The sequence below is a fragment of the Streptomyces sp. STR69 genome, assembly GCF_024519455.1.
Taxonomy (GTDB): Bacteria; Actinomycetota; Actinomycetes; order Streptomycetales; family Streptomycetaceae; genus Streptomyces.
Window position 1 is genome coordinate 57,672 of the sequence record NZ_JALJRY010000026.1, and the last position, 57,671, is coordinate 115,342.

Annotated in this window: 46 protein-coding genes (1 of these 46 only partly in view); 33 read left to right on the top strand and 13 right to left on the bottom strand. The window is 69.7% G+C overall.

Annotated elements, in window-relative coordinates:
- Nucleotides 1-1,342 carry the 3' portion of a M1 family metallopeptidase gene (locus OC490_RS37055; RefSeq protein WP_262062434.1) on the top strand. Its footprint begins 146 nt before the window's first position, so only the last 1,342 of its 1,488 coding nucleotides appear in the window; its start codon lies off the left edge, out of view; it ends in the stop codon at nt 1,340-1,342.
- A gap of 139 nt (nt 1,343-1,481) precedes the next feature.
- The gene (gene hflX / locus OC490_RS37060) at nt 1,482-2,975 is read left to right on the top strand and encodes a GTPase HflX (RefSeq protein ID WP_262062435.1); all 1,494 of its coding nucleotides are present in this window, start codon (nt 1,482-1,484) and stop codon (nt 2,973-2,975) included.
- A 63-nt stretch (nt 2,976-3,038) separates the two neighbouring features.
- Here hflX and OC490_RS37065 read toward each other — a convergent pair whose 3' ends face one another.
- Entirely contained in the window at nt 3,039-4,268 is a 1,230-nt protein-coding gene (locus OC490_RS37065; protein WP_262062436.1) for a trypsin-like serine peptidase, read from the bottom strand.
- A 297-nt stretch (nt 4,269-4,565) separates the two neighbouring features.
- On the opposite strand from OC490_RS37065, the gene OC490_RS37070 reads away from it, so the two are divergent.
- From OC490_RS37070 to OC490_RS37080, 3 genes are all read left to right on the top strand, one after another.
- The gene (locus tag OC490_RS37070; RefSeq protein ID WP_262062437.1) at nt 4,566-6,572 is read left to right on the top strand and encodes an IucA/IucC family protein; all 2,007 of its coding nucleotides are present in this window, start codon (nt 4,566-4,568) and stop codon (nt 6,570-6,572) included.
- 91 nt (nt 6,573-6,663) lie between these two features.
- Entirely contained in the window at nt 6,664-7,398 is a 735-nt protein-coding gene (locus tag OC490_RS37075; protein WP_262062438.1) for a GNAT family N-acetyltransferase, read from the top strand.
- Between the two features lie 215 nt (nt 7,399-7,613).
- The gene (locus OC490_RS37080; protein WP_262062439.1) at nt 7,614-9,602 is read left to right on the top strand and encodes an ATP-dependent DNA helicase; all 1,989 of its coding nucleotides are present in this window, start codon (nt 7,614-7,616) and stop codon (nt 9,600-9,602) included.
- 146 nt (nt 9,603-9,748) lie between these two features.
- Here OC490_RS37080 and lexA read toward each other — a convergent pair whose 3' ends face one another.
- Nucleotides 9,749-10,528, bottom strand: coding sequence for a transcriptional repressor LexA (gene lexA, locus OC490_RS37085; RefSeq protein WP_026151025.1), 780 nt, complete (start codon nt 10,526-10,528; stop codon nt 9,749-9,751).
- Between the two features lie 565 nt (nt 10,529-11,093).
- Here lexA and nrdR point away from each other — a divergent pair.
- The 4 genes from nrdR to OC490_RS37105 all read left to right on the top strand — a co-directional run bounded on the left by nrdR (nt 11,094) and on the right by OC490_RS37105 (nt 16,804).
- Nucleotides 11,094-11,645: a transcriptional regulator NrdR gene (gene nrdR / locus OC490_RS37090; RefSeq protein ID WP_262062440.1), complete on the top strand. Its 552-nt coding sequence runs from the start codon at nt 11,094-11,096 to the stop codon at nt 11,643-11,645.
- Nucleotides 11,646-11,810: 165 nt separating this feature from the next.
- Nucleotides 11,811-14,705 carry a vitamin B12-dependent ribonucleotide reductase gene (locus tag OC490_RS37095; protein WP_262062441.1) on the top strand — a complete coding sequence of 965 codons (2,895 nt, stop codon included), beginning with the start codon at nt 11,811-11,813 and terminating at the stop codon, nt 14,703-14,705.
- A 196-nt stretch (nt 14,706-14,901) separates the two neighbouring features.
- On the top strand, nt 14,902-16,020 hold the full coding sequence (locus OC490_RS37100) for a hypothetical protein (protein ID WP_262062442.1): 1,119 nt from the start codon (nt 14,902-14,904) through the stop codon (nt 16,018-16,020).
- Nucleotides 16,021-16,111: 91 nt separating this feature from the next.
- Nucleotides 16,112-16,804, top strand: a complete 693-nt coding sequence (locus OC490_RS37105) for a DUF6215 domain-containing protein (protein ID WP_262062443.1) — start codon at nt 16,112-16,114, stop codon at nt 16,802-16,804.
- Nucleotides 16,805-16,825: 21 nt separating this feature from the next.
- On the opposite strand, the gene OC490_RS37110 is transcribed toward OC490_RS37105, so the two are convergent.
- Complete coding sequence (locus OC490_RS37110) at nt 16,826-17,359, bottom strand: TerD family protein (protein ID WP_262062444.1); 534 nt, start codon at nt 17,357-17,359, stop codon at nt 16,826-16,828.
- Between the two features lie 155 nt (nt 17,360-17,514).
- Here OC490_RS37110 and OC490_RS37115 point away from each other — a divergent pair, with 155 nt between their 5' ends.
- From OC490_RS37115 to OC490_RS37125, 3 genes are all read left to right on the top strand, one after another.
- Nucleotides 17,515-18,120: a YdbC family protein gene (locus OC490_RS37115; protein WP_262062445.1), complete on the top strand. Its 606-nt coding sequence runs from the start codon at nt 17,515-17,517 to the stop codon at nt 18,118-18,120.
- Between the two features lie 149 nt (nt 18,121-18,269).
- Nucleotides 18,270-18,929, top strand: a complete 660-nt coding sequence (locus OC490_RS37120; protein WP_026179190.1) for a histidine phosphatase family protein — start codon at nt 18,270-18,272, stop codon at nt 18,927-18,929.
- A 12-nt stretch (nt 18,930-18,941) separates the two neighbouring features.
- Nucleotides 18,942-19,901, top strand: coding sequence for an ADP-ribosylglycohydrolase family protein (locus OC490_RS37125; RefSeq protein WP_410099219.1), 960 nt, complete (start codon nt 18,942-18,944; stop codon nt 19,899-19,901).
- A 241-nt stretch (nt 19,902-20,142) separates the two neighbouring features.
- On the opposite strand, the gene OC490_RS37130 is transcribed toward OC490_RS37125, so the two are convergent.
- The gene (locus OC490_RS37130) at nt 20,143-21,690 is read right to left on the bottom strand and encodes an MFS transporter (protein ID WP_262062446.1); all 1,548 of its coding nucleotides are present in this window, start codon (nt 21,688-21,690) and stop codon (nt 20,143-20,145) included.
- A gap of 188 nt (nt 21,691-21,878) precedes the next feature.
- Here OC490_RS37130 and OC490_RS37135 point away from each other — a divergent pair, with 188 nt between their 5' ends.
- From OC490_RS37135 to OC490_RS37145, 3 genes are all read left to right on the top strand, one after another.
- Nucleotides 21,879-22,502: a TetR/AcrR family transcriptional regulator gene (locus OC490_RS37135; protein WP_262062447.1), complete on the top strand. Its 624-nt coding sequence runs from the start codon at nt 21,879-21,881 to the stop codon at nt 22,500-22,502.
- A gap of 82 nt (nt 22,503-22,584) precedes the next feature.
- The gene (locus OC490_RS37140; protein WP_262062448.1) at nt 22,585-23,286 is read left to right on the top strand and encodes a ribonuclease HII; all 702 of its coding nucleotides are present in this window, start codon (nt 22,585-22,587) and stop codon (nt 23,284-23,286) included.
- Between the two features lie 68 nt (nt 23,287-23,354).
- Nucleotides 23,355-23,996, top strand: a complete 642-nt coding sequence (locus tag OC490_RS37145) for a hypothetical protein (protein ID WP_262062449.1) — start codon at nt 23,355-23,357, stop codon at nt 23,994-23,996.
- Between the two features lie 335 nt (nt 23,997-24,331).
- Here the strand turns inward: OC490_RS37145 and OC490_RS37150 are convergent, their stop codons facing one another.
- Nucleotides 24,332-24,967, bottom strand: coding sequence for a hypothetical protein (locus OC490_RS37150; RefSeq protein ID WP_262062450.1), 636 nt, complete (start codon nt 24,965-24,967; stop codon nt 24,332-24,334).
- 393 nt (nt 24,968-25,360) lie between these two features.
- On the opposite strand from OC490_RS37150, the gene OC490_RS37155 reads away from it, so the two are divergent.
- The 8 genes from OC490_RS37155 (at nt 25,361) to OC490_RS37190 (ending at nt 38,906) form a co-directional block, all read left to right on the top strand.
- A complete protein-coding gene (locus OC490_RS37155; protein WP_262062451.1) occupies nt 25,361-27,520 on the top strand; it encodes a RecQ family ATP-dependent DNA helicase in 2,160 nt (719 codons plus the stop codon).
- 168 nt (nt 27,521-27,688) lie between these two features.
- On the top strand, nt 27,689-29,191 hold the full coding sequence (locus OC490_RS37160) for a DUF4192 domain-containing protein (protein WP_262062452.1): 1,503 nt from the start codon (nt 27,689-27,691) through the stop codon (nt 29,189-29,191).
- A 641-nt stretch (nt 29,192-29,832) separates the two neighbouring features.
- The gene (locus OC490_RS37165; protein WP_262062453.1) at nt 29,833-31,806 is read left to right on the top strand and encodes a glycogen debranching N-terminal domain-containing protein; all 1,974 of its coding nucleotides are present in this window, start codon (nt 29,833-29,835) and stop codon (nt 31,804-31,806) included.
- Nucleotides 31,807-31,936: 130 nt separating this feature from the next.
- Nucleotides 31,937-32,695, top strand: a complete 759-nt coding sequence (locus OC490_RS37170) for an NUDIX hydrolase (protein ID WP_200716443.1) — start codon at nt 31,937-31,939, stop codon at nt 32,693-32,695.
- Between the two features lie 91 nt (nt 32,696-32,786).
- Nucleotides 32,787-34,889 carry an ATP-binding cassette domain-containing protein gene (locus OC490_RS37175; RefSeq protein WP_262062454.1) on the top strand — a complete coding sequence of 701 codons (2,103 nt, stop codon included), beginning with the start codon at nt 32,787-32,789 and terminating at the stop codon, nt 34,887-34,889.
- 163 nt (nt 34,890-35,052) lie between these two features.
- The gene (locus OC490_RS37180) at nt 35,053-35,940 is read left to right on the top strand and encodes a FadR/GntR family transcriptional regulator (RefSeq protein WP_262062455.1); all 888 of its coding nucleotides are present in this window, start codon (nt 35,053-35,055) and stop codon (nt 35,938-35,940) included.
- A 433-nt stretch (nt 35,941-36,373) separates the two neighbouring features.
- The gene (locus tag OC490_RS37185; RefSeq protein ID WP_200709968.1) at nt 36,374-37,915 is read left to right on the top strand and encodes an RNA polymerase sigma factor; all 1,542 of its coding nucleotides are present in this window, start codon (nt 36,374-36,376) and stop codon (nt 37,913-37,915) included.
- A 133-nt stretch (nt 37,916-38,048) separates the two neighbouring features.
- Nucleotides 38,049-38,906, top strand: coding sequence for a S1 family peptidase (locus OC490_RS37190; RefSeq protein WP_262062456.1), 858 nt, complete (start codon nt 38,049-38,051; stop codon nt 38,904-38,906).
- A gap of 117 nt (nt 38,907-39,023) precedes the next feature.
- On the opposite strand, the gene OC490_RS37195 is transcribed toward OC490_RS37190, so the two are convergent.
- Entirely contained in the window at nt 39,024-39,257 is a 234-nt protein-coding gene (locus OC490_RS37195; protein WP_019072919.1) for a hypothetical protein, read from the bottom strand.
- Between the two features lie 442 nt (nt 39,258-39,699).
- Between OC490_RS37195 and OC490_RS37200 the strand changes: the two genes are divergently transcribed.
- The 6 genes from OC490_RS37200 (at nt 39,700) to OC490_RS37225 (ending at nt 46,647) form a co-directional block, all read left to right on the top strand.
- Complete coding sequence (locus tag OC490_RS37200; RefSeq protein ID WP_262062457.1) at nt 39,700-41,820, top strand: type IIA DNA topoisomerase subunit B; 2,121 nt, start codon at nt 39,700-39,702, stop codon at nt 41,818-41,820.
- A gap of 252 nt (nt 41,821-42,072) precedes the next feature.
- Nucleotides 42,073-42,597, top strand: a complete 525-nt coding sequence (locus OC490_RS37205; protein WP_262062458.1) for a DUF1453 domain-containing protein — start codon at nt 42,073-42,075, stop codon at nt 42,595-42,597.
- Nucleotides 42,594-43,745, top strand: coding sequence for a sensor histidine kinase (locus OC490_RS37210; protein WP_262062459.1), 1,152 nt, complete (start codon nt 42,594-42,596; stop codon nt 43,743-43,745). Before OC490_RS37205 ends, OC490_RS37210 begins: the two co-directional genes overlap by 4 nt.
- The gene (locus OC490_RS37215) at nt 43,742-44,428 is read left to right on the top strand and encodes a response regulator transcription factor (RefSeq protein ID WP_262062460.1); all 687 of its coding nucleotides are present in this window, start codon (nt 43,742-43,744) and stop codon (nt 44,426-44,428) included. The genes OC490_RS37210 and OC490_RS37215 overlap by 4 nt, the downstream gene beginning before the upstream one ends.
- A gap of 69 nt (nt 44,429-44,497) precedes the next feature.
- Nucleotides 44,498-45,058 (top strand): DUF485 domain-containing protein, encoded by a 561-nt coding sequence (locus OC490_RS37220; protein ID WP_262062461.1) that lies wholly within the window; start codon nt 44,498-44,500, stop codon nt 45,056-45,058.
- Nucleotides 45,055-46,647, top strand: a complete 1,593-nt coding sequence (locus tag OC490_RS37225) for a cation acetate symporter (protein WP_262062462.1) — start codon at nt 45,055-45,057, stop codon at nt 46,645-46,647. The genes OC490_RS37220 and OC490_RS37225 overlap by 4 nt, the downstream gene beginning before the upstream one ends.
- A gap of 57 nt (nt 46,648-46,704) precedes the next feature.
- Here OC490_RS37225 and OC490_RS37230 read toward each other — a convergent pair whose 3' ends face one another.
- The gene (locus OC490_RS37230; RefSeq protein ID WP_262062463.1) at nt 46,705-47,397 is read right to left on the bottom strand and encodes a response regulator; all 693 of its coding nucleotides are present in this window, start codon (nt 47,395-47,397) and stop codon (nt 46,705-46,707) included.
- Nucleotides 47,398-47,556: 159 nt separating this feature from the next.
- On the opposite strand from OC490_RS37230, the gene OC490_RS37235 reads away from it, so the two are divergent.
- The 3 genes from OC490_RS37235 to OC490_RS37245 all read left to right on the top strand — a co-directional run bounded on the left by OC490_RS37235 (nt 47,557) and on the right by OC490_RS37245 (nt 50,377).
- Nucleotides 47,557-48,372, top strand: a complete 816-nt coding sequence (locus OC490_RS37235) for an ABC transporter ATP-binding protein (protein ID WP_200709977.1) — start codon at nt 47,557-47,559, stop codon at nt 48,370-48,372.
- Nucleotides 48,362-49,240: an ABC transporter permease gene (locus tag OC490_RS37240; protein ID WP_262062464.1), complete on the top strand. Its 879-nt coding sequence runs from the start codon at nt 48,362-48,364 to the stop codon at nt 49,238-49,240. Before OC490_RS37235 ends, OC490_RS37240 begins: the two co-directional genes overlap by 11 nt.
- Nucleotides 49,241-49,315: 75 nt before the next feature.
- A complete protein-coding gene (locus tag OC490_RS37245) occupies nt 49,316-50,377 on the top strand; it encodes an ABC transporter substrate-binding protein (RefSeq protein WP_262062465.1) in 1,062 nt (353 codons plus the stop codon).
- A gap of 12 nt (nt 50,378-50,389) precedes the next feature.
- Here OC490_RS37245 and OC490_RS37250 read toward each other — a convergent pair whose 3' ends face one another.
- The 4 genes from OC490_RS37250 to OC490_RS37265 form a co-directional block, all read right to left on the bottom strand.
- Entirely contained in the window at nt 50,390-51,070 is a 681-nt protein-coding gene (locus OC490_RS37250) for a response regulator (protein WP_262062466.1), read from the bottom strand.
- Nucleotides 51,067-52,737 carry a sensor histidine kinase gene (locus OC490_RS37255; RefSeq protein ID WP_262062467.1) on the bottom strand — a complete coding sequence of 557 codons (1,671 nt, stop codon included), beginning with the start codon at nt 52,735-52,737 and terminating at the stop codon, nt 51,067-51,069. The genes OC490_RS37250 and OC490_RS37255 overlap by 4 nt, the downstream gene beginning before the upstream one ends.
- Nucleotides 52,738-52,875: 138 nt before the next feature.
- Nucleotides 52,876-53,814 carry a sucrase ferredoxin gene (locus OC490_RS37260; protein ID WP_262062468.1) on the bottom strand — a complete coding sequence of 313 codons (939 nt, stop codon included), beginning with the start codon at nt 53,812-53,814 and terminating at the stop codon, nt 52,876-52,878.
- Nucleotides 53,815-53,868: 54 nt separating this feature from the next.
- On the bottom strand, nt 53,869-55,125 hold the full coding sequence (locus OC490_RS37265) for a citrate synthase (protein ID WP_262062469.1): 1,257 nt from the start codon (nt 55,123-55,125) through the stop codon (nt 53,869-53,871).
- Nucleotides 55,126-55,222: 97 nt separating this feature from the next.
- On the opposite strand from OC490_RS37265, the gene OC490_RS37270 reads away from it, so the two are divergent.
- The gene (locus OC490_RS37270; RefSeq protein WP_262062470.1) at nt 55,223-56,389 is read left to right on the top strand and encodes a citrate synthase/methylcitrate synthase; all 1,167 of its coding nucleotides are present in this window, start codon (nt 55,223-55,225) and stop codon (nt 56,387-56,389) included.
- Nucleotides 56,390-56,685: 296 nt separating this feature from the next.
- Here OC490_RS37270 and OC490_RS37275 read toward each other — a convergent pair whose 3' ends face one another.
- Together OC490_RS37275 and OC490_RS37280 are read right to left on the bottom strand one after the other, a co-directional pair.
- Entirely contained in the window at nt 56,686-56,922 is a 237-nt protein-coding gene (locus OC490_RS37275; protein ID WP_262062471.1) for a hypothetical protein, read from the bottom strand.
- Nucleotides 56,923-57,052: 130 nt separating this feature from the next.
- Nucleotides 57,053-57,598: a DUF6082 family protein gene (locus OC490_RS37280; protein ID WP_262062472.1), complete on the bottom strand. Its 546-nt coding sequence runs from the start codon at nt 57,596-57,598 to the stop codon at nt 57,053-57,055.
- Nucleotides 57,599-57,671 lie beyond the last annotated feature (73 nt).

Genomic DNA, 57,671 nt, shown 5'->3' on the forward strand with positions numbered 1-57,671 from the left:
CTTCCCGGACCTGGGCAACCCGGGCTACGACGTGGCGTCGTACGACCTCTCCTTCGCCTATCCCGGCACCAACACCAAGCCCCTCCAGGCCGTCACCACCATCGACGCGTGGACCACGGAGTCCCTGGACCGGATCAACCTCGACTTCGCACACGGCACCGTGGACTCGGTCGAGGTCGACGGGCGGCCGGCCACGTTCGCCAGCGCGGGCGAGGACCTGGTGGTGACGCCCGAGGAGCCGCTGTCCCAGGGCAGTTGGACGCGGATCACCGTGCGGCACACCAGCGACCCGGTCTCCGTCAAGGGCCAGGACGGCGGCTGGGTGCGCACCAAGGACGGGCTCGCGATGGCCAACCAGGCCGATGCCGCGCACCTGGTGTTCCCGTGCAACGACCACCCCTCCGACAAGGCGATGTTCACCATCAGGGTCACCGCGCCCAACGCCTACACCGCCGTCGCCAACGGACTGCCGACCGGCGTCGACAAGACCGGCGCGAACACCACCTGGACGTACCGCACCCAGCACCCCATGGCCACCGAACTCGCCCAGGTGTCCATCGGTCGCTCCGCCGTGCTGCACCGCACCGGACCGCACGACCTGCCGATGCGCGACGTCGTGCCCGCCAAGGACGCCAAGCAGCTCGAACCGTGGCTGAAGAAGACCCCCGACCAGATCGCCTGGATGGAGAGCAAGGTCGGCCGGTACCCCTTCGAGACGTACGGCCTGCTCATGGCCGACGCGTCCACCGGCTTCGAGCTGGAGACCCAGACGATCTCTCTCTTCGAGAGAGATCTCTTCACCGAGCCCGCCTACCCCAAGTGGTACGTCGAGTCGATCATGGTGCACGAGCTGTCCCACCAGTGGTTCGGCGACAGCGTCAGCCCCCGCACCTGGTCCGACCTGTGGCTCAACGAAGGACACGCCACCTGGTACGAGGAGCTGTACGCGGAGGAGAAGGCGAACAAGCCCATGGAGACGCGCATGAAGGCCGCCTACGGCGCCTCCGACGGCTGGCGCGCCGCCGGCGGTCCGCCCGCGCTCCCCAAGGCGCCCGCACCCGGCCAGAAGATCAGCATCTTCCGCCCCAACGTCTACGACGGCGCCGCCCTCGTCCTCTATGCGCTGCGCCAGGAGATCGGCCGCCCCGCCTTCGAGCGCCTGGAGCGCACCTGGGTGAGCGTCCACCGGGACGGCACGGCCACCACCGCCGACTTCGAGGACCTCGCCTCCGCGATCTCCGGCCGCGACCTGAGCGACTTCTTCAAGGCCTGGCTCTACGGCGAGAAGACCCCGCCGATGCCGGGTCACCCGGACTGGACGTCGCAGGCACCACTGAAATAAGGCCGTGACGGGGCGATCCGTGCCGTGCGACCATCGTCGGGTCAGCGGAGCGGATCGCCCGGAATCTCCGGTGACCGGGAATCTCCGGGGACGCTCGCACGTTATGACTTCGCAGGACTCCCATCGACGTAAGGACCCAATGACCTCCTCTTCTTCCCCTTCCCAGGACACTGAGCGCTCCGCGCACACCTACCCCGAAGGTCTTCGGGCCGATGCCCTGATGGAAGAGGACGTCGCCTGGAGCCACGAGATCGACGGAGACCGGGACGGCGACCAGTTCGACCGCTCCGAGCGCGCGGCCCTGCGCCGTGTAGCGGGCCTCTCCACCGAGCTTGAGGACGTCACCGAGGTCGAGTACCGACAGCTCCGCCTGGAGCGCGTCGTACTCGTCGGCGTCTGGACCACGGGAACGGCCCAGGACGCGGAGAACTCGCTCGCCGAGCTGGCCGCCCTCGCGGAGACCGCGGGCGCGCTCGTGCTCGACGGTGTCGTCCAGCGCCGCGACAAGCCCGACGCGGCCACCTACATCGGCTCCGGCAAGGCCAACGAACTGCGGGACATCGTCCTGGAGACCGGCGCCGACACCGTCGTCTGCGACGGTGAGCTGAGCCCGGGCCAGCTGATCCACCTCGAAGACGTCGTCAAGGTCAAGGTCATCGACCGTACGGCCCTGATCCTCGACATCTTCGCCCAGCACGCCAAGTCCCGTGAGGGCAAGGCGCAGGTCGCGCTCGCGCAGATGCAGTACATGCTGCCGAGGCTCCGCGGCTGGGGTCAGTCGCTGTCCCGTCAGATGGGCGGCGGCTCGGGCGGCGGCCTCGCCACCCGTGGTCCCGGTGAGACCAAGATCGAGACGGACCGGCGCCGTATCCGCGAGAAGATGGCGAAGATGCGCCGGGAGATCGCGGACATGAAGACCGGCCGTGACATCAAGCGCCAGGAGCGCCGTCGACACAAGGTGCCGTCGGTAGCGATCGCCGGTTACACCAACGCCGGAAAGTCGTCTCTGCTGAACCGCCTCACGGGCGCGGGCGTGCTTGTCGAGAACGCACTGTTCGCGACCCTCGACCCGACCGTGCGCCGGGCCGAGACTCCGGGCGGACGGCTGTACACGCTGGTCGACACCGTCGGATTCGTCCGGCACCTGCCGCACCACCTGGTCGAGGCCTTCCGCTCCACGATGGAGGAGGTCGGCGACGCCGATCTGATCCTGCACGTGGTCGACGGTTCGCACCCGGTCCCGGAGGAGCAGCTGGCCGCCGTGCGCGAGGTGATCCGGGATGTCGGCGCCACCAAGGTGCCCGAGATCGTCGTGATCAACAAGGCGGACGCGGCGGACCCGTTGACGCTCCAGCGCCTGATGCGGAACGAGAAGCGGTCCATCGCCGTCTCGGCCCGCACCGGCCAGGGCATCGAGGAGCTGCTCGCGCTCATCGACAGCGAACTGCCGCGCCCCTCGGTCGAGATCGAGGCGCTCGTGCCGTACACGCACGGCAAGCTGGTCGCCCGCGCCCACTCCGAGGGCGAGGTGATCTCCGAGGAGCACACCCCGGAGGGCACCCAGCTCAAGGTCCGGGTGCACGAGGAACTGGCGGCGGATCTCGCGCCGTACGTCCCGGCACCGCTGGCCTGACGGCCGTAGCGCAGTAAGTCCTGAGGCTCGCCCCGGATCACCCGGGGCGAGCCTCGGCCGTGTCTACTGTCCTGCGAACTTCTTGCTGACCGAGTCGTACACGCCCTTGGCCACGTCGCCCAGCCGCGGGCCCGCCAGCCAGCCCGAAGTCACCGGGCCGATCGAGGTGTTGGACACCAGCGCGGGCTTGCCGTCGGAGCCCGTCTCCACCCAGCCGCCGCCGGACGAACCACCGGTCATGCTGCAGCCGATGCGGTACATCGTCGGGTCCGAGGCGTTGATCGACAGCCGCCCCGGCTTGTCCGCGCACTGGTACAGCGTCGAACCGTCGTACGGCTTCGCCGCGGGGTAGCCGGTCGCCGTGATGCTCGATACCTTCGGCACGGCCGGCGCGTTGAAGTTCACCGGCAGCGCCGAACCGACCGTCTCCTCAAGGGACTTGCCCCCGCTGCCCTTCTCGGGCGTCACATGGATCACGGCGTAGTCGTACGACGAACCCTGCCCGCCCGTCTCGCCGCCCTGGTCGATCCACTGCTGCGAGGTCTGCGCCCAGTCGGCCCACCAGACACCGTACGGCGCGACCTGGGCCCGGGTGGCCGTCTCCAACTGGGCTGTCTTCATACCCGAGTTGTTGTACGACGGCACGAACGCGAGGTTGCGGTACCAGCCGCCCTTCTTGCCCGCGTGCACACAATGGCCCGCCGTCCACACCAGGTTGGACTTGCCCGGGTGCGCCGGGTCCTCCACGACCGTTGCCGAGCAGACCATCGTGCCCTCGGGGGCGTCGAAGAACACCTTGCCCGCCGTCGCCGCGTTGGCGTGGTACGTAGGCGACACGGCCTTCGCGTCCACCACCGCGGGCGTCGGGTCGGTCACGCCCTGGTCACCGGAGATGTCGTTGGTGTCGACACCCTTGTCCGGGTCGTTGGCGTCCCGCATCCGGCCTGAACTCCACAGCCCGTCGATGATCGGGTTGATGTAGTCGTTGGCCTCGCGCAGCCAGTCGTCCTTGTCCCAGTTCTTCCAGGCGCCGTGCTTCCACTTGTCGATGTCGATCCCGTGCTCTTTGAGCTTGTTCTTGATGTCGTCCGGGATCTTGATCTTGCCGTCGCCGGTGTCACCGCTGGTCGCCGACGCGGTGGACCGGCCGTCCGCCTTGGTGTCACCGGAACCGCAGGCCGTCGCGGTGAGCGCGAGCGCCGAGGCGAGAGCGACGGCGGCCAGCACGGGGGTGGTTCCGCGACGCGCACCCCTCCCACGCCGGGCGGTGAAGGACGGCCGTATCGATCGCATGGTCTTGACTCCCCCTGGAGTGAACGGATGGTGCGGCACGGCTGTGATCTCAGCCGGAACTCATGGTGAGTTCACGCCGAACTCACGACCTACGGGAACGGCATCACACACTATGCGCTCGCTGTGGGGGACTTCCCACGGAACGGCAACGGTTTCGCTACGGCAAGGATCTTGAAGCAACCCGTAACCCGTTGGGCGGTACGGGAGTTGGCTTCGACAGGGGCGGAGGGGGCTGCTGTCGATGCGTGGTCCGCTGTGCCCGGGGCGACGCGAGATCTCACATCCCGAGGAACAGTCTTGAACCCCACACCCACCCCTGGCAGCCACTCACACGAGCACACCTTGGCCACGGCGTCGGCCGAGTCCGTTCCCCGGCAGCAGCCGCGCAGCCCGGAAGTCAGCCGTCCCCGGGGCGCGGGCGCCGACCTCCTGGAGCATCCGGACCCCCGAACCGCCGCCCAGGCCGCGGCTGTTGAGAACCTGCTGCGCTGCTGGGTACGCGAAACGAACCTCCCAGCCCCCGATGACGGCACCCTCCGTATCCCCCTCCCCGCCAGCGGCACGGCCCTGCACGCACAGGTCCAGTACTGGTCCCCAACCGGCTGGCACCGCTTCGGCGTTCCATATCTGTCCGACGCTCCCCACGGCGCACCACCGGCCGACGCGGTGACGGTCGCGGCGTTGCTCGCCAGGGAGACGGCCGCGCGCGACGGCGATTCCGCACAGGAAGCGGCGGTGGTACCTGCGACGGCATCCGACACCGGCACCGATCTGGTGGCCCGCGTCGCCGACTCCCTCCGACGTACCGTCACCTTCATCACCGACCGCCGCGCACACCCGGCGGACGGCCCGGATCTCTTCCTCTCCGCCGAACAGGCGCTCCTCCTCGGACACCCGCTCCACCCGACGGCCAAGAGTCGCGAGGGTCTCTCCGAGGCCGAAGTCCGGCTGTACTCACCGGAGTTGCGCGGCTCCTTCGCACTGCGCTGGCTGGCCGTCGCCCCCTCCGTACTCGCCACCGACTCGGCCTGGACCGAACGTGGCCGACCTGTCTCCGCCGCCCACCTCACGGCCCGACTCGCCGGAACCGGGCTGCCGTTGCCCGACGGGCACACCGCGCTCCCCCTGCACCCCTGGCAGTGGCGCGAGATCCGACACCGTGCCGACATCGCAGCCCTGATCGACGCCGGATTGATCCAGGACCTCGGCCCCTACGGCACCCGGTGGCACCCCACGTCCTCCGTACGAACCGTCCACCAAACCGGCGCCCCCGCCATGCTCAAGCTGTCCCTGGGTCTCCGCATCACCAACTCCCGTCGTGAGAACCTCCGCAAAGAACTCCATCGCGGCGTAGAAGTGCACCGCCTGCTGCGCAGCGGCCTGTCCCAGCAGTGGCAGGCCGTCCACCCGGGCTTCGACATCGTCCGTGACCCGGCCTGGCTGGCCGTCGACGCGCAGGCGGACGGGCGCGGTGCCGACCGTGACGCAGGGGGCACAGGAGGTACCCGTGCGCCCCTGGCCGGAATCGACGTGGTGATCCGGCACAACCCGTTCAGCCCGTCCGACGACGTCTCCTGCGTCGCCGGGCTTGTCTCACCCAGGCCGTACAGCTGGCGGAGCGCCACCGTCGGCGGACCGCAGGCGACTTCGCAGACCGGCCACTTCGCGCCCGGTGCGCCTGTGCTGCGGTCCCGGCTGGCCGAGGTCGTCACCGGCCTCGCCGAGCGGACCGGCCGGTCCCGTGAAGCAGTCGCCGCGGAGTGGTTCCTGCGGTACCTGGAGCAGGTCGTCCGTCCCGTGCTGTGGCTGGACGGCGAGGCAGGTATCGCCCTGGAGGCGCACCAGCAGAACACGCTGCTCCTGCTGGACGGTGTGGGCTGGCCCGCAGGTGGCCGCTACCGCGACAACCAGGGCTACTACTTCCGGGCGTCCAGGCGCGTGGAGCTCGGCGCCCGCCTGCCCGGCATCGGCGAACACAGCGACACCTTCGTCTCCGACGAGGTCACCGACGAACGCTTCGCGTACTACCTCGCGATCAACAACGTGCTCGGTCTCATCGGAGCGTTCGGCTCGCAAGGGCTCGCCGACGAACGGCTGTTGCTGTCCGCCTTCCGCCGCTTCCTCCGCGACGTCGCCTCCGGTCCCGCCCGGCTGCGCACCTCCCTGCCGGCCCGCCTGCTCGACTCACCCGTCCTGCGCTGCAAGGCCAACCTCCTGACCCGCCTGCACGGCCTCGACGAGCTCATCGGCCCGGTCGACACCCAATCCGTCTACGTCACCATCGCCAACCCCCTTCGCTCCTGACAGCCCCCAACTCCCTTCGCCCCTGATCGCCATCAACTCCCTTCATCCCTGAGGAACATGACCCACCCCGTCTCCTGAGAGGAGCGTCACCGTGCGTCCCACCGAGGCGAGCGCCGGCACCGCGACAGTCCCCGTTTCCACCCCGGGCACCGGTATCGGCCAGAGTTCCGGCACGGACGGCGAGGACACCCTCGACCTCCGCCTGCCCGCGGAGTTCCTCGCGCTCTGCGCCGAGGCGGATGCGAACGACCGTGACGATCTCCTCGACCGTGTCGGCGACTGGGGGCGGATCCGTACCCCCGCAGGCGCCTTCCATCTCGCCCCTGTCCGGTGCGAGCGCGACCTCTCCCTCATCAGCCGGTGGATGAACGACCCCGCGGTCGCGGAATTCTGGGAACTGGCCGGTCCCCGGACGGTGACCGAGGACCACCTGCGCACCCAACTCGGCGGCGACGGACGCAGCGTCCCCTGTCTCGGCGTGCTGGACGGCACCCCGATGAGTTACTGGGAGATCTACCGGGCGGACCTCGACCCCCTGGCCCGCTACTACCCTGCCCGACCGCACGACACCGGCATCCACCTGCTCATCGGTGACGCCGTCGACCGAGGACGAGGGGTGGGCAGCACCCTCATCCGGGCCGTCGCCGACCTCGTGCTCGACAAGCGCCCCGCCTGCGTCCGCGTCGTCGCCGAACCGGACCTTCGCAACACCCCCTCCGTAGCCGCTTTCCTGAGCGCCGGTTTCCGGTTCTCCGCCGAGGTCGACCTGCCCGCCAAGCGGGCCGCCCTCATGGTCCGGGACCGTTCCGTGCGCAAACTGCTGTAGCGCCAGCCGGCGGCGCCATCACTTTTGGTACACCGCTCGGACCGATCCGGTTCCACCTCGACCCGACCAATCCCCGTCCGATCCGACCTGGTCTCCATCCGATCGCCACCCGAACGAAACCCGCCCCCATCCGAAAGCCCCGACGTCTTGATCCACTCCCTCCCTCGGCCGTGATCGCCCGGTTGTCAGTCCCGCCCCGTAGGGTTGGTCGCGCTATGACGAAGCCCTCACTCCCCGAACTCCTGCATGCTGCCGTCACTGCCGTCGGCGGTTCGGAGCGCCCCGGCCAGGTGACCATGGCCGAAGCCGTCGCGGAGGCGATCGACGACGGCTCCCATCTGCTGGTCCAGGCCGGCACCGGTACCGGAAAGTCGCTCGGCTACCTGGTGCCCGCGCTCGCGCACGGGGAGCGTGTGGTCGTCGCGACGGCCACCCTCGCGCTCCAGCGCCAGCTGGCCGAGCGGGACCTGCCGCGCACGGTCGACGCACTGCATCCCCTGCTGCGCCGCCGCCCCCAGTTCGCAATGCTCAAGGGCAGGTCGAACTACCTGTGCCTGCACCGTCTCCACGAGGGCGTGCCGCAGGACGAGGAGGAGGGTCTCTTCGACCAGTTCGAGGCGGCGGCGCCGACCAGCAAGCTGGGCCAGGACCTGCTGCGGCTGCGCGACTGGACGGACGAGACCGAGAACGGCGACCGAGACGACCTCACGCCCGGAGTCTCCGACCGCGCGTGGGCGCAGGTCTCCGTGTCCTCCCGCGAGTGCCTGGGCGCCCAGAAGTGCGCCTACGGAGCGGAGTGTTTCGCCGAGGCGGCCCGCGAGCGCGCCAAGCTCGCCGACGTCGTCGTCACCAACCACGCGCTCCTCGCGATCGACGCGATCGAAGGCGCCCCCGTCCTTCCGCAGCACGAGGTGCTGATCGTCGACGAGGCCCATGAACTGGTCTCGCGAGTCACCGGAGTGGCCACCGGCGAGCTCACCCCGGGCCAGGTCAACCGCGCGGTGCGCCGGGCCGCGAAGCTGGTCAACGAGAAGGCCGCCGACCAGCTCCAGACCGCCGCCGAGGGTTTCGAGCGGCTCATGGAGCTCGCCCTGCCGGGCCGCCTGGAGGAGATCCCGGAGGACCTCGGTTACGCGCTCATGGCGCTGCGGGACGCCTGCCGTACGGTGATCTCCGGGATCGGCGCCACCCGCGACAAGTCCGTGCAGGACGAGGACGCGGTCCGCAAGCAGGCACTGGCCTCAGTGGAGGCCGTGCACGACGTGGCGGAGCGGATCAGCAACGGCTCCGAGTGGGACGTCGTCTGGTACGAACGCCACGACCGCTTCGGCGCCTCCCTGCGCGTCGCCCCCATGTCCGTGTCCGGCCTGCTTCGGGAGAAGCTCTTCGCGGACCGCTCGGTCACCCTGACGTCCGCGACGCTGAAGCTCGGCGGCGACTTCAACGGCGTGGGGGCCTCCCTGGGCCTCGCCCCCGAGGGCACGGTGGGCGACGACCTCCCGCAGTGGAAGGGCGTCGACGTGGGCTCGCCCTTCGACTACCCGAAGCAGGGCATCCTGTACGTCGCCAAGCACCTCTCGCGCCCCGCGCGGGACGGCGATCGCGCCGACATGCTGGACGAGTTGACCGAGTTGATCCAGGCGGCGGGCGGTCGCACCCTGGGCCTCTTCTCCTCGATGCGGGGTGCCCAACTCGCCGCCGAGGAGCTGCGCTCCCGCATCCCCGAGTACCCCATCCTGCTCCAGGGCGAGGAGACGCTCGGCGAGCTGATCAAGAACTTCGCGGCCGACCCGAAGACCTGTCTCTTCGGCACGCTGTCGCTCTGGCAGGGCGTCGATGTCCCCGGAGCCAGTTGCCAGTTGGTCGTCATGGACAAGATCCCGTTCCCGCGTCCGGACGACCCCTTGATGAGCGCCCGCCAGAAGGCGGTCGAGGACGCGGGGGGCAACGGCTTCATGGCGGTGGCCGCGACGCACGCGGCGCTGCTCATGGCCCAGGGCGCCGGCCGTCTCGTCCGGGCGTCGGGCGACCGGGGAGTGGTCGCCGTCCTGGATCAGCGGCTGGCCACCGCCCGCTACGGCAGCTATCTCAAGGCGTCACTGCCCGACTTCTGGTACACCACGGACCGTAACCAGGCCCGGAGGTCGCTGGCCGCGATCGACGCGAAGGCGAAGAAGGCGGAGGCGGAAGCCGAGACGGAGTGACCGACGGTTGCCCTGGCGTCTCAGGGCAACCGCTGATCGACAGCGGACCCCGCCGGATCCGGGACAGCACAGGACCCCGGAACCGGCGCAGGGGTCCCGGGGTCCGGTCAGGGGGCCGGGCCGATGAGGCCCGCCCGCCGCGGCCGTCACACGCGCCGCAGCACCGCCACCACCTTGCCGAGGATCGTCGCGTCGTCGCCGGGGATCGGCTCGTACGCGGAGTTGTGCGGGAGGAGCCAGACATGGCCGTCCTCGCGCTTGAAGCGCTTGACGGTGGCTTCGCCCTCCAGCATGGCGGCCACGATGTCGCCGTTCTCCGCGACCGGCTGGCGGCGCACGGTGACCCAGTCGCCGTCACAGATCGCGGCCTCGATCATCGAGTCACCGACGACCTTGAGGACGAACAGCTCACCGTCACCGACCAGTTGGCGGGGGAGGGGGAACACGTCCTCGACCGACTCCTCGGCGAGGATCGGGCCACCGGCGGCGATCCGGCCCACCAAGGGGACGTACGACGCGGCGGGCTTGCCCGCGGTGTCCGTGGGCTGCACCGACGAGGACTGGTCGCTGCCGCGGACCTCGTATGCGCGCGGGCGGTGCGGGTCGCGGCGCAGGAAGCCCTTGCGCTCCAGTGCCATCAGTTGGTGTGCGACCGAGGATGTGCTGGACAGGCCCACGGCCTGGCCGATCTCGCGCATCGACGGCGGGTAGCCCCGTCGCTGCACCGAGTCCCTGATGACCTCGATCACCCGGCGCTGCCGGTCCGTGAGTCCCGAGCTGTCCGCCCGGATGCCGGGAGGTCGGCCCGGCAGGGAGCGCTTGTGTCCCTCGGGATTCGCGGCTTCGTTCATTGCATGCACCGGCTCGAGTCGGCCCTGGGAGCGATCCTGGGCAGTGATGGTGGCACTGTCTGCGGTGGTGGTCACGTCGGCCCCTCTCGATGTTCTCCCTGCTGGACAACGGTAGTTGCTTTCGAAAGGTTGCGCCAAACACACGTTCGAGTGAAAAAACGCGGATAGCCTGCCGCGATCATGCGTCTGGGTGTATGGCCGACGTGGCACCTGGCGGACAAAGGGGCCCGTTGTCAGGCTCTTCGCCGCCCGGGTGGTGACCTTGCGGGTTGTCGCCCCAGTCTGCCACCCGGTGTCCCGGCAGCCGGGGGCCGGTCCCGTTCTGTGCGGGAGCCCCACGTCTTCTCCGTGCCGCGCTCACGGTATCCCCGTAAGTGCCCAGGCGGTACGGGTGTGTGCCCGCGTGTTCGGGGTGACGGTATGGCCGTATGGCACATGCCAATACGGGTGCGACACGCGCGTGCGGCGTGTTTGTGTGGGCCAATCACCACATCTAGTGGTTGGATTGCGGCAGCAGCCCAGAAGTTGTGGTCCCCCGGGTCTTCATCGTCTCGGCCATCGCCTATGCTTGGGGCTGCTTCGAGAGGCCCGAGGGGTCTTACGAGGCTATTGCGTCTGCTGTGAGGGAGGGTTGGAGATCATGCACTGCCCCTTCTGCAGGCACCCCGACAGCCGTGTCGTCGACAGCCGTACAACGGACGACGGCACATCGATCCGCCGACGCCGCCAGTGCCCTGACTGCTCCCGTCGTTTCACGACCGTGGAGACGTGCTCGCTCATGGTGGTCAAGCGGTCCGGAGTCACCGAGCCCTTCAGCCGTACCAAGGTCATCAATGGTGTGCGCAAGGCATGCCAGGGACGGCCTGTCACCGAGGACGCACTCGCCCAGCTCGGTCAGCGGGTCGAAGAGGCCGTGCGCGCCACCGGAAGCGCCGAACTGACCACCCATGACGTCGGGCTGGCCATACTCGGTCCGTTGCAGGAACTCGACCTCGTCGCCTATCTGCGATTCGCCTCCGTCTACCGGGCGTTCAACTCGTTGGACGATTTCGAGGCCGCGATCGTGGAACTGAGGGAAGCGACGCCAGGCCCCGCCGCGGTCGACGAAGACGCGGGATCGGGGAGCCAGGAAGACGACGGCGGGCCCGGAGGGACTGTTCAGGTCCCGGTGCCCGCCCACTCCGCCGACTGACCGACGGGCCGGAACCGGGCCAAGACCCCGGATCCGGCCGGACGGCGGCGGACCAGGACTTGTCGTGGAGCCATGAGCGTGTGGGCTGCCACGACACCAGACAAACACTCTGCCACGGGAACATCGTGGCATTTCAGGGCGTTTTTGCCTGTACAGGGAGGCGGCATGACAGAGACGGCGAGCGGTCCGGCACGAGGTTCCCGCGCGAAGGGCACCAAGGTCACCAAGGGACTGCGCATCGAGCGTATTCACACCACCCCCGGCGTGCATCCGTACGACGAGGTGGAGTGGGAGCGTCGTGACGTCGTCATGACCAACTGGCGCGACGGCTCGGTCAATTTCGAGCAGCGTGGCGTCGAGTTCCCCGCCGAATGGGCGGTGAACGCGGTCAACATCGTCACCAGCAAGTACTTCCGCGGTGCCGTGGGCACCCCGCAGCGCGAGGTGAGCCTCAAGCAGCTCATCGACCGCATCGTGAAGACGTATCGGAAGGCCGGCGAGGACTACAAGTACTTCGCCTCGCCCGCCGACGCCGAGATCTTCGAGCACGAGCTGGCGTACGCCCTCCTGCACCAGGTCTTCAGCTTCAACAGCCCCGTGTGGTTCAACGTCGGGACTCCGCAGCCCCAGCAGGTCTCGGCCTGCTTCATCCTGGCCGTCGACGACTCCATGGAGTCGATCCTCGACTGGTACAAGGAAGAGGGCATGATCTTCAAGGGCGGTTCCGGCGCCGGCCTGAACCTGTCCCGCATCCGCTCCTCCAAGGAACTGCTCTCCTCCGGCGGCAACGCCTCGGGACCGGTCTCCTTCATGCGCGGCGCCGACGCCTCCGCGGGCACCATCAAGTCCGGCGGCGCCACCCGCCGCGCGGCCAAGATGGTCATCCTGGACGTCGACCACCCCGACATCGAGGACTTCATCCAGACCAAGGTCAAGGAAGAAGAGAAGATCCGCGCCCTGCGCGACGCGGGCTTCGACATGGACCTGGGCGGCGACGACATCACGTCGGTGCAGTACCAGAACGCCAACAACTCGGTCCGTGTGAACGACACGTTCATGAAGGCTGTGGAGAACGGCGACAAGTTCGGCCTGACGTCCCGCATGACCGGCGAGGTCATCGAGGAGGTCGACGCCAAGCAGCTCTTCCGCAAGATGGCCGAGGCCGCCTGGGCCTGCGCCGACCCGGGCATCCAGTACGACGACACCATCAACCAGTGGCACACGTGCCCGGAGTCCGGCCGTATTAACGGCTCGAACCCGTGCAGCGAGTACATGCACCTGGACAACACGTCCTGCAACCTCGCCTCGCTGAACCTGATGAAGTTCCTCAAGGACGACGGCAAGGGCCACCAGTCCTTCGAGGTCGAGCGCTTCGCCAAGGTCGTCGAGCTCGTCATCACCGCGATGGACATCTCCATCTGCTTCGCGGACTTCCCGACGCAGAAGATCGGCGAGAACACGCGCGCGTTCCGCCAGCTCGGCATCGGCTACGCCAACCTCGGCGCCCTGCTGATGGCGACCGGCCACGCGTACGACTCCGACGGCGGCCGTGCCCTCGCCGGTGCCATCACCTCCCTGATGACAGGCACGTCGTACAAGCGGTCCGCCGAACTCGCCGCGGTCGTCGGCCCCTACGACGGCTACGCCCGCAACGAGCAGCCGCACCTGCGCGTCATGAAGCAGCACGCCGACGCCAACGCCGTGGCCCCGCGTACGGACGACCTGGACACGCCCATCTGGGCCGCCGCCACGGAGGCCTGGCAGGACACCCTGCGCCTCGGCGAGAAGAACGGTTTCCGTAACGCGCAGGCGTCCGTCATTGCCCCGACCGGCACCATCGGTCTCGCGATGTCCTGCGACACCACCGGACTTGAGCCCGACCTCGCCCTGGTCAAGTTCAAGAAGCTGGTCGGCGGCGGCTCGATGCAGATCGTCAACGGCACCGTGCCGCAGGCCCTGCGCCGCCTGGGCTACCAGGAGGAGCAGATCGAGGCGGTCGTCGCCCACATCGCCGAGAACGGCAATGTGATCGACGCCCCGGGCCTCAAGACCGAGCACTACGAGGTGTTCGACTGCGCCATGGGCGAGCGTTCCATCTCCGCGATGGGCCACGTCCGCATGATGGCCGCCATCCAGCCCTGGATCTCCGGCGCGCTCTCCAAGACGGTCAACCTGCCGGAGACGGCGACTGTCGAGGACGTCGAGGAGGTCTACTTCGAGGCGTGGAAGATGGGCGTCAAGGCGCTCGCGATCTACCGCGACAACTGCAAGGTCGGCCAGCCCCTCTCCGCCAAGACCAAGGAGAAGGAGAAGGCCGAGGTCACCGCCAAGGCCGAGGACACCATCCGGACCGCGGTCGAGAAGGTCGTCGAGTACCGCCCCGTCCGCAAGCGCCTTCCCAAGGGCCGCCCGGGCATCACGACCTCCTTCACGGTCGGCGGCGCCGAGGGCTACATGACCGCCAACTCCTACCCGGACGACGGTCTCGGTGAGGTCTTCCTGAAGATGTCCAAGCAGGGCTCGACCCTCGCCGGCATGATGGACGCCTTCTCGATCGCCGTCTCCGTAGGCCTGCAGTACGGCGTCCCCCTGGAGACGTACGTCTCCAAGTTCACCAACATGCGCTTCGAGCCGGCCGGCATGACGGACGACCCGGACGTGCGGATGGCGCAGTCGATCGTCGACTATATCTTCCGCCGCCTGGCGCTCGACTTCCTCCCCTTCGAGACGCGCTCCGCACTCGGCATCCACTCCGCCGAGGAGCGCCAGCGTCACCTGGAGACCGGTTCGTACGAGCCGACGGAGGACGAGGTCGACGTAGAGGGCCTGGCCCAGTCGGCGCCGCTCGCCCAGGAGTTGAAGGCCGTGGCCCCGCCGAAGGCCGTGGTCGAGGCGGTTAAGCCCGCCCCGCAGCAGGCGCACACCAGCGCCGAACTGGTGGAGATGCAGCTGGGCATCCAGGCGGACGCCCCGCTCTGCTTCTCCTGCGGTACGAAGATGCAGCGGGCCGGTTCCTGCTACATCTGCGAGGGGTGCGGTTCGACCAGCGGTTGCAGCTGATCAAGGCAACTGCCTGAAGTGAATTAGCTGTTGCGGGCGGCGGAGTCGGGTTTGCGACTCCGCCGCCTTCGGCATGGGCGGCGCCTGTCCTGCGGTGCCTGACGCCTCGACTTGGCGCGTCGAGGGCTTGTTGTGGCCTCGGCCGCCGTGACATGCTCCTGGCCATGATCAAGAGAATCGAGTCCGCCGTCTCCCGATGAGCGAGACGACCGGGACAGCACCGCCCGGATCACCGACGACCCTGTACGAGCACGCGCTCCGGCTGCATCAACTGGCCCCGGAGAAGCCGCTACCACGCGACGGGGAACCCTATCCGGACGACGGGACGCACCGTCGCCGACGAGGCCCCGAGAGCCCTGAGGACCGGCACTCTGTCGGCAAGGACGCAGCACTCATCCTGAACGCGCATTTCGCCCGCTCCTCCGCCCGGCCCGATGAATTGGCCTACGCCTTCCACCACGTCCACATCCCGATTCACCAGACCGAGCACATCGCCGCTGCGGCCGAACGGGCGGACAGGGAACGCGTTCGTCGAACGGGCCGTTGGCTGGTCCGCCACGGGACCGATCAATGCTCGGTCACCGTTGGGCTCGCCCTGCTCGCGGCCGTGGGAACAGCCGACGACATCCCGCTGATTCAGACGATCGGGCTGCTCTCCAACCACTTCGGGCCGCTGGCGGCACACGCCTTCGAGACCCGGCCAGGAGGCGTCGAGGCCCTTCTCTGGCTCGCCGAGCGAGTCACCGGCTGGGGACGCGTCTACGTCGTCGAAGCCCTCTGCAGACTCGATGACCCGACCGCCCGGCCCTGGCTGCTCCGCCGAGCCTGCGACGGCGACGTTCTCAACGGGTACTTCGCCGGCAGAGTCGCCACAGTCACCAGACTCCATGAAGAGATCGCCGACCTCGGCACTGACACCGAGATGCTCGATCACATCGGTCGGCTGCTCCATCTCATGAGCGGCTGCGGGGGGATGGGACTCACCCTCGCTCGCTACCCTCATTCGGCAGCCGTTCTGGAAGCTCATGCCCGCCATGCCGGTTCGCTCGGTCCGACCGTCGAGCGCTACTTCACCATCGCGTCGCTCGTCCAGCACCTGACCACCAAGCCTCCCGAGGCCTCGGGGTGTACCGCTGCGCAGCGGGAAGCACTCCGGGCGACGTATCTGGACGTGCTCGACCGCGAGGCGTGGACCCGGATCGCACGCGCCGGATTCGCGGCGGACGACCGTCGGATGCGGTGGCTCGCCGACCACCGGGCGTCAGAGTTGAGGCTGCGCGCGTTCCCGGACCGAGAGCCTGGCGCCGAAGGATGACAAGCGTCAGGAATCCGGTTTCCCAGCAGAACGATCAGCAGTTAATCTCCCTCAGCGCGCATAGCGTGCGCACAGGGGAGGGTGGGGGGACATGGCCGACGATTTCGTCGAGCCCGAAAAGGGTATGCGGGCGGGGGCCCAGGCAGTCGCGGCGGTAGTGGTGGTCGGCGGCGTCGTGGGTGGTATGTGGGGACTTGGGGGAGTCCTGCCGAAGACGACACAGGACACCAAGCCGGCGATCTGCTCAGCGAGTACGGACAACACCCTGCCGGCGAAGTACGTCTCGCCGACAGCGCTCTGCACTGCGCTGAACCGCGCGGACCTTCCGGTGCTCCTGGGGACTCCGGACGAACACGCGGAGTCCGCCTCGGGCAGCGCGGGCTGGATGACGCTGGCCGGCGGCACCAAGATCGCCAGCCCCGAGGCGGACGTCGACCTGAGGACCTACTCCGTGCGGCTGTCGGCGTCCTACGACGACATTCCCGTCGCCCGGGCGGCCCGCTACGTGGACTCGACCTCGCAGGTGAAGAAGGTCCTGGGGCATCCGGCCGTCCTCTACTCCGACCGGACGGTCGCCATCAGCTTCAACCTAGGCGGCGGCGACGCGAGTACGGGCCCCGGAGGCATCGCCCGCAGCCTGCTGGTCTCCACGAGCGCCGAGGACGGCGGCGACTCCTTCGAGATATCCATCTGGCGCCAGGACGACGTGCCGCCCGACGACGAGGCGCTGTTCCGCATCGCCGAGGAGGTGCTGCCGACGATCCCGGGCTGGACCGCCGGCTGACGAGCTGCCCAGGGGCAGGGCTCAGGACTGCTGTGCCCTGCCCATCGTCCTGGTGAAGGTCGCCGGGTCGTCGTCGAAGCCCTGGATGCCGGGATGGAAGTCCCAGCTTCCTGACTCGTCCCGGGTGAACTCCCCGACCGTCGCCGCGGTCGCACCGAGGACGTCACCGAAGTCCTCCTCGGTGAGGACGGTGTACCCCTCGCGGATCCGCAGCTTCGGGTTGAGGACGTTGACGAACGTGCGGTGGGCGACCCGCTGCTGGATGACGACACCGACCACCACGCGCGCGTACCGGTCGGCGAGCCGGTCGAGCTCCAGCGTCATGACCTCGTCCCAGCCGAAGCCCTTGCCGTCCTTGCTGTCCCGGTTGAGATAGATGGTGCCGTCGGGGGACCGGCTGTCGAAGTGCACCGCGTACGCGGGAGTGCCGTAAAGATCGCTCGCCACATACGTGGTGGCAACGATGTCCAGATCGACAGGCGGTTGCCCGGTGGGACTCGGATCCCACTGGAGCCCGACTTCCGCCTTGCGGATCCCCTTGTTGAGGCCGTTCACCACAGTTCCCCTTCCCCGTGCGCCTCGATCGCGCGCCCCAACTGCCGGGCGATCAGCGTTCGTTGTCCATCGTGCCACGCGCGCGGGGGCGTATGCGCGGACGATCTCCGCCGGAGCGTGACCGGCGCCACGCTCCGTGGCCTTACGATGGCGCGGTGCTGGTCAAGTGGATTCGCTGCACCGTGATGGACCGCCGCGGCTTCGAGCGCGGGCAGCGAAAGTGGGCGGGGCTTCTGGGGGAGCCGGGATTTCGGGGACAGGGGGGAGGCTGGAGCAGAGCGCGGCCAGGAGTGGCACACATTTTCGCGTTCTGGGAAAGCCGTGCCTTCTACGACTCCTTCATGGCCCGATCCCACGACCGGCTGGCGTCGGCTCAGGCGGGCACCTTCAAGGACGCACAGGTCAAGCTGTTCGATCATCGCTTCGATGTGAAGACCGGCTTCGAACCGCGCTTCACCGACGCCGACCTGGTGCGGGTGGCCCTGTGCCGGGTCCACGAGGAGCGTGCCGAGCACTTCACGCTGATGCAGGAGAAGGTGTGGAACCCTGCGATGGCCGGCTCCCCCGGCATGCTCCGCGGGATGTTCGGCGAGGCACCTGGACACGAGTTCATGGTGCTCTCGATGTGGCACTCGCCCGCCGAACACGGCAAATACCGTACCGAGCGAGTGGAACGGCTCGCACTGAGGGCCCAGATCGAGGCGGATGTCGCGTCCCTCACGGGAGACATCGTGCAACTGGAACCGAGCTGGACGGTTTGAATTCCGGACTGACGGGACCGCCGTCACCGACGTCCCGGTGTGTGAATCGTGCGCCCCTATGTGGCCCATCGGGCAGAATTCGTGTGACCTACGCCGTATGGAGCCCGTACGAGTGCTCGATATGCCACCACTGGATCTAGGGTTTTGGCATGGCACGACCACGGCGCATCGTCCTTGTCCGGCACGGCGAGTCAACGGGCAATGTTGATGACACCGTCTACGAGCGTGAACCCGACCATGCCCTGGCGCTGACCGACCAGGGATGGCGTCAGGCTGAGGAGACCGGCAAGCGGCTGCGGGAGGTGTTCGGCCGCGAGCGCATCAGTGTGTACGTCTCCCCGTACCGCCGCACCCACGAGACCTTCCGGGCCTTCCACCTCGACCCCGACCTCGTCCGCGTACGCGAGGAGCCCCGGCTGCGCGAACAGGACTGGGGGAACTGGCAGGACCGGGACGACGTACGTCTCCAGAAGGCGTACCGGGACGCCTACGGGCACTTCTTCTACCGCTTCGCCCAGGGCGAGTCCGGCGCCGACGTCTACGACCGGGTCGGCGGCTTCCTGGAGAGCCTGTACCGCAGCTTCGAGGCCCCGGACCACCCGCCCAACGTGCTCCTCGTGACACACGGCCTGGCGATGCGACTCTTCTGCATGCGCTGGTTCCACTGGACGGTCGCCGAGTTCGAGTCGCTGTCCAATCCGGGGAACGCCGAGATGCGGATGCTCGTTCTGGGGGACGACGGCAGGTACGCGCTCGACCGGCCGTTCGACAGCTGGCGGGATCCGGAGCCGTACGGGATCAGTGGGTAGGGTGACGGACCGATGACTGTCGATTCCTCTACCAATTCTTCCGACCCTTCCAACCACTCCGACCCTTCTGGTTCTCCTGACTCTCCCGACGGGCGCCTGGGCCGCGCCCTGGCCAGCGTGCGCGGACTCGCCGTGGGGGACGCGCTGGGCTCTCAGTTCTTCGTGCCGGTGAACTACCCGCTCCTCAAGCGTCGTGAGCTGCCTCCGGCGCCCTGGCAGTGGACGGACGACACGGAGATGGCCTGCTCCGTGGTCGCGGTTCTCGCCGCCCACCATCGCGTCGACCAGGACGCCCTGGCCCACTCCTTCGCCGAGCACCACGACTTCGACCGCGGCTACGGCCCCGCCGTCAACCGGTTGCTGCGCCTGGTCCGCGAAGGCGGCGACTGGCGTGAACTGTCCGCCGCGCTCTTCAACGGACAGGGCTCGTGGGGCAACGGCGCGGCGATGCGGATCGCACCCCTGGGCGCCTGGTACGCGGACGACCCCGAGCAGGCGACCCACCAGGCCGAGATCTCGGCCTACCCCACGCACCAGCACCGTGAGGGCGTCGTCGGCGCCATGGCCGTCGCCGCGGCTGCCGCACTGGCCGCCGCCCCCAGCGGGCCGCCCAGCCCCGAGGCGCTCCTCGACGGCGTCATCGCCCTCGTCCCCAAGAGCGCGGTCGGCGCGGGACTGCGGCGCGCCCGCGACATGCTCGACTACGCCGATGCCGGCACCGTCGCCGCGGTACTGGGCTGCGGGCGTCGTACGACAGCGCACGACACGGTCCCCTTCGCGCTCTGGTCGGCCGCTCGCGGCCTCGGCGACTACGCGCGGGCGTTCTGGACCACCGCACAGGTCGGCGGGGACGTGGACACCACCTGCGCCATCGTGGGCGGCGTGCTCGCCGGCGGGAAGGCCGGGGCGCCACCCGTCGAGTGGGTGGAGCAGACGGAGGCGCTGCCGGGCTGGGCGCCGAAGGCCGTCTGACGCCTCCGATTTCCTGCCTGGCAACGCCACCCGCACGCGACGGAAACTCTCTGTGCCCGGTGGGAACTCTGCGTGACCGCCCGGCCGTTGTTCTGGCAGCTGCCGTGTGACACATGAGTCCACACAGGACGGACAGGACACGAGAGTTGCGGGGGTGATCATGAGGTTTTCGCCGATGTCGAAGCCGGTGCCGTTGCCTGTGCTGTTGCCGGTCGGTCGGGCCCTGGCCGGGCCCGACCGGTCAGCCGATTCCCGGACCCGCCGTGCCCGCGAGGGCGTCGAGGTCGCTCTTGCGGACCCTGATCACCAACCAGGCGGTGATCAGGGCGAGTACGGCCATCGCGGCGGCCGGGATGAAGGCCGTCGAGATGCCGTGCGCGAGCACCTCGTGCCCCCAATGCGCGGGCAGCTGGTGCGACTTGGCGAACTCCTGCTTCTGCTCGGCCGATCCATTGGCCAGGAACTTCGGCAGCTGCTTCTTCGCCTCGTCCCTGCTGGCCGAGCCGAACACCGTGGTCAGGATGGACAGACCGAGCGAACCGCCCACCTGCTGCATGGCGTTGAGCAACGCGGACGCGGCGCCCGCCTCGTGCGGAGCGACACCGGACACGGCGGTGATCGTCAGCGTCACGAAGTTCAGGCCCATGCCGAAGCCGAACACCAGCATGGGGCCGAGTACTCCGTCGACGTACGAACTGTCCGAGCTGATGAGGGTCTGCCAGGCCAGCCCGATCACCGCGAGGGCCGAGCCGACGAGCATGAACGGCCGTGGTCCGAACCGCGGCAGGAACTGCTGGGACAGTCCCGCTCCGGCCGCGATCACGACCGTCACCGGCAGGAAGGCGAGACCTGCCTGGATCGGGCTGTACCCCAGCACGTTCTGCACGAAGAGCACGATGTAGAAGAACATGCCGAACATCGCGGCGGCCAGGCTCAGCATGATCACGTACGTGCCCGAGCGGTTGCGGTCGGCGAACATCCTGAGCGGGGTGATCGGTTCCTTGGCCCGGGTTTCGATGATCACGAAGGCCAGCAGCAGGACGGCCGCCGCGCCGAAGGACCCGATGGTCAGGCTGTCGCGCCACCCCTTGTCCGCCGCGCGGATGAAGCCGTAGACGAGGGATGCCATGCCCGCCGTCGAGGTCAGCGCGCCCGCGATGTCGAACCGGCCGGTGTGCCGTTCGGACTCGTTGATGTACAGCGGTGCGAGTACGGCGATCAGCAGACCGATCGGCACGTTGACGAAGAGCACCCAGCGCCAGTCGAGCCACTCGGTGAGCATGCCGCCCGCGAGCAGGCCGATCGCGCCGCCGCCCGCCGAGACCGCGGCGAAGACACCGAACGCCCTGTTGCGTTCCGGCCCTTCGGGGAACGTGGTGGTGATGAGTGCCAGCGAGGTGGGCGACGCGATCGCGCCACCCACGCCCTGGAGGACGCGTGCGGCCAGCAACTGCCAGGGTTCCTGGGCGAGTCCGCCGAGCAGCGAGGCGAACGTGAAGAGCAGGATGCCGGTGATGAACACCCTGCGCCGGCCGAGGATGTCGCCGGCCCGGCCGCCGAGAAGCAGCAGGCCGCCGAAGGTGAGCGTGTAGGCGCTGACGACCCATGTGAGGTCGGTGGTGCTGAAGCTGAGCGCGGCTTGAATGTGCGGGAGAGCGATGTTCACAATCGTCGCGTCGAGTACCACCATGAGTTGGCAGGCCGCGATGACCGCGAGCGCGATGCCGGGATGTCCCTGCCGGCGGGCCGCTCCTGGTTTTGGCTTCTGGGTCAACTGAGAGGTTGTCACTATGGGTCCCCCACAAGTGTGTTAGTGAACGCCCGCGTTCACTGCCGCGTCAACGGTAGTGAGTCCCCGACAGTGAACGCAAGCGTTCACTTAACTCGCTCTCGTGTGACGCGTCCCCCCGTCGCTGCCGCGCGACGTGTCCCCAATCCCCGGAATTCCCCATTCCACTGCTCGCTGGAGAGACTCAGATGGTTACTTCGGGCTGGACGGCCGCCCCCGCTCAGGCGGCCTCCCTCCGCCGTCGCGGCGCCGTGCTCGAACGCGCAATCCTGGACGCCGCACTGGAACAACTCAGTACGGTCGGATGGAACGCCCTCACCATGGAGGGCGTCGCTGCAGGGGCCCAGACCGGCAAGGCCGCGGTCTACCGCCGCTGGTCCTCGAAGGAAGACCTCGTCGCGGACGCCTTGCAGGCCGGACTGCCGCGTCTGGAAGAGCTGCCCGACCTCGGCGATGTGCGTGCGGACCTGCTGGCGCTCTGCACGCGGGCGCGCGACGCGATGTTCTCCCGCCCCGGATCCGCCCTGCGCGCGGTGATTCACGAATGCGACATGGCGCAGGCGGAGCGCTTCCACGGCGTGATCGTCGAAGGGGTCGTGGAACCGACGCTCCGACTGATCCGCGACGCCGTCGACCGGGGAATCGAGCGAGGCCAGGTTCGCTCCGACGCATCCAACAGCTACGTCTTCGACGCGATCCCGGCGATGATGATGTACAGATCGAAGGTGTGCGGCAGTGAATGGAGCGACCAGGAGATCGAGGAGATGCTTGACCAGTTGATGCTTCCGTTGCTCCGGCCGAGCGGTGTGTGAAGCCGGACCGGGACGGTCTTGAGGGGGCCCGGGGAAGCCTGGGTGTCGCAGGGGGTGCCGGGCGGCGTACCCTGAGGTCGCCATGCCGTACGAACCACCAACTCACACCGTCGAGCGCTCACTCCGCGCCACGACCGGAGCCAAGGTCATTGCCGGCGTCGACGAGGTGGGGCGCGGCGCGTGGGCCGGCCCCGTCACCGTCTGCGCGGCGGTCACCGGACTGCGCCGACCCCCCGAAGGCCTCACCGACTCCAAGCTCATCGCGGTCAGGCGGCGTACCCAACTCGCCGAAGAACTCCGCAAGTGGGTTACGGCGTACGCCCTGGGGCACGCCTCCCCGGAGGAGATCGACGACCTGGGGATGACGGCCGCGCTGCGGCTCGCCGCGGTGCGTGCCCTTGAGGCCTTGCCGGTTCGTCCGGACGCGGTCATTCTCGACGGGAAGCACGATTACCTCGGGGCCCCTTGGCGGGTTCGTACGGTGATCAAGGGCGACCAGTCGTGCGTGGCGGTGGCCGCCGCTTCGGTGATCGCCAAGGTTCAGCGCGACAAAATGATGGCCGAACTGGGCATCGACCATGCAGACTTCGCTTTTGCGGCCAACGCCGGGTATCCGTCACCCGTGCACAAAGCCGCACTGGAGGAGCGGGGCCCCACCCCGCACCACCGGTTGTCGTGGGCGTATCTTGATGCGCTGCCCCAGTGGCGGCACCTCAAGAAGGCCCGCAGTTGGGCGGAGGGAAACGTTCCGGAGATCGAGGGGCAGCTCGGCTTCGACTTCTGACCGTTCCGCTCGCACTCATGTGCCACCCGCTGACGCGAGCCGCGCCAACGTTTGATAAAAATCAGCTCATGCCTCTCATTCCCGAGGAGCCTCAGATTCACGAGAGTGCCCAGGGTCCCAGCGCCACTCCGGCCAGCAGCCGCGTCGCTCCGACCCCCCGCCCTGTACCCGGCCCCCGCCCCGCGGCGCCGCCGCGTCCCGGTCGCCCCGGCCCTCTGCGGCCCACGGCGCCGGTGCAACGCACGCCGCGTGACGTGGCCGCTGTGAAGCCCGGACCTTCGGGTCCGGCCGCCCCCGCCGCCTCCGACACCGCTGTGGCGACCCCGCAGATCCAGCTCGTCCCGGCCTCGGCCGAGGGCGCGCTGGACGCCGCCGAGGAAGCCGTCGACCTGCTTCTGGAGTCGGGCCGTACCCCTGGTGACGTGCTGGTGATCACCACCGGCGAACCACACCCGTGGGCCGCCCATGAACTGTCCTTCGGTGAAGCGTCCTACTGGGCGCAGCACGACGCGCGCGACGACGTCTTCTACGCGGACGCCGCCGTCGCGGGCCGGGCGGCGTCCCGACCCGTCGTCGTGGTCGCCGTCAACGGAGGCCCCGACACCGTTGCCGCCACCGCGCTGCCTCTGGCCCTCGGCCGGGCCGGCACCCTGCTGATCGTCTGCGGCGACCCGCAGCAGATCAACTCGGTGCTGGGCGCGGGCGTCTGAGAGCCGCCTCCGGAACGTTCGGAAGGCTCTCAGAGGCCGACGGCGGCCAACTCGGGCGCCGTCGAGTGGCTCTGTGCACGGTGAGCGGTTCGCCGTGCCCGGAAGGCCGGGCGCGGTCGATGAAGGGTGCCTTCCGCAGGTGTTCCGTCCCGTGCGCGACGAAACCGGCCGGGAGACCTTATCCGGGGGCGGCCCTGCACCGTACGGACGCTCCAGTCCCGGGGCGGCCCGGCGTCGTACGGACTCTCCAGCGCAGGCCTCGTGCCGCAGTACGGACTCTCCAGTGGCGGTCTCGTGCCGCCGTACGGTCCGGGCGCGGAGCCCGGACCGGTGTTTCAGCGGGCCGCGGCGCGGCGCAGGACCTCCGAGGCGGCGCCGCCGGTGCGGGGCAGCAGAGGCGGTACCTCGGACATGGCGAAAGGTTCCGGCGCCGAGTCCGCGCTCGGGCGTCGGCCGCCACGCCCCTCACCGAGCACCTGCCAGCCGTCACGGGTCAGCGTGATGTACGCCCCGCAGCGCAGCCCGTGCAGCGTGCAGGCGTCACGCAGCCCCCACATCCACGCGCCGTCCTCCTCCGTCCAACGTGCGTCGCCCTCACGGCAGTAGAGCAGCACGGCGGTGCGCACCGGGGTGCGGCGACGCAGGTCGTGCGGGATGACCCGACGCAGCTGCGCGAGCAGCGCGTTGCGGAACATCCAGCCGTCGGCCGGGGCCGACCGGCGGACGAACGAGGCGCTCGCGAGCAGCCGTTCGTCCGGGTCGAGGACGGCCACGATCGCGGTCGCCGGTTTCGGGCGGTGCCGGGAGTGCAGCCCGCTGACGACCTCGCGGGGATTGCGCAGCAACGGGATTCCGGCGGCGGCCCACTCGGAGGGTTCGAGCATACGGGCCAGAGGGTTGGCGGAAGCGGCGGACAGGTCGGCTGACGTCGACGTGGATGCCGCGGAGGACGGAGCGAATCCGAAGGTCACGGTCCTCCCTTCGGCTACGCGCCCACACTGCGGGCGAGGTCGGATTCGGGGGAGCGCACACCGCGGCAGAGCCCTACCGGATCACGGACGAGCCGTGCGGGGAGCGGACTCCAATTCTTGCTGTCGAACTTGGATGCGGCAACGAGCAAATGGGGCCACAGCCCCTTATCTGATGGTCTGTGGCTTATATCCCTACCCAATGCGTCGTCCGACGACGCCTGGGACGATCGAGCACGACACTTTCGTACGCCATCGAGGTGCGGAAGGTCTAGAGGGAGCAGGTCGGCCCCGGTGCGCGGGGCGCCCGGGACGGGCGGTCAGGACGGCCGGAAGCGCCTCTTCACCGCGGCGGGGGATTGGGCCGTTGTCAGTGGTGTGAGGTTGCATGGGGGCATGAGCAACCAGGAGCTGCGTGCCGAAGCCGACGCCATCCTCGCCGAGCTGGTCGGTGATCCGAGCGGTACGGCGCGGCTGCGCGAGGACCAGTGGCAGGCGGTGGCGGCTCTCGTGGAGGAGCGCCGGCGCGCGCTGGTCGTGCAGCGCACCGGCTGGGGCAAGTCGGCGGTGTACTTCGTCGCCACCGCCCTGCTGCGCCGCCGCGGCTCCGGGCCCACAGTGATCATCTCGCCGCTGCTGGCCCTGATGCGCAACCAGGTCGAGTCGGCGGCACGGGCCGGCATCCGGGCGCACACCATCAACTCGGCCAACCCGGAGGAGTGGGACAACATCTACGGGGAGGTCGAAAAGGGCGAGACCGACGTTCTCCTCGTCAGCCCGGAGCGGCTCAACTCCGTGGATTTCCGGGACCAGGTGCTGCCCAGGCTCGCGGCCACGACCGGCCTGCTCGTGGTCGACGAGGCCCACTGCATCTCCGACTGGGGACACGACTTCCGCCCGGACTACCGCCGGTTGCGGGCGATGCTCGCCGAACTGCCCACAGGCGTACCGGTGTTGGCCACCACGGCGACCGCCAACGCGCGCGTGACCGCCGATGTGGCCGAGCAGCTGGGCACCGGAGCGGGCGAGGCCCTGGTACTGCGCGGCCCGCTGGAGAGGGAGAGCCTGCGGCTCGGGGTGGTCCAACTCCCGGACGCCGCGCACCGTCTGGCCTGGCTCGCCGAGCACCTGGACGAGCTGCCGGGCTCGGGAATCATCTACACCCTCACCGTGGCCGCCGCCGAGGAGGCCACCGCCTTCCTGCGGCAACGCGGCTTCAAGGTGGCCTCGTACACCGGGAAGACGGAGAACGCCGACCGGCTGCAGGCCGAGATCGACCTCCAGGAGAACCGGGTCAAGGCACTGGTCGCCACATCGGCCCTGGGCATGGGCTACGACAAGCCGGACCTGGGCTTCGTGGTCCACCTCGGCTCACCCTCCTCGCCGATCGCCTACTACCAGCAGGTGGGCCGTGCCGGGCGCGGTGTGGCGCATGCCGATGTGCTTCTCCTGCCGGGCAGGGAGGACGAGGCCATCTGGCGCTACTTCGCCGATACGGCCTTCCCGCCCGAGACACAGGTCCGCCAGACCCTCTCGGCCCTCGCCGACGCGGGACGGCCGCTGTCGGTGCCGGCCCTGGAGACAGCGGTGGATCTCCGGCGCAGCCGCCTGGAGACGATGCTGAAGGTTCTGGACGTCGACGGAGCGGTCAAGCGCGTGAAGGGCGGCTGGGCGGCCACGGGGGCCGAGTGGGTGTACGACGCCGAGCGGTACGCCTGGGTGGCCAAGCAGCGAGCGGCCGAACAGCAGGCCATGCGCGACTACGTGAGTACGTCCCAGTGCCGGATGGAGTTTCTGCGCCAACAGCTGGACGACGAAGGGGCGGTGCCCTGCGGCCGTTGCGACAACTGCGCGGGCGCCTGGATCGACTCCTCCGTCTCGACGGAGTCGCTGACAGGGGCGACGAAGGAACTGGACCGCCCGGGCACGGAGATCGAGCCGCGCCGGATGTGGCCGACCGGGATGGCCGCGCTGGGCGTCGACCTCAAGGGACGTATCCCGGCCAAGGACCAGTGCTCCACGGGACGTGCCCTTGGGCGCCTCTCGGACATCGGCTGGGGCAACCGACTGCGCCCACTGCTGGCCGAGAACGCACCGGACGGCCCGGTCCCCGACGACGTCCTGAAGGCGGCGGTGGCGGTCCTCGCCGACTGGGCGCGTTCTCCGGGGGGTTGGGCACCGAACGTCACCGACGCCGCCGCCCGTCCCGTGGGAGTCGTGGCCGTACCGTCCCTGGCTCGTCCGCAACTCGTCGGATCCCTCGCCCAGGGCATCGCGACCATCGGCCGCCTCCCTCTCCTCGGCACCCTGACGCACACCGGCCCGGACGGCGCGCACGCGGCCCGCCGCAGCAACTCCGCCCAACGTCTCAGGGCCCTGTCCGACGCCTTCAGCGTCTCCGAGGAACTGGCCGTCGCCCTGGCCGCCAATCCCGGCCCCGTCCTGCTCGTGGACGACTACACCGACTCCGGCTGGACCCTGGCGGTTGCCGCCCGCCTGCTTCGCCGGGCAGGGAGCGACCAGGTCCTTCCGCTGGTCCTTGCTGCGGCGGGCTGAGATTTCGTACCGGGATCCGTGTTGTCGGGCGACTGAGCATGCGATTCCGGTGCCGATGTCCCGGGCACCCAGGCCGATTTGACCGCACCGAACTCCATGTGACGTGCCCCTGACCGGACTTATCCACAGGCTCAAGCGGAATGGGGAGATTCGCGAGATCGTCAACGCATGACGAATCACAGCGAAACGACCGGATCCGCCGAAAACGGCGACATCGAGCCCACCGCGTACGACCGCCACGGCGCCGACCACCAGGTCACCCTGCGCACCCCGGCCGAACTCGCCGACGCCCTGCCCTACCTCCTCGGGTACCGCCCCGAGGACAGCATCGTCCTCGTCGCCCTGCACGATCGCGGCGGCCGGGGCCGGTTCGGCGGCCGAGCGCGGCTCGGCATTCCCGCCGGCGCGGACGACTGGGCGTCCGTGGCACGGCAGTTGGCCCACGGCCTGGTGACCGGCAGCGAGCGCAGGGGCACCCGGCCAGAGCAGATGATCGCCTACGTCTGCCAGGAACCGGCGCCCGGCGAGACGGGGCGTCAGGTCATGGAGCGTCTACGTCCGCTGGTGCAGAAGCTGCGCACCGAGTGCGGCCGGCTCGACGTGACGGTCATCGAGGCGCTCTGCATCTCGGACGGCCGCTTCTGGTCCTACTGCTGCCCGATCGAGGGCTGCTGCCCGGTCGACGGATCCCCGATGGGCCTGCCCGGCACCTCCGTGCTGGCCGCCGCGGCGACCTACGCGGGGCTCCAAGTGCGCGGCACACTGCGCGAGTTGCGCAGCAGGCTGCTGCCGTGGGAGACGGCTGCCGCGCTGGAGCAGGAAGCCGCCCTGGACGCCGCCGGTATGGCCCTGGTACCCCGAATTCTCGACGACGCCGAACGAGTGGACGTGGGGCAGGAGACGCTGGACCTCGCCCAGTTGATCCTGCGCCGGTTCGCCGAGGCACCACCCGTGACCGGCGCGCTCCACTCCGACCTGCGCGACGACGAACTGCTCGCCCACGACGAAGCGGCCACACTGATCCTCGGCCTTCAGGACCGTACGACCCGCGACCGCGCGGCCGAATGGATGGAAGGCGACGCGGCGGTTCCGGCCCTGCGCCTCTGGCGTGCACTGGCCCGCCGTTGCGTTGGGCCCTACGGCGAACACGCCGCGGCTCCGCTCACACTCGCGGGCTGGGTCGCCTGGTCGACCGGCGACGACCTGGAGGCCCGGGAGGCCCTGGCCATGGCCCTGGGCGCCGACTCCGACTACCTGTTCGCCCGCCTCCTGCACCAGGCCTGCAACGAGGGCCTGGACCCGGAGTCGATCCGTCGCTGCCTGCGCGCGGAACGGAAGGACCGTGCGGGGGTGGAGGCCGGTGGGGCCGGCGATGCGCAGGTCGCCGACGGTTCCGTACCGCAGGGCGCGAGCGGTCCCGGCGAGACCCCGGCACCGGTGGCATCGCCCACGGCTTCCCGCCGTCGGCGCCGTACGCGTACCGCCGACGGAGCCGAGGGCCGTCCGCGGTCCGCGGAATCGGACGGCTCCCGTCCTCGCACACCGGCGCAGGGCACCGCGCGTCCCGGCGGCACACGTGTACGCACCTCCGGGAAGAGCGGTTCGCGGCGCCATGACACCTGCTCGGAGCGGCCCCTGCCGGGGAGCAACGGCATTGAGGGGGACGGGTGATCAAGAGTTGGGGGAGTGGTGGTCAGTCACGCCGGTCAGGCGGACGGAGCGGTGTCTTCGGTCTGTTCGGGGTCGTGGTCCGCCGGGTCGTCGAGTTCAGGGCGATGACCCCATACGCGGTGAGTGCGGGCGGCGGCCGAGGCCGTGGAACCGGTGCCGCGCGGCTGTCTCCTCCGCTCCGCCGCCATTCGGTCGGCTTCCCGGGCCGTGGGCGTGACCAGGAGGAGCCCGGCTCCGTTCACCTGAGTGGCGGAACGCCTGATCGGGTCGTGTCGCCGTACAGCCCTTGTCCTCTCGGGACTCTCCATCCGGCGCCGAACACGTCCGAGGCGCACAGAGCGCAGAAGAAGCCGCCCATGCATCAGCCGACGCCGCCCTCCGATGCCGACGACAGCCCTGACTCCGGTGCCCCCGCACCACTCGCGCACCAGGACCGGCGCCTCGCTTCCCTCACCGGCCAAGACGGACGCTTGTCGCAGCCGTCGCAGCCGTCGCAGCCGTCGCAGCCGTCGCAGCCGTCGCAGCGGCCGGTGGAGGGCTCGGAGCCCGGCCGCATCCGCCGTCCACCACCACCCCCTTCCCGGTCTCCGTCCCCGCTCCGGTCCTCATCCCTCTCCCCGCCGCAGAGCCCCGTGCCGCGCATGCCTCGTCCGACGCCCCGCCGTTCCGTCGAACTGCCGCCCACCCACAACACGCTGATCTGCGTCGCCCTCCCGGGGCTCGCCGTTTCCACCGAGCAGGGTCAGTTGAACGGCCTGGGACTGGAGGGGTTCTACCGTGCGGGCCGGCGGGTGCTCTCCCGCTGTCAGGTGCGGGTGGCCGGACGTGAACCGCTGGCGGTGCAGGCCAGGATGACGGCGGCCGACCGCGCGCGCTTCGTGGGAACCGTACGGGTCGCCCCTGACTGCGGCCCGGACCCCGACCTCGTGGTCGAGCGGACCCGGCACGCCGACGGTACGGAGCGCATCACACTGCGCAGCGTGTCCTGGCGCCCGCTGCGCCTGCCGGTCGAGGTAGCGCTCGGCACCGACCTGGCGGACCTGGGCGCGATTGCCGCGGGCAGCACGGGACCCGAACTGCCGGCCAGCGTGCACGACTCCGGGCTGCGCTGGTCCGGTGCCACCGGGAACTCGACGGTCACCGCCGATCCGCCACCCGCCGACGCGCTGGCCTCCGCGGGGCTACTGCGCTGGGAGTTCGAACTGCCACCGGGCGGTACGGCGAGCGTGGAACTGCGGGTACGCCCGGACCGCGCGGGACCGGTCCGGGCCGTGGGCCACGGGGCGACCAGCCCACTGGCCTCCGCACGGGCGGCCGGTGACGACCCCCGTGCCGAGGCACTTCTGCGAACCAGCGTCGAGGATCTCCAGGCACTGCTGCTGCGTGACCCCGCACATCCCTCCAACACACACCTCGCGGCCGGAGCGCCCTGGCGATGCGGTCTGGCCCCGGCGGAGTCGCTCACGGCGGCCCGTATGACACTGCCCCTCGGTACGCGGCTCGCCGCGGGCACACTGCGGACCCTGGCCCGGACCCAACTCCCGCGCTCCGAAGCACAGTTCGGAATGATCCCGGGACCGCGCCGCGATGCCGGCGCTCATCTGCCGCCGGGCTGCACGGGGACGGAGGCGACCCTGCTCTTCCCGGTGTTGCTTGCGGAGGCCCGCCGCTGGGGGCTCCCGGAGCAGGAGACACAGGAGTTACTGCCGGCCGCCGAGCGCTGTCTGACCTGGCTGCGGACCACTGTGGGCGACGGTACCTATCTGCGCGATCCGCACCCGGGTGGACCGGTCCGCTGCGAGACACAGGCCCACGCCCACCGGGCAGCACTGCTCGGAGCCGATCTGCTGGACGCGTTCGGCAGACCCGGCGGTGCCGAACTCCGGCAATGGGCCCAGGAGTTGCGCACCGCCTTCCGTACGGACTTCTGGATCGGAGACCTGGGCGGTGGTCGCCCGGCAGCGGCCCGGGTTTCGGACGGACGCCTCGTACCGCACCTCGGCGCGACCGCGGCCCATCTCCTGGACACCGGACTGCTGGGCGGCGGCGAGTACGCGCCCGGTCTGCTCGACAAGGCGCGGGCCGAACAACTCGCCCGGCTGCTCGGAAGCCCGGCGATGGACTCGGGCTGGGGACTGCGCGGCCTGGGGGCGAAGGAACCGGGATTCAGCCCGTTCGGCCACCGGAGCGGCGCCGTGCGGGTCCAGGAGACGGCGATCGCCGTCGCGGGCCTGGCCGCCGGCGGCTACGAGAAGGAGGCCACCTCCCTGTTGCGGGGCGTTCTGGCGGCGGCCGAGGCGTTCGGACACCGGCTCCCTGAGATGTACGCGGGGGAGCATCGGACGGAGGGGAGCGCTCCCCTTCCGCACCCGGCTGCCTGCCGTCCGGCGGCCACGGCAGCCGCCGCCGGAGTGCTGCTGCTGACCACCCTCGCGGGCATTCGCCCCGACGCCCCCGCCCGGACGGTCACCCTCCGCCCGGTCCGCAGCGCGCCCCTGGGCGAGCTCGGCCTGACGGGACTGCGGATCGCCGGCGCCCCCTTCTCCGTACGGGTCGGTCGACTCGGTGTCGCCATGGTCGAGGAGGCAGCCGAAGGACTGCAATTGGGAGCGTGACCTCGCACGAGTCCCTGTCGGCCGACGGCCGGAAACGGAGGATCAACCACGTATCGCACCGAAGTGGATCAGTCACGGCGGTACCGACGAAGGGAGTGTTTATCGTCAGGCAGACGACTATGATCGCCGCATGTCCTACGACCCGTCAGCGTATCCGCCCTTCGCCGTCACCGTGGACCTGGTCGTGCTGACCGTGCGCCGCCATGCTCTGTGCGGGCTGGCGGTACGCAGGGGTGAGCCGCCCTTTCAGGGGCGCTGGGCGCTACCCGGCGGTTTCGTGCGGGCCGACGAGGATCTGGCCCAGGCCGCCGCCCGCGAACTGGCCGAGGAGACGGGGCTGCGCGCCCACGACCCGGCGGTCCCCGTCCAGGACAATGGAGCGCACCTGGAGCAGCTCGCGACCTACGGCGACCCCAAGCGCGACCCGCGGATGCGCGTCGTCAGCGTCGCCCACCTCGCGCTCGCCCCCGACCTGCCGGCACCCCGCGCAGGCGGCGACGCGAGCAACGCGCGCTGGGCGCCCGTCGAGGAGTTGCTGCAACAGGGCGGGTTCGGGCGCGACGGCGATCCGGTGGCGCCGCTCGCCTTCGATCACGCGCAGATCCTGTCCGACGGGGTGGAGCGCGCCCGTTCGAAGATCGAGTACTCGTCCCTGGCCACGGCGTTCTGCCCCACCGAATTCACCGTCGGTGAACTGCGCCGCGTCTACGAGGCGGTGTGGGGGGTGGCGCTCGACCCGCGCAACTTCCACCGCAAGGTGACCGGCACGCCCGGCTTCCTCGTCCCGACCGGCGGTACGACGACCCGTCAGGGTGGGCGCCCGGCGCAGCTGTTCCGGGCCGGTGGGGCCACGCTGCTCAACCCGCCGATGCTGCGTCCCGAGGTGTGACGCCGTAGCGCCTCGACCGGGGCGATCAAGCGTTGCGGTGCGGGCCGTTCGGTGCCCGAAAAAACGGACATAGCGCGCTATCTTGCTGTGGGTGATCCAGGCCTTCGGACTGACCAGCAACGCCCGCAAGGAGCATCCCCCCGCCATCGACGACGTCTCCTTCGAGGCCCGTGCGGGCAGTGTCACCGCACTCCTCGGAGCACCGGGCGCGGGGAAGACGACCGCGCTCAGGCTCATGCTAGAGCTGCAACAGGGGCGTGGAATCAGCTACTTCAGGGGCCGCCCCCTGCATCGCATCGCCCACCCGTCGCGCGAGGTCGGCGTACTCCTGGGCGACGTGCCGGGACATCCGGCCCGCTCGGTCCGCGGCCACCTGCGGATGCTGTGTGCCGCGGCGGGTGTGCCGGCCCGGCGGGCCGACGAGGTCCTCGAAGTGGTCGGCCTCGTCAGCCTGCGCGACGAACGCCTCGGCAGCCTCGCCCGCGGCATGGACCGCCGCCTGGGCCTCGCCTGCGCCCTGCTGTCCGACCCGCACACGCTGGTGCTGGACGAACCCGCGGACGCGCTCTCCGCCCGCGAAAGCCGTTGGTTGTACGGCATGCTGCGCGCGCACGCCGCCCAGGGTGGCACGGTCCTGTTCAGCACGGCCGAACCCAAGGAGGCCGCCCGCAGCGCCGACCGGGTCGTCACCCTCGAACAGGGCAGGCTCGTCGCCGATCAGGAGGCGGGAGACTTCGCCCGGACCCGGCTGCGCCCCCGCGTCGCTGTCCGCACCCCACACGCCGCCCGCCTCGCCGCCCTCCTCACCAAGGAGGCCCGCACCGCGCACCGCTCCGTCGAAGTCGTACGGGAGAACGGCAACCGCCTTTCCGTGTACGGCAGTTCGTGCGCGGACGTCGGCGAGACGGCGTTCCGGCACGGCATCCTCGTACATCAACTCGCCGACGAGATCGGCGACATGGGGCCCGGGGCCGGAACGTCCCTCCACGGCGAGCCGGAAACCGGCGGCGAGCCGCGCGTGCCGGCCCCCTCAACGCCGGCCGTGACGACACCGCCCCGCATGGACGTGCCGTCCGCCGAGGCGCCGTCGCCCCCGATCACACCTGCGTCGCCCACCTCCGAGCCCTCCGCCGCCGAAGAACCGGAACCTGTCGCACAAGCCCACCCGTCGTACGAGACTCAGGCAACTGCCGTCAGTCCCCTGCGGGACACCGCCGTTGACCCCGAGGCTCAGCCGACCACGACAAGCGCCCCGACCACACGCAGCCCTCGCGCGCCGAGTCCCGTCCCCTCCCGACTGGTCCCGCTCATCGACCCCGAAGAGGCGACCGGCACCCTTCCCCGCGCGCGTGCCCCGCGTTCTTCGCGAGCCGTCACCCTCGACGCCCTGTCCCCGCTCCCGCCCCCCATCTCCGTCCGCTCCGCCCCCAGTCCGCTGCGTCCGCTCCGCTACGAGCTGCGCCGGGCCACCGGTATCGGCACCGGGTTCCTGACCGGGACCGCCGTACTCGTCGTGTCCGCCCTCACCGCACTGCTGTTGGCCCGCATCGGGCACACCCCGCAGTCGCGACTGCTGGCCGCGTGGCCACGGGAACTGCCGCTGCCGCCCGCGGCGCTGGGCGCGGGACTGCTCGGGGCGTTCGCCTTCGGCGACGAGTTCCGTCACCCTGCCCTGGCGGCGGACCGCGGCACCGTGCCCCGGCGGATGGGGCTGCTCCTCGCGAAGCTCCTCGTCTCCGCGGCCACCGCGCTGCTGCTGGGGTTCCTCACGGTGGGCTGCGACGCCGAAGTGCTCTATCTCGTATACGGACGGGAGCTCGCGCAGGTTCCCGCCGACTGGCTTTCGACGAGCGCGAGTTGGATCGGCCTCCTCGTCGGGTGCGCCTGGGCCGGAGTGCTGGCCGCGGGCATCTTCCGGTCCACCACGGCCGGGCTCGCCGCGGTGGTCGCCGTACCGATTCTCGTCGTACCCCTCGTGCACAAGGCACTGGAGGGGCCTGCCGTGCCGGCCGCGGCAGGCCTTCCCCTGCGATTGCGGAAGGTGTTCCTGCTGCAGTGGCCCTTCGGGGGTCAGCGGTATCTGTCCGCGGCGGCGCGAGTGATGGTCCAACCCGTGGGCGGGGCACTGACGTTGTCGCTGACCGCCCTGCTCTGCGCGTATCTGCTCACGACCCTGCGTAGCAGGGTCCGATGACGACCGTGCGCACCCTTCGGGTCCCGTGTCTGCGCACAACTCCCCGGAGAAAGCCCATTTCTTTCCGATAAGGCGTCAATTGCGACGGGGTGAGCGATCACCCTTTCGTGTGCTTTTCACCAAAGACCTCAAGGGAGTTGGAGCCAGCGCCGACAAAGGATCCGTGAGTACCCTTGCGCACACCATGATGACCGCCGCCCGCTCCGCAGACTCCGGTCTCGCCGGCCCGGGCGAACTCGACCGCTACCCCTATGCCGAGGCGCCCGTCACCGAGCGCCTCGGAGCCCCTTCCTGGGACGGTTCCGACCCCGAGCTGGGTCGCGTGGGCCGTCGTGCCACGGGCAGCCGCGGACGCGGACTGCACGGCCAACTCGTCCAGCAGCTGGGCCAGATGATCGTTTCCGGCGACCTGGGCGCCGACCGCCCGCTGGTGCCCGAGGAGATCGGCCAACGTTTCGAGGTCTCCCGCACCGTCGTCCGTGAGTCGCTCCGCGTTCTGGAGGCCAAGGGCCTGGTCAGCGCTCGCCCGAACGTCGGCACGCGCGTGCGTCCCGTCAGCGACTGGAACCTCCTCGACCCGGACATCATCGAGTGGCGCGCCTTCGGCCCGCAGCGCGACAACCAGCGCCGCGAGCTGAGCGAGCTGCGCTGGACGATCGAGCCGCTCGCCGCGCGCCTCGCCGCCGGGCACGGGCGTGAGGATGTCCAGCAGCGCCTCTCCGACATGGTCGAGATCATGGGTCACGCCATGGCGCAGGGTGACGCGCTGACCTTCTCCCGCGCGGACGCCGAGTTCCACTCGCTGCTCATCCAGGTCGCGGGCAACCGCATGCTGGAGCACCTTTCCGGGATCGTCTCCTCGGCCCTCCAGGTCTCCGGCGGCCCGGTCACGGGCTGTGACCGCCCGACCGACGCGTCCCTGGCGCACCACGCCCGGATCGTCGACGCCCTCGCCGCCGGCGACGGTGCGGCGGCCGAGGCGGCCATGCGGCAGCTGCTCATCGTGCACCCCGAGGTGGAGCGCGTGGTGCCCGCCCCGCGCGAACACTGACGCGCGCGTGGTGGTCGGCGCGGTCGCGGTGCGCCGCGCTCTCGTGGCGCCGCCCGGCCTGGTCGCCGTCTCCCGCCGGACCCCGCAGGATCCTCCAGGGAACCGGCGGGGTCCGGCGGTGCGACGGGGTGCCGGATCTCGCTGAGAAGTGTCTCTCGCAGCCCTGGGTGACCTCCTCTGCCCATGTCTGACCGTTTTTGAGCGCTTACGGGGTGTGACTCGGGCCACGCAGATTGGGCGTAACGCTCGCGGGAACTGCGCGATGACCTAAGAGGTGACAGCCGCGGAAGGGAATACGGACGCCGTTCAAGGCGCTGTGATTCTTCCCGGCCCCAGCCCGCGCCGTCGGCCCATCCCCAAGTCGGCGGTCGTCGGCTCCTGTCCGTACCGGACGGGGCCGGAAGCCGTTTTCCATCGTTCCGAGAGGTTGTTCGTGTCGGCCAGCACATCCCGTACGCTCCCGCCGGAGATCGCCGAGTCCGTCTCTGTCATGGCGCTCATCGAGCGGGGAAAGGCTGAGGGGCAGATCGCCGGCGATGACGTGCGTCGGGCCTTCGAAGCTGACCAGATTCCGGCCACTCAGTGGAAGAACGTACTGCGCAGCCTCAACCAGATCCTCGAGGAAGAGGGTGTGACGCTGATGGTCAGTGCCGCGGAGCCCAAGCGCACCCGAAAGAGCGTCGCAGCGAAGAGTCCGGCCAAGCGCACCGCCACCAAGACGGTCGCCGCGAAGACGGTGACCGCCAAGAAGGCCACCGCCACCGCGACTCCGGCGGCGCCCCTCGCCGACGCTCCCGCCGAGGACGACGCCCAGAGGGCCGCTGCCAAGAAGGCGGCGCCCGCCAAGAAGGCGGTCGCCAAGAAGGTCGCCGCCAAGAAGACGACTGCTGCGGCGGCCAAGAAGACCAGCGCCAAGAAGGACGACGCCGAGCTCGTCGACGACGAGGCCGCCGAGGAGACCCCCGGCAAGACCGGGGACGAGCCCGAGGGCGCCGAGAGCGCCGGCTTCGTGCTCTCCGACGAGGACGAGGACGACGCGCCCGCGCAGCAGGTCGCCGCTGCCGGTGCCACCGCCGACCCCGTCAAGGACTACCTCAAGCAGATCGGCAAGGTCCCCCTCCTCAACGCCGAGCAGGAGGTCGAGCTCGCCAAGCGCATCGAGGCCGGTCTGTTCGCCGAGGACAAGCTGGCCAACGCGGACAAGCTCGCCCCCAAGCTCAAGCGCGAGCTGGAGATCATCGCCGAGGACGGCCGCCGCGCCAAGAACCACCTCCTGGAGGCCAACCTCCGTCTGGTGGTCTCCCTGGCCAAGCGCTACACCGGCCGCGGAATGCTCTTCCTGGACCTCATCCAGGAGGGCAACCTCGGTCTGATCCGCGCGGTCGAGAAGTTCGACTACACCAAGGGCTACAAGTTCTCCACGTACGCCACCTGGTGGATCCGTCAGGCGATCACCCGCGCGATGGCCGACCAGGCCCGCACCATCCGTATCCCGGTGCACATGGTCGAGGTCATCAACAAGCTCGCGCGCGTGCAGCGTCAGATGCTCCAGGACCTGGGCCGCGAGCCCACTCCGGAGGAGCTGGCCAAGGAACTCGACATGACCCCGGAGAAGGTCATCGAGGTCCAGAAGTACGGCCGCGAGCCCATCTCCCTGCACACCCCCCTGGGCGAGGACGGCGACAGCGAGTTCGGTGACCTCATCGAGGACTCCGAGGCCGTCGTCCCGGCCGACGCGGTCAGCTTCACGCTCCTCCAGGAGCAACTGCACTCCGTCCTGGACACCCTGTCCGAGCGCGAGGCCGGTGTGGTCTCGATGCGCTTCGGTCTCACCGACGGTCAGCCGAAGACCCTCGACGAGATCGGCAAGGTGTACGGGGTCACCCGTGAGCGCATCCGCCAGATCGAGTCCAAGACCATGTCGAAGCTGCGCCACCCGTCGCGTTCGCAGGTGCTGCGCGACTACCTCGACTAGGTCGTAGTCGTACTACACGGAAGGCCCGGTTTCCCCTCGGGGGGCCGGGCCTTCGTGCTGGGCCGCGGGTGCGCGGCGCGGCACGCTGGATCACTCTGGGTCTCCGATGACCATCCCAGAGTGAGGAACGTGCATGCGTCGTCCCTTTGCCCGGGCGCTGACCCGGCCGCTGGTCCTGGCGGCTGCCGCGTCCGCCATACCGCTGGTCTCCGCGGCCCCCGTGGCCGCCGACAGCATCGTCGTCGGCGGGTTCCCGGTCGATGTCTCCGAGAGCCCGTGGACGGTGGCGCTGTCCAGTCGTGACCGGTTCGGGGGTACCCGGGCGGGACAGTTCTGCGGAGGCGTCGCCGTGAGTCGGACCACCGTGCTGACCGCGGCCCACTGCATGGGCGACGACGTCCTTGGTACGCCACCGAACCGCGCGAGTGACCTCAAGGTCCTCGCGGGCCGAACGGACCTGCTCTCGGGCAACGGTCAGGCGATCGCCGTACGGGACGTGTGGGTCAATCCGGCCTACGACACCGCCAGCAACGCCGGCGACTTCGCCGTGCTCACCCTCGCCGCACCGCTGCCCCAGAGCTCGGTCATCGGGATGGCGGCGGCGGGTGACAGTGCCTACCAGCCGGGCACGGCCGCCACGGTCTACGGCTGGGGTGATCTCACCGGCGGCGGCGACTATGCGGGCAGCCTGCACGCCGCGCGCGTGCACGTGCTGCCCGACGCCCGCTGCCAGGAGGCCTACCCGGGCACCGCGGACGGCACCTACCTCCCCGAGGCCATGCTGTGCGCCGGAGAGCCCCAGGGGGGCCGTGACGCCTGCCAGGGGGACAGCGGGGGACCGCTGGTCGCGCAGGGCCGGCTGATCGGGCTGGTGTCGTGGGGCAGCGGGTGCGGGCGGGCCGGGAGCCCCGGCGTCTACACCCGGGTGTCCGACGTCCTGCGGACGCTCGGCCGCCACCGCGGCGCACCGGGGCCGCACAAGGGTGCCTGACGGCCTCTGAGGGGCATCCGTGGATACGAGGACGGGCGGCCCCGCTCCTGTGGTTTCAGGAGCGGGGCCGCCCGTCGCCGGCCTGTGCCGGTGCTGGCTCGTCGTGGACGCGAAGTGTCAGCGCTCTTCTTCAGGAGTGCTTGCTGCGGGAGCGGCGGTCAGTCGCTCCGACTCGTCCTGTATCTCAGCGGCGATCTTCTTGAGTTCCGGCTCGAACTTGCGGCCGTGGTGGGCGCAGAAGAGCAGTTCTCCGCCGCTGAGCAGGACGACGCGCAGGTATGCCTGGGCGCCGCAGCGGTCGCAGCGATCGGCGGCCGTCAGCGGGCTCGCGGGGGTCAGAACAGTAGTCACGTCGCCTCTTCTCTAGCTCGACGAGCTGTCGTACCAGGGTCAACATCCAACCAGCCCGAAAACGTTCCCGCTCTGGGCTTTTCCTCGAAAAATTCTTCCGGGGCTGCTGTCTGCTGCCGGTTGGCGGCGAATGTGCCGTATTGCGTGTCTATGTGTCTGTACGGGTTCGCGCTGTGGGTCAGGGGTCGGTCCTCCCGGCTGGGTTGCCGGTTGTTCTTGAGGACGTGCCCGGAGCCTAAATGGTTCATGCCCCGAAGGGAACGTGATATGTACTTCACTCCATCGAGGGATCGAACAGGTATACGACCCTGGACTAGTGTGAGGAGGAGACGAGGGTGGCGTTACAACGGCTCTACCAGGCCTCGGTACCCTCTGAGCGGCAACCGAAGCCGAGCCCTTACCCAAAAGGGCCTCATCTGAAATTCAGCGAGGAGCGAACCGCGTGACCGCCGAAACGTCCGTGCCGTCGACAGCGCTGCTGGCAGGAGCAGACCGGGACGGTTCCAACTACACCGCGCGGCACCTGCTCGTCCTTGAGGGGCTAGAGGCCGTACGCAAGCGCCCGGGCATGTACATCGGGTCGACCGACAGTCGTGGCCTGATGCACTGTCTGTGGGAGATCATCGACAACTCCGTGGACGAGGCCCTGGGGGGCTACTGCGACCACATCGAGGTGATCCTGCACGACGACGCCTCTGTGGAGGTCCGGGACAACGGCCGGGGCATTCCGGTCGACGTCGAGCCCAAGACCGGTCTCTCCGGCGTCGAGGTCGTCATGACCAAGCTGCACGCCGGCGGCAAGTTCGGCGGCGGCTCGTACGCCGCCTCCGGTGGTCTGCACGGCGTGGGTGCCTCCGTGGTGAATGCCCTGTCCGCGCGGCTCGACGTCGAGGTGGACCGCAACGGCAGCGTCCATGCCATCAGCTTCCGGCGCGGTGTGCCCGGCTCCTTCGCCGCCGCCGGTCCCGACGCCGCGTTCGAGCCCGGTGGCATGCGCAAGACCAAGCGGATCCCCAAGACCCGCACCGGCACGCGCGTGCGCTACTGGGCCGACCGCCAGATCTTCCTCAAGGACGCCAAGCTCTCTCTGGAGAACCTGCACCAGCGGGCCCGCCAGACCGCGTTCCTGGTGCCCGGGCTGACCCTCGTCGTCCGCGACGAGTACGGCCTCGGCGAGGGCGGCAGCAAGGGCGAGGAGTCCTTCCGCTTCGACGGCGGCATCAGCGAGTTCTGCGAGTACCTGGCGAGCGACAAGCCGGTCTGTGACGTCCTCCGCCTGTCGGGGCAGGGCACCTTCAAGGAGACGGTGCCCGTCCTGGACGACCACGGCCAGATGACGCCCACCGAGGTCACCCGCGAACTCGGCGTCGACATCGCGCTGCGCTGGGGGACCGGGTACGACACCAACCTCAAGTCGTTCGTCAACATCATCGCCACCCCCAAGGGCGGCACCCACGTCGCAGGCTTCGAGCAGGCCATCGTCAAGACGATGAACGAGGTGGCGCGCGCCAAGAAGCTGCTGCGCGTCGCCGAGGACGACGTCGTCAAGGACGACGCCCTGGAAGGCCTCACCGCGGTCGTCACCGTCCGGCTCGCCGAACCCCAGTTCGAGGGTCAGACCAAGGAGGTGCTCGGTACGTCGGCGGCCCGCCGCATCGTCACCAACGTGGTCACCAAGGAGTTCAAGGACTTCCTGACCTCGACGAAGCGCGACGCGGCGGCCCAGGCCCGCGTGGTCATGGAGAAGGCCGTCGCCGCGGCCCGCACGCGTATCGCGGCCCGCCAGCACAAGGACGCGCAGCGCCGCAAAACGGCCCTGGAGACCTCCTCACTGCCCGCCAAGCTCGCCGACTGCCGCAGCGACGACGTCGAGCGCAGCGAGCTGTTCATCGTCGAGGGAGACTCCGCGCTCGGTACCGCCAAGCTCGCCCGGAACTCCGAGTTCCAGGCGCTGCTGCCGATCCGCGGCAAGATCCTCAACGTCCAGAAGTCGTCGGTCACCGACATGCTGAAGAACGTCGAGTGCGGCGCCATCATCCAGGTCATAGGAGCGGGATCGGGCCGCACCTTCGACATCGACGCGGCCCGCTACGGCAAGATCATCATGATGACCGACGCCGATGTGGACGGCTCCCACATCCGCTGTCTGCTCCTGACCCTGTTCCAGCGCTACATGCGGCCCATGGTCGAGGCCGGCCGCGTGTTCGCCGCGGTGCCGCCGCTGCACCGCGTCGAGCTCGTCCAGCCGAAGAAGGGGCAGGACAAGTACGTCTACACGTACTCGGACCGCGAGCTGCGCGAAAAGCTCCTGGAGTTCCAGAGCAAGGGCGTCCGGTACAAGGACTCCATCCAGCGCTACAAGGGTCTCGGCGAGATGGACGCCGACCAGCTGGCCGAGACGACGATGGACCCCCGCCACCGCACCCTGCGCCGGATCAACCTCTCCGACCTGGACGCGGCCGAGCAGGTCTTCGATCTGCTGATGGGCAACGACGTGGCACCGCGCAAGGAGTTCATCTCCAGCTCGGCCGCGACACTGGACCGGTCGCGCATCGACGCGTGAACGCCGACGTGTGACCGACGGCGCCGGATATCGGCTCCGGTCCCGTTCCGAGCCCCGCCCGGGCCCGGAACCGAGGCACCGGCCGATGCCCGGCGCCGTCGGTCTGCTCCACCCGTGGGTGGAGGCTGGCATGGTCGGCGGATCCACCCACGATCCACCCTGGCGCCGATCTGCCGACCTGCGAATTTCCGTAGCTTCGAAGACGTCGGCAGCGCTCGCCGCCGACATCCCCTTCCGCTCACGGAGGCTCCGATGTCCGGGCTCGTCAACACGTTGGTGATCGTGGCCGTGGTCGCGGTGGTGATCGTGCGCCAGTTCAGCGCCCGCCGGATCGGCACCGACCGGCGCTGGTGGCTCCTCCCCGTGATCCTCGCCGTCGTGGCGCTGCGCGAACCCGGCGTACTCGACGCGCACCACCACACCGAGTCGGCCCTCCTGCTCGGCGTCGAACTGCTCATCGGGCTGGCCACCGGAGCCGGCTGGGCCTGGACCACACGCCTGTGGGTCGAGACGGACGGTTCCGTGTGGAGCAAGAGCACCAAGGCGAGCGGGGGCGTCTGGATCGTCGGGATAGCCCTGCGCGTCGGCCTCATCGCCCTGGGCGCGTTGATCGGTGTGCACCAGAACAGCTCCGCGCTGATGCTCGGTCTCGCGGCAACGCTGCTGGTCCGCTCCGGTGTCCTGGTCTGGCGTGCCCAGTCCTTCACCGGGACGGCCGGATCCGCTCCGGCGTACGGTTTCGGCATGGCGCCGCCCGCCCGGAAGGAGCGCGCGTGACGGAGAACGCGTGGACGCGCTGGCCCTCGCGGGAGGCGCTGAGCCGAGCGGGAATCACACGGTCCCGGCGGTTGCTCGCCTGGGCCGTCCGGCTGCTGGTGATCGGCATGCTGCTGTGGGGCGCCTTCACCGGCGACCACGTCCACGGCTGGGCCCTCGCCGGAGGCGTCGCCGGGATCTTCGTGACCGCGGCCCTCGCCTGGGCCTTCTGGCGCACCACCCTCGCCCACAGACTCTGGCCGTCTGTGGCACTGATCGCGGCGCTCCTTGGGGTCGCGATCGGGGGACAGGCGGCCGGTTTCACAGTCCCGGCCGTCGTGGTCTGGTGCGGTTGCGCCGTCAGCTCGCTTGAGCGGCTGCCCATCGCGGTCGCCCTGCCCGTGACATCGGTATCCCTAGCGACCTATGCCGCGGTCAACGACGACGTATGGCTGACCACCGCGGTCACGACGGGAGGGCTGGCCCTCGCCGGATACACACTCCGCCTCGACGCCGAGGCCCGGGGCAACGCACAGCGGCTGCTCGCCCAGGAACGCATGGCCCGCGCGGCCGAGGCGGAGTCCGCCGCGCTGGCGGAGCGGGCCCGTATAGCCCGGGAGATCCACGACGTGCTGGCCCACAGCCTCTCGGCCCAGCTCGTGCACCTGGAGGCGGCCCGGCTGCTGATCGAGCGGGGCGCCGACCGGGAGACGATTCTCGAACGGGTGGTGGCGGCACGGGGAATGGCCCGCGACGGCCTCGCCGAGACCCGGCAGGCCCTGTCCGCGCTGCGGGGCGAGATGACCCCGCTGGAGGACTTCCTGACCGAGATCGTCGCTACGACCGCCGGTGCAGAGGTCACCGTTACGGGTGACCGGCGGCAGCTCTCGGCCGAGGCCTCGCAGGCCGTGCGCAGGGTCGCCCAGGAGGCCCTGACGAACGTCCGCAAGCATGCCCCGGGCGCCAAGGTGCTGCTTCGGCTGGAGTACGGCGAGCACGAAGTGAGGCTGGATGTACGGGACTCGGGCGGTTCGCCCGGTGAACTGACCGGCGCGGGAGGTGGGTACGGTCTGCTGGGCATGCGGGAACGCGCCGAGCTGCTGGGCGGTTCACTGCGGGCCGAGCCGGAGGAGGAGGGATTCGTGGTGACGCTGAAGGTGCCCGCATGACGGAGGAGGTTGTGAAGAAGCCCGCGCGGGTCGTGGTCGCGGACGACCAGACCGTCGTACGGGAAGGCATCGTGATGCTGCTGGGGCTGCTGCCCGGGATCGAGGTCGTCGGCGCCGCGGGCGACGGGGACGAGGCGGTGCGGCTGGTCGCCGAACTCGCCCCGGACGTGGTCCTGATGGACCTGCGCATGCCCCGTTGTGACGGTGTCGAGGCGACCCGGCGGATCCGTGCGGAGCATCCCGGAACGCAGGTCGTGGTGCTCACGACCTTCGCGGACGACGCGTCACTCTTCCCGGCGTTGCGTGCCGGGGCACGCGGCTACCTCACCAAGGACGCGGGCGGCGACGAGATCGTACGGGCCGTGGAGAGTGTGCTCTCCGGGGACGCGGGCCTGTCGCCGAGCATCCAACGGCGGCTCCTGGAACGCCTGTCCGACCCCGAGCCGCAGCCGTCACCGGGTCCCGCCGAGCCGCCGGACGGGCTCACCGCGCGGGAGGCCGAGGTGCTGGTGCTGATCGCGGAGGGCCTGACCAACCAGGAGATCGCCCGCGAACTGCATGTCTCCACGGCGACCGTGAAGACCCACATCAACAACCTGTTCGCCAAGACGGGACTCAAGGACCGTGCGCAGGCGGTGCGTTACGCCTACGGGAAGGGGCTGGTGCGGCCACCAGCGGGTTGAGTCACCTGATGGGGTGAAGACCCCGGAGAAGAAGAGTCGGGGATCTTCCCGTTCTGTCCATCCTTGGGCATGCAGTCAAGCAACGGCCGTCCCCGCGGTGGCGCGAGTGGTCACGAGAGTCCGGCCGAGAACCACGAAGGTCATGACCTGACCCCCGCCGAGGCATCCGGAAAGGTGAGGTACCACGACCCGTGGTACGACGCACTCGCGTCCGGCTGGGGCGAGTTGGACGGTACGGGGGCGCCCGCTCCCGAGGTGCCGGCCGCACGCAGGGAGGACGATGCACCGGCGCTGCGGGCCGGGGACGTGTATCTCGACGTGCAGCGCAGTGCGGCCTTCCAGGAGGTGCGCAGCCGGTATCTGAGGTTCGTGGTGCCGGGCATGATCGTCTTCCTCACCTGGTACGTGGCGTACGTGGTGGCCGCGACGACCGCGCCCGGGCTGATGGCCCGGCCTGTGGCGGGTGCCGTGAACGTGGGGATGGTCGCGGGGCTCGGGCAGTTCGTCACCACGTTCCTGCTGACCTGGGCGTACGCCCGCCATGCGCGGCTGCGCAGGGACCGGGCCGCGCTCGAACTGCGGTGGGACACCCAGGAACTGACGCGTGGTGTACGAGGCGGTGCTTTGTGACCGGCAATCATCAGACGCTGGCGTTGCTGCTGTTCAGCGGGTTCGTCGCCGTCACCTTGGGGATCACGACCTGGGTGAGCCGCAACCGGCACGGTTCGGCGGAGGAGTTCTACGCGGGCGGGCGGCTCTTCTCCCCGATGGAGAATGGTTTTGCCATCGCGGGTGACTACATGTCGGCCGCCTCCTTCCTCGGCGTCACCGGGCTCATCGCGCTGTACGGCTACGACGGCATGCTGTACGTGGTGGGCTTCCTCGTCGCCTGGCTCGTGGTGCTGTTCCTGGTCGCCGAACTGGTGCGCAACTGCGGACGGTTCACGCTCGCCGACGTGGTCGCCGCGCGGATGAACGAGCGGCCGGTGCGGATCGCGGCGGGAACTTCCTCGGTCACCGTGTCCGTTCTGTATCTGGTGGCACAGATGGTGGGCGCGGGCAGCCTGGTGTCGCTGCTGCTGGGCGGGACCAGCCCGGCCGCGCGGGCGTGGACCGTCATCGGCGTCGGCGCGCTCATGGTGATCTATGTGTCGTTGGGAGGGATGCGGGCCACCACCTGGATCCAGATCGTCAAGGCGGTCCTGCTGCTGAGCAGCACCGTCGCGCTGACGGTGCTGGTCCTGCTGCGCTTCCACGGGAACATCGACCAGTTGCTGCTCACCGCGGCCGACCGCAGCGGTCACGGCCTGGCGTTTCTGGCGCCGGGGCTCAAGTACGGCGGGGACTGGACCGCCCGGTTCGACTTCATCAGCCTGGGCCTGGCGCTCGTGCTGGGGACGGCCGGACTGCCGCACATCCTGTCCCGCTTCTACACCGTGCCGACCGCGCGGGCCGCTCGCCGTTCGGTGATCTGGTCGATCGGGCTCGTCGGCGGTTTCTACCTGATGATGATCGTGCTCGGCTTCGCCGCAGCCGCCGTCGTCGGACCGGAAGCCCTCAAGAAGTCGAACGCGGCGGGGAACACCGCCGTGCCGCTGTTGGCGCTGGACCTGGGCGGCGGCGCCAACTCCACAGGTGGCACAGTCCTGTTCGCGATCGTCGCCGCCGTGGCCTTCGCCACGATCCTCGCGGTGGTCGCCGGCATCACGCTGGCCTCCTCCGCATCCGTGGCCCACGACCTCTACGCGTCGCTGCGACGCCGGCGTGCCAAGCCGTACAGCGAGGTGGCGGTGGCGCGGACGGCAGCCGTCGGCATCGGTGTGATCGCGATTGCGCTGGGCCTACTCGCCAGGGACCTCAACGTCGCCTTCCTGGTGGGCCTCGCTTTCGCCGTCGCCGCCTCCGCGAACCTCCCGGTGCTGCTCTACTCCCTGTTCTGGCGCGGCTTCACCACACGCGGCGCCGTCTGGGCCGTATACGGCGGACTGATCCCCGCGCTGGCCCTCGTACTGCTCTCACCGGTCGTGTCGGGCAGCCCCGAATCACTGTTCCCGGGCGTCGACTTCCAGTTCTTCCCGCTCCAGAACCCCGGCCTCGTCTCGATCCCGCTGGGCTTCCTGGCCGGCTGGCTCGGCACGGTCACCTCGCCGGAGGTCCCGGACGAGGCCAAACACGCGGAGACCGAGGTACGGGCGCTGACGGGGGCGGGGGCCGTGTAGCCGGGGCGTCCGTCGTCGTACGGACGCCGCTGACGGCCGCGCACAGTTGTCGCGCGGCTACGGCGCCCCCCAGGCGTAGCGGTGTTCCGGGCGGCCCGTGTCGCCGTACTTGAGGGAGAGGCGGAGGCGGCCGGCCTGTTCCAGGTGGCGGAGGTAGCGCTGCGCCGTGGAGCGGCTCAGGCCGGTCTCGGCGGCGACCTCGTGGGCCGAGAGCGGGTGGCCGGCGCGGTGCAGGACGCCGCAGATCAGGTCGGTGGTCGGTTCCGATTGGCCGCTCGGCAGACCGGGGGAGGCCGGTGCGGTGGTCGTGCGCAGGGCGCCGAAGATGCGGTCGACCTGCTCCTGGCCGGCGATCCCGCGCCCGCCGACACGGTCGACGGTGCGGCGCAGGGCGGCGTACGAGTCCAGGCGGGTGCGCAGCGCGGCGAACGTGAACGGCTTGACCAGGTAGTGCAGGGCGCCCAGGCGCATCGCCCGCTGCACGGTCGCCACATCGCTGGCCGCCGTGATCATGATGACGTCGGTGGTGTGGCCCTGTTGCCGCATGCGGTGGACGAGTTCGAGACCCGTCTGGTCGGGCAGATAGTGGTCGAGCAGCACCAGGTCGATGGTCCCGCGTTCCACGGTGGCCAGCGCCTGGGCAGCGCTGTGTGCGCGGGCGGTGACCCGGAAACCGGGAACCTTTCCCACGTACTTGGCGTTGATCTCGGCGACGCGGAAGTCGTCGTCCACGACCATGACGTCAATCATTGGGCCTCTTTCCTCAAGGCCAGGCGAGCGTTAAGCCCGTGTTTCGGCTCCGCAGTTGTAGCGCGAGCAAAACGAGCACAACAGGCTCTTGCGAGCAAAAGAACGGCTTGCGCCCAGAAGACTGCTGCTGTGGTCCGGGCCACATCTACGGTCCCGGCCATGAGCGCAGACACCAGCCCCGCCATCGAGCTGCGGGGCGCGAGCAAGACCTTCAGGACCCCGTCGGGGGGTCTGCACACGGCCGTACGGGGGCTTGATCTCACCGTCGGACGTGGCGAGTTCGTGGCGGTCGTGGGCCCCACGGGCTGCGGCAAGTCGACCACGCTGACCCTCGTCAGCGGCCTGGAAGAGCCCTCCGAGGGCGATGTGCTGGTGGCCGGGGAGCCTGTCTCCGGCGTCGGCGACAAGGTCGGCTTCGTCTTCCAGCAGGACGCCACCTTCCCCTGGCGAACAGTCCTGTCCAACGTCATGGCGGGCCCGCGCTTCCGTGGCGTACCGAAGGCGGAGGCCAGGGCGAAGGCGCGTGAGTGGCTGGCCCGGGTCGGGCTCTCCGCCTTCGAGGACCGCTATCCGCACCAGCTCTCCGGCGGTATGCGCAAGCGGGTCGCGCTCGCCGCGACCTTCGTCAACGACCCCGAGATCCTGCTGATGGACGAGCCGTTCTCGGCGCTCGACGTGCAGACCCGGGCGCTGATGTCGGACGAGCTCCTGGAGCTGTGGGAGGGCACCGGCGCCTCGGTCGTCTTCGTCACCCACGACCTGGAGGAGTCCATCGCGCTGGCCGACAAGGTCGTCGTGATGACCGCCGGGCCGGCCACCGTGAAGCAGGTCTTCGACATCGACCTGCCGCGGCCCCGCAAGGTCGAATCCGTGCGCCTGGAGCCGCGGTTCATCGAGATCTACCGCGAGATCTGGGAGTCCCTCGGCGAAGAGGTCCGCATCACGCGGGAGAGGGGTGCGGCCAATGTCGCCTGAGGTCATGCCCGAGGACCGGGTCGTACCGACCGCGGTCGAGCCCGGCAGCAAGACGGACCGCGCCCATTCACGCGCGCGTGCCGCCCGTAAACGCAAGCTCGGTGTCGGGGCGGCGAGAGTGCTGCTCCTGATCGCCGTCCTCGGTCTGTGGGAGGTGCTCTCCCGGGCCAAGGTCATCGATCCGTTCAACTTCTCGATGCCGTCGAAGATCTGGGACCAGATCTACACCTGGGTGATGCACGGGACCGCGCTCGGCTCCCTGGGGGAGCAGATCTGGTTCACGCTCCAGGAGGCGCTGCTGGGCTGGATCATCGGTGTCATCGCCGGTGTGGTGTTCGGTATTGCTTTGGGGCGGATCACGTTGCTCGCCGACATTCTTGGTCCATACATCAAGGTGCTCAACTCCATACCGAGGATCGTCCTCGCCCCGATCTTCGTGATCTGGTTCGGGCTCGGACCGGCCTCCAAGGTCGCGTCGGCCGTCGTACTCGTCTTCTTCCCGGTGTTCTTCAACGCCTTCCAGGGAGCCCGCGAGGTCGACCGCAACCTGGTCGCCAACGCCCGCATCCTCGGCGCCAGCGACCGCAGGGTGACCCTTCAGGTGGTCATCCCGTCCGCCACCTCCTGGATCTTCACCAGCCTCCATGTCAGCTTCGGCTTCGCCCTCATCGGCGCGATCGTCGGCGAGTACATCGGCGCCACCAAGGGCATCGGCCTGCTCGTCGCGCAGTCCCAGGGCACCTTCAACGCGGCCGGTGTGTATGCCGCGATGGTGATCCTCGCGGTCGTCGCCCTCGTCGCCGAAGGGTTCCTCACCTTCGCCGAGAACCGCATCTTCCGCTGGAAGCCGTCGGGCTCCGACAGCTGAACGGCCCCTCCTGGGGCCCCTGTTGAAGAGCCCCCTTCCTCCCCGCACCGCACCCTCACAAGGACGTGAACCGCCATGCGCAAGACCGCCAGATACGCCGCCCTGGCCGCCTCGGGCCTGCTCGCCCTCTCCTCGCTCACCGCCTGTGCCAACGACGCGGCCAGCACCGCCTCCACCGGCTCCGGCGCCAAGGGCGACGGCAAGGGCGAGAAGGTCAAGATCATGGTCGGTGGCCTGGACAAGGTCATCTACCTGCCCGCGATGCTCACCCAGCGGCTCGGCTACTTCGACGCCGAGGGCCTCGACGTCGAGCTGCTGAGCGAACCGGCCGGTGTCCAGGCCGAGACCGCGCTCGTCTCCGGGCAGGTCCAGGGAGCCGTCGGCTTCTACGACCACACGCTCGATCTGCAGGTCAAGGGCAAGTCGGTCGAGTCCGTGGTGCAGTTCTCGCAGGCGCCCGGTGAGGTGGAGGTGGTGTCCACCAAGGCGGCCGGGAAGGTCAAGTCGCCCAAGGACTTCAAGGGCAAGAAGCTCGGTGTGACCGGCCTCGGCTCCTCCACCGACTTCCTCACCAAGTACCTCGCCGTCAAGAACGGCGTCAATGTCAGCGAGTGCACCCCGGTTGCCGTAGGCGCGGGACCGACGTTCGTCGCCGCGCTCCAACAGGGCTCCATCGACGCCGGCATGACGACCGACCCGACCGTCGCGACGATCCTCGACAAGAAGGCCGGCACGATCCTCGTCGACATGCGGACGCCCGAGGGATCGCAGGCGGCGCTCGGTGGGCCGTACCCCTCGTCAAGTCTGTACATGCAGACGGACTGGGTGAACAGCCACAAGTCCACTGTGCAGAAGATGGTCAATGCATTCGTCAAGACGCTCAAATGGATGTCCACCCACAGCGCCACCGAGATCGCCGACAAGATGCCCGCGGACTACTCCCAGGGCAACAAGAACCTCTACGCCACCGCGATCAAGAGCACGCTGCCGATGTTCACCAAGGACGGCGTGATGCCGGCCAACGGTCCGGAGACCGTCGAGAAGGTGCTCAAGGCGTTCAATCCCACCATCAAGAACGCCGACGTGGACCTCGACAAGACGTACACGACCGAGTTCGTGAAGAACGCGACGGGCTGACCGGCCGCGCCCTCAGACGCGGGTCGCCCACACGTAACGGTGTTCCGGGCGGCCCGCGTCGCCGTATTTGAGCGTCAGCCTGGCCCGTCCGGTGCGCTCCAGGAGCTTCAGATAGCGCTGGGCGGTCTGCCGGCTCACCCCGGTGCGGTCGGCGATCTCCTGGGCGGACAGGGGGCCTTCGGCGTTCATCAGGGACTGGCGCACGAGTTCCGCGGTCGTGGGGGAGTGCCCCTTGGGCAGCCCGGGCTCCGACGGCGCGGACAGGGCGCCGAAGATGCGGTCCACCTCGGCCTGTTCGGCCTCGCCACCGCCGTCGAGGGTGCGGCGCAGTTCGGCGTACGCCTCCAGTTTGGCCCGCAGGCCCGCGAAGGCGAACGGCTTCACCAAATACTGCAGCGCGCCCTGCCGCATCGCCGCCTGCACGGTCGTCACGTCCCGGGCCGCCGTCACCATGATGACGTCGCTCTGGTGGCCACGTCGGCGCATCTCCTGGACCACCGCGAGCCCGGTGTCGTCGGGCAGATAGTGGTCCAGCAGCACCAGGTCCAGCCGGGGCAGCGTCTCCAGTCTGTTCAGCGCTTCGGCGGCGCTGTGCGCCTCGGCCGCGACATGGAAGCCCGGCACCTTCTCGACGTAGGCGGCGTTGACCCGTGCGACCCGGGTGTCGTCGTCGACGACCAGGACCTCGATCATCGGGAGTCCTCCTCGGTGACAGGCTCCGCTGGGGCGGTGAGAGCGGGTTCCAGGTCCGGTTCGGTCAGCGCCTCGGGCAGCACGACCACGAACTCCGCGCCCCCGCCGAATGCCTCCGTCACCACCGCGCTGCCGCCCTGCCGTTCGGCGAGCCGACGCACCAGGGAGAGCCCGATTCCACGCTTGCCGTGGGCCGGTGGCTTCTTCGTGGACCATCCCTCCGTGAAGATCAACTCCCGTTGTTCCTCCGGGATTCCGGGTCCCGTGTCCCGCACTCGGAGCACTGCCGTCCGCCCTTCCGTCCGCAATTCGACCTCCACGCGTGCGTGCGGTGTGCCTCCGACGGCGTCGAGCGCGTTGTCCACCAGGTTGCCGACCACCGTGACCAACCCCCGTGGGTCGATCAGCCGGTCGGGCAGCCAGGTGCGGTCGGAGATCCACAGGGCGACGGCCCGCTCGGCCGCGACGGTCGCCTTGCCCACCAACAGGGCGGCGAGCAGGGGGTCCTGGATCTTCTCGGTGACCTGTTCGGCGGTGGCCCGGTGATCGCCGACCACCTCCCCGACGAAGTCCACGGCGTCGTCGTACATCTCCAGTTCGAGCAGCCCCAGGAGAGTGTGCATACGGTTGGCGTGTTCGTGGTCCTGGGCGCGCAGGGCGTCGATCAGGCCGTGTGTCGAGTCCAACTCCCGGCCGAGCTGCTCCAGTTCGGTGCGGTCGCGCAGGGTGGCGACGGCGCCCCCGTCGTCGGTGGGCATCCGGTTCGTGACCAGGACCCGCTGGCCCCGGACGGCGAGCAGATCGGTGCCGGTCACCCGGCCGGCCAGGACGTCGGTCGTACGCCCCTCGCCGAGCGCCTCGTCCAGGGACCGGCCGACCGCCTCGTCACCTATGCCCAGCAGCCGCCGTGCCTCGTCGTTCAGGAGCCGTATGTGGCCCGCGCGGTCCAGGGCGACGACGCCCTCCCGGATGCCGTGCAGCATCGCCTCGCGCTCCGAGAGCAGCGCCGAGATGTCCGAGAAGGCAAGGTCCCGGGTCTGCCGCTGGACCCTCCGGGAGACCAGCCAGGCCGCCAGCGCGCCGACAGCGAGAGCGCCCCCGGCGTACGCCAGCAGCCCCGGGATCGCGCCGATCAACTGTGCGCGCACACCGTCGTACTTGATGCCCACGGAGACGGCCCCGATGATCGTGCCGTCGGCGTCGCGCATGGGCACCTTGCCGCGGGCCGAACGGCCCAGGGTGCCCTTGTCGATCTCCTTGACCTCCTGACCGGCCAGCGGCTGACCGGGAGAGGTCGAGACGAACCGGCCGATCTCGCTCGGAGTCGTGTGCGACCAGCGCACGCCCCGCCAGTCCATCACCACCACGTACTCGGCCTTGGTGGCCTTCCGAATCCGCTCCGCCTCCTTCTGCACGGGCCCGTCCGCGGTCGGAGGGGTGCTCTGGAGGTCCTTGATGATCTGCGGCTGCTGCGCGGTGGTCTGGGCGATGGCCAGGGCGCGGTTCATCGCCTCCTGGTCCAGCTGCTTGCTCAGCGGCGCGAGGAACAGCCCGGTCGCCAGGACCGCGACTCCCGCGGCGATCGCCAGCTGCATCAGCAGCACCTGCGAGAACACCCGCCGCGGCAGCCCGAGGCGACGGCGGCGTGCGAGAGGGGTGGGGCTCATACCCACGAAGGTACGTGTCGGGACAGTGCCTGCCCTAGGGGTGTGGTGCGGATCTCTTGACCAATTCTTGGGGAAAGGAGCCTCCAGGAGAGGGCCGTTTCCCGAGGAAGCCGGTCAGGTGGCCCGGTGCCGGGCGAGTCAGCGCGCCGGCGCCGTCGTCAGCTCGCGCACCGCCACCACGTCCATCCGTGCCGGCGCACCGAGAACCGACGCCCCACAGCTCTCCGGCCGCGGTGGCAGCGAGGCGCCCTGGGCGACGATCACGCGCCAGTGGCGTCCGTCGGTGTGCGCGACCGTCACCTCCCAGCGGGGTGCGCCGCCCTCCGTCCGTACGACACTCAGCGCGTCCGTCGCGTACTCGCCCGTTGCCCTCCGCACGGCCAGCTCCGCCGCCTGTCCGGGCCGCTCCCAGGCCGAGGCACCCCGGCAGCCCTCGACGACCACACGGCCCTCCTGGACGCCCTGCAGGATCTCCTTGACGGCATGGGCCTCGGCGCGCCCGTACGCGTAGCCGTACGGCAGGACGAGCACCGTCGGTGAGAAACGGTGACCACCCAGATGGGTGACCTCCCAGGCGCCCTCGACCCCGGAGGCCGCCAGTTCGGCGGCGAGCGGACGGCCCAGGAGCGCGCAGCAGCGGTCGCGCTTGCCGTTGGTGCAGACGAGCGCGAGCGGATCACCGGTGTGGGCCCGCCCGCCGAGCGCCGAGCCGAACGAGTGCGGGTCACCCGCGCCGAGGGCCGCGAAGTCGAGGTCGAGCAGCTGCCGCGGGTCGGTCGTCGTGGCGCTGTGCAGCCACGCGTTTCCGGGAACGGTGTGGGCCGCGTACACCTGGCGTACCCGTGACGGCGCCGGGTCGGCGTGCCGCCCGGGACGCCGGATGAGCGCGATCCGTACGCCCGTGTTCGTGGCCGCCGTTTCCAGGGCGCCCCCCAGCGCGGGGTCCAGGTGGCTCGAAGTGAGCGCTTTGGCACCCCAAGGACCGGGCTGTTCCAGCAGCAGCCACGTCGTCGCCGTGGCCGCGGTTCCGGAAATGGGCTCGTCGAGGTCCCGAGAGACGGTCGCGCACGTACTCACAGAGGTGAGCCTAACCTGACTTGACTCGGGGCGACTTCCAGCCGGGCCAGTGTCCTACTCCGGTAGTGGTTGAGGCGGTTTCGGGCCGACGTAGTGGCCGCTGGGCCGCATTCGCAGCGGGCGCTCGCCGTACTCCTCCAGGGCGTGTGCGATCCAGCCCGCGGTCCGGGCGACCGCGAAGATCGTCTCGCCCGCGGTGGAGGGCATGCCCGAGGAGGCGGTGAGGACGGCGAGCGCCAGGTCGACGTTGGCGTGCAGCGGGGTGTGGCGGGCCGTGGTGGCGACGATGTCACGGGCCGCGGCGAGGGCGGGCCCGGCGCCGGGCACGTCCTTCAGGAGTGCGAAGAGGGTACGCGCGCGTGGGTCTTCGCCCGGGTAGAGCCGGTGGCCGAGTCCGGGGACACGACGGCCGGCCCGCAGTTCGTCGGCGACCACCGGGGCGGCGCTGCCCCGGTCGAGGACGTCGAGCAGCATCCGGTGCGCCAGGCCGCTGGCCGCTCCGTGCAGCGGGCCTTCGAGGACGCCCAGGCCGGAGGAGACGGCCGCGTAGGCGTGCGCGCGGGCCGAGGCGGCGACCCGCACCGCGAGGGTGGACGCGGCCAGGTCGTGGTCGACGAGCAGGCCAAGTGCCGTGTCCAGGGCGCGCAGTGACGCCTCGTCAGCGGGATGTCCGCTCAGCCGTGCCCAGAGGCGGTGGGCGAGCGGACCCTCGTCGCGGTGGGTGCGCCGCACCGGTGGCAGGGCGGCGACGAGGGTGGGGATGAGGGTGCGTGCAGTGCCGAGCACGGCGTCCTCGGACAGGTCGAAGCGCAGCGGGTCCGCGGTCGCCGCCGAGATGGCCGCGACCCGCAACCGGTCGGTGGGGCCCGCGTGTTCGGGCAGTGCGTCGACGGCGCGGCGGGCGACGGCGACGGCCGCCTTGGGTGCGGTGAACGTGATCCCGGGACGCAACTCGCCGGTCCACAGCCACTCGGCGATCTCTTCGTAGGAGTGGCGCGCGGCCAGCTCGGTCGCGTCGACGCCTCTGAAGAAGTACCGGTCCTTCTCGATGAGCGTGATCCGGGTGCGTACGGACAACTCACCCCCGGAACCCGAACTCCCGTTGCTCTCCCGTCTGTTGCGCCGGGCGAGCGCTTCCACCTCCTTGGCGTCGAAGGTGCTGCCCCGGCCACCGGGCTCGCGCCTGCTGCCCAGCTGTCCGCGACTCACGTACGCGTACACGGTCTCGGGCTTCACGCCGAGCAGCTCGGCGGTCTCCTTGGTGCTCAGCCGTCGTTCGGGGTGACCGGGAGCGGTTTCTTGATCGCGCATGGGAGTCACCGTATCCACTCCTCATTGTATTGATTCAATCAATATTGACAGAGATTGAGTCAATCATGGACATTGAAATCAAGTCCAGGGAGGAAACATGTCCATCAACAGGGCCGCTGCCACTCGTATCGAGGTTCCGCGGGGACTCGCGGGCGTCGTCGTCACCGACACCCGAATCGGTGACGTCCGGGGGACCGAGGGCTTCTACCACTACCGCCAGTACTCCGCCGTCGAACTCGCGCAGACCCGCGGCTTCGAGGACGTCTGGCATCTCCTGGCCAGCGGCGAACTGCCGGACGCCGAACAGAGCGCCGCCTTCGCCGCCGAGACCGCGGCGCTGCGCCGGCTGCCCGACGAGGTGCGGGCCGCGCTGCCCGCCGTCGCGGCGGCGAGCGGGACGTCCGGACCGCTGTCCGGCATGCGTACGGCGCTGTCGCTGCTCGGCGCCGCGAAGGGTTTCCGGCCGGTGTACGACATCGGCGCCGACGCGCGGCGCGCGGACACCCTCGTGGCCTCCGCCGCCGTACCGACGCTGCTGACCGCGCTGTACCGGCTGGGCCGGGGCCTCGACCCCGTGGAGCCGCGCGAGGACCTCTCCTACGCGGCCAACTACCTCTACATGTTGACGGGTTCGGAGCCGGACAAGCAGCAGGCCAGGGCGATCGAGCAATACTTGATCTCAACCATTGACCACGGATTCAATGCATCAACCTTCACCGCGCGGGTCATCGCGTCGACGGGGGCGGATGTGGCGGCCTGCCTGGTCGGGGCCGTGGGGGCGCTCTCGGGCCCGTTGCACGGCGGTGCGCCCAGTCGCGCCCTGGACACCCTGGACGCGATCGGCACCCCGGACCGCATCGACCCCTGGATCCGTGAACGCGTCCTCGCCGGCGACCGCATCATGGGCTTCGGTCACGCGATCTACCGCACGGAGGACCCGCGTTCACGGATGCTGCGTGCGGTCGCCCAGCAGTTCGGCGGGCCCCGGGTCGAGTTCGCGGTCGAGGTCGAACGCCAGGTGGAGGCGATCCTCGCCGAACTCAAGCCGGGCCGCGAACTCCACACGAACGTCGAGTTCTACGCGGGGCTGGTGATGGAACTCTGCGGGCTGCCGCGGGAGATGTTCACGCCCACGTTCGCTGCCGCGCGGGTGGTGGGGTGGGGTGCGAATGTGGTGGAGCAGGCGGAGGACTCGAAGATCATCAGGCCGGTCGCACGGTATGTGGGGGTGGGGGCGCCGGTGGCGGTGCCGGAGGTGGTGTGAGAGGTGCGTGAGGTCCGGCACCGGTCTGGTGCCGGACCCGCAGGGGCGCGCTCGTCGTCACTGTGGACGGGCTGGCCCGCCAAGGCGACGCAGGATCCTGGGTGTGGGGCCAGGGTGCTGACGTACCGGGCCGCTTTCGGGATTCGAACCGAGCTGCGGTGGCGTCTGGGAGTGGTCCGGGGGCTGGCGGTTCCCGCGCTGCCCGACTGCGGTCATGATTGCTGCGACAGCGGCGAGCAAGCCGCTCGCCGAGCCGATAAGCCTTGCTATGGCTTCGAGTTGATCCATGGCGTCACCTATGCATCAGGAATGTCGGCCTTGGCGCGTACGAGCGTCTCGCGGCTGATGACGACAATGCGCTCGTAGTCGGCGCGCGCGGCGTCAGGGGGGAGTTCCTCGTCGAGCGCCGCCGTGGCCTCTGTCCCGATGACGGCGAAGCTCCCGTCACTCAATTCGAAGATGTCCGGGCACGTATCGCCGGACAAGCTGCCTCGTTCGCGTGGGGACGCACCAATTCGGCGCACGATGTTCAAAGAGATCCCTGTCCTTCAGAGGGGGCGGGTGGTAGCCCACCTGGGCGGGGACAGGGTAGCCGTCCATGTTGGCAGGTCCTGACAGGGGGTTCCGGAATGGCATGTCTTGTTGACGGTGTGTCAACTCCGTTTATTCTTCTGGTGGTTCACCGACAACCCACCACTCTTCTGTGTCTGCTTCGTCCAAATCGCGGATCAGGCGGTCCACCATTCGGCCCACCTTGGCCTCGGTCGACTCTGCCTTGAGGCTGGCCCGATGGGGCTGATGGGCATGCCAGTAGTCGCGAAAGTTGGTGTTCTGGCAGATGGTCCGAAGGTGACCGTGCAGTTCCTCCCAGTTGACGATGCCCACGCGGTAGGCGAGTAAGGCGTTGTTGTACAGGGCGTTCGCGAACAGGTACTGCCGCTGCTTGACCGGCGAGTCCGCCTGGACGTTGCTGTACACGGCGGCCAGGTCCGGATCCTCCATGGCTTTGGTCAGGAGGTAGAACTGCAGCCGCTGCTGCTCCGTGAGCATCGCCTGCCTGTCACTCTGCTCCACTTCGGCGACGCGCAGTCGCAGTTCCTCGAACTTGTGCCGCTGCGCTGCGAGCGCCACGAGCACCCCCGCAGCGAAGGCGAGTCCTACGGTGGCGGTGGCGCTGGGCCCTCGCGTCCCGCGGTTCTGTGTGGCCATGTCAACCCCCGAATCAGGCGGCCGTCCGCCGGTTCGTCGGGTGCGGGTTGATGAAGACGGGGACCGGCGAGCG

What these genes read in the sequence shown, in the direction of transcription:
- OC490_RS37160 (WP_262062452.1), top strand. Translation starts at nt 27,689, where the DNA reads ATGACGAATCACAGCGAAACGACCGGATCCGCCGAAAACGGCGACATC.
- OC490_RS37125 (WP_410099219.1), top strand. Translation starts at nt 18,942, where the DNA reads ATGACTGTCGATTCCTCTACCAATTCTTCCGACCCTTCCAACCACTCC.
- OC490_RS37120 (WP_026179190.1), top strand. Translation starts at nt 18,270, where the DNA reads ATGGCACGACCACGGCGCATCGTCCTTGTCCGGCACGGCGAGTCAACG.
- hflX (WP_262062435.1), top strand. Translation starts at nt 1,482, where the DNA reads ATGACCTCCTCTTCTTCCCCTTCCCAGGACACTGAGCGCTCCGCGCAC.
- OC490_RS37100 (WP_262062442.1), top strand. Translation starts at nt 14,902, where the DNA reads ATGAGCGAGACGACCGGGACAGCACCGCCCGGATCACCGACGACCCTG.
- OC490_RS37095 (WP_262062441.1), top strand. Translation starts at nt 11,811, where the DNA reads ATGACAGAGACGGCGAGCGGTCCGGCACGAGGTTCCCGCGCGAAGGGC.
- nrdR (WP_262062440.1), top strand. Translation starts at nt 11,094, where the DNA reads ATGCACTGCCCCTTCTGCAGGCACCCCGACAGCCGTGTCGTCGACAGC.
- OC490_RS37065 (WP_262062436.1), bottom strand. Translation starts at nt 4,268, where the DNA reads ATGCGATCGATACGGCCGTCCTTCACCGCCCGGCGTGGGAGGGGTGCG.
- OC490_RS37190 (WP_262062456.1), top strand. Translation starts at nt 38,049, where the DNA reads ATGCGTCGTCCCTTTGCCCGGGCGCTGACCCGGCCGCTGGTCCTGGCG.
- OC490_RS37245 (WP_262062465.1), top strand. Translation starts at nt 49,316, where the DNA reads ATGCGCAAGACCGCCAGATACGCCGCCCTGGCCGCCTCGGGCCTGCTC.
- OC490_RS37135 (WP_262062447.1), top strand. Translation starts at nt 21,879, where the DNA reads ATGGTTACTTCGGGCTGGACGGCCGCCCCCGCTCAGGCGGCCTCCCTC.
- OC490_RS37205 (WP_262062458.1), top strand. Translation starts at nt 42,073, where the DNA reads ATGTCCGGGCTCGTCAACACGTTGGTGATCGTGGCCGTGGTCGCGGTG.
- OC490_RS37230 (WP_262062463.1), bottom strand. Translation starts at nt 47,397, where the DNA reads ATGATTGACGTCATGGTCGTGGACGACGACTTCCGCGTCGCCGAGATC.
- OC490_RS37155 (WP_262062451.1), top strand. Translation starts at nt 25,361, where the DNA reads ATGAGCAACCAGGAGCTGCGTGCCGAAGCCGACGCCATCCTCGCCGAG.
- OC490_RS37255 (WP_262062467.1), bottom strand. Translation starts at nt 52,737, where the DNA reads ATGAGCCCCACCCCTCTCGCACGCCGCCGTCGCCTCGGGCTGCCGCGG.
- OC490_RS37250 (WP_262062466.1), bottom strand. Translation starts at nt 51,070, where the DNA reads ATGATCGAGGTCCTGGTCGTCGACGACGACACCCGGGTCGCACGGGTC.
- OC490_RS37170 (WP_200716443.1), top strand. Translation starts at nt 31,937, where the DNA reads ATGTCCTACGACCCGTCAGCGTATCCGCCCTTCGCCGTCACCGTGGAC.
- OC490_RS37270 (WP_262062470.1), top strand. Translation starts at nt 55,223, where the DNA reads ATGTCCATCAACAGGGCCGCTGCCACTCGTATCGAGGTTCCGCGGGGA.
- OC490_RS37220 (WP_262062461.1), top strand. Translation starts at nt 44,498, where the DNA reads ATGCAGTCAAGCAACGGCCGTCCCCGCGGTGGCGCGAGTGGTCACGAG.
- OC490_RS37215 (WP_262062460.1), top strand. Translation starts at nt 43,742, where the DNA reads ATGACGGAGGAGGTTGTGAAGAAGCCCGCGCGGGTCGTGGTCGCGGAC.
- OC490_RS37140 (WP_262062448.1), top strand. Translation starts at nt 22,585, where the DNA reads ATGCCGTACGAACCACCAACTCACACCGTCGAGCGCTCACTCCGCGCC.
- OC490_RS37080 (WP_262062439.1), top strand. Translation starts at nt 7,614, where the DNA reads ATGACGAAGCCCTCACTCCCCGAACTCCTGCATGCTGCCGTCACTGCC.
- OC490_RS37105 (WP_262062443.1), top strand. Translation starts at nt 16,112, where the DNA reads ATGGCCGACGATTTCGTCGAGCCCGAAAAGGGTATGCGGGCGGGGGCC.
- OC490_RS37265 (WP_262062469.1), bottom strand. Translation starts at nt 55,125, where the DNA reads ATGCGCGATCAAGAAACCGCTCCCGGTCACCCCGAACGACGGCTGAGC.
- OC490_RS37165 (WP_262062453.1), top strand. Translation starts at nt 29,833, where the DNA reads ATGCCTCGTCCGACGCCCCGCCGTTCCGTCGAACTGCCGCCCACCCAC.
- OC490_RS37145 (WP_262062449.1), top strand. Translation starts at nt 23,355, where the DNA reads ATGCCTCTCATTCCCGAGGAGCCTCAGATTCACGAGAGTGCCCAGGGT.
- OC490_RS37240 (WP_262062464.1), top strand. Translation starts at nt 48,362, where the DNA reads ATGTCGCCTGAGGTCATGCCCGAGGACCGGGTCGTACCGACCGCGGTC.
- OC490_RS37235 (WP_200709977.1), top strand. Translation starts at nt 47,557, where the DNA reads ATGAGCGCAGACACCAGCCCCGCCATCGAGCTGCGGGGCGCGAGCAAG.
- OC490_RS37280 (WP_262062472.1), bottom strand. Translation starts at nt 57,598, where the DNA reads ATGGCCACACAGAACCGCGGGACGCGAGGGCCCAGCGCCACCGCCACC.